Genomic DNA, 44,329 nt, shown 5'->3' with positions numbered 1-44,329 from the left:
GGGGCGGGCCGCCCGGCCCCGTGGGGGTTCGCACCCCCCCGCGCGGGGGGGCGGGGGGGGGCGCCAGGGGGGGGGGGGGGCCCCCACCCCGCCCCCCCCCCCCCCCCCCACAACTCGTGCCGGAGGTGGGCTTGTGTCGCTTGGCTAGGCGCCGCAGGGGGTGTCGTTGATCTTCAGCGAGTGCGTGACGTCGTTGAGCTGGTACGAGCGCAGGTCATGGATGGAGCCCCCGTCGCTGCCCACGCACACGTGCCGGCCGAAGTAGTTGTCCTTCTGGTAGACCCGCGCGGTCCGGCCGCTGTTGTTGATCACCGAGCTCCCCGCTCCCCGGATGTAGTCCGGCAGGTGCCGCACGCTCCCGTCGACGGCCCGCTTCACGTACGGCTGACCGACGAACTCGATGTCGGGGTAGATGCACACGAACCCGCGCGGACACGCGATCTTGTCCCGGACCTGCGCGACGGCCGTGCCGGCGCCCGAGGCGGCCTGGGCCGGCGAAACACCGGCGAACGCCGCGGCCGTGCCGGCGAGCGTCGTACGGACACGCATGCTGCCCATGAACGGATCCCTTCGACGAGTCTTGACCGGCAGACCCACAGTGCTGGGACCGGACCGGCGCTGCCCCGGTACCTCGCGATGCCGCACCCCTCGCCGGCACGCCGACCGTCCGCACACGCCCCTCGCGAAGGGGCGGTCCAACCGCACCAGTCCCCATGCGGCCAGCCGCCAGGAATCCCGCGACGAGCTACTCAGCAGCCCGGGCAACGAGATGACCACCCACCGCTTCACCGTGCCGTCCCGGGGGCGGCGCCAAGCGAGGAGCAGCTCGCGGCGTAGGTCGGCTGGAGGAAGTCGAGCGGCGGCCTCGCACGCCAGATGGGCCACCCCTTGCTGGGCGAGCTTGCCCGCAAAGGGCCGGGAGCCGCCGCCACAGCGAGCTCAAGCAGGTCGACGACGAACCGGCCAAGACGGGGGCGTAGCGCGCCAGGCGCCGCCCGACGTGTGACGGCGCCGGTCACCAGCAGGTGATCGGCGGCTTCGTGCCCGACGTCAGCAGTGCAGCGGCAGATCACGAGCGCCAGCGCCCCATGCCGCATATCTATACGAACCATGGCAAACTGGGCGTAAGTGATAGCGCTCTACAGAGGAAAATCACCCATGACTCATGGAGCCCACCCCCACGCTCCTACCATCCGCGCGAACATCGACCGGGCCCGCGACTGCGAAGAATGCCGCAGCTGGGGCACCGTGATCACACCCGAGGGCCGCCACGAGCTGTGCCCCAAATGTCAGCACCCCGACTAAGCACCCGACCTCCGCTCCCTGACCGGCGACCTCCAGGCCGCCTCCAACGAATTCGGCCAGCAGCCAACCCCCACCCCCGCACACCCAGGAACCCCTGTACAAGCGCCCTGAGCCGGAAGCAGATCACACCGGGCGCTTCCAGACGGGGTAGAGCTTCGCGTGGAGCACCCGCAGCTCCCACCACGAATCGTCCGAAGCGGACACCAGGGCGGCCACCTGTTCGCGCTTGGTCGGGATGGGCAGCACCAACGGACCCAGGTTCTTCTCGGCGCGGTCCCTCTCGCACCGCGGGCACTCCAGCCGGTCCGGGCCGGCCTTCCCGGTCAGCTCCAGCACCGAGCCTTTCTTGCCGCCGATCGAGCCCCGGCACGTCCAGCACGGGCGCAGCGTGGCGTTGGTCGCGCGGGCCGCCTCCAGCTGTTCTTCGGCCTCCCGTTCCAGCCGCTCGTTGCGTTCCTGGTGGCAGGGCCAGCAGCGGCCACCCGGGCGGCGGGTCCACTGGCGGCTGCCGGCTCCTCACCTTGCTGCGGAACAGCTCGCGGTAGGCGGTGAACTTCGCCGCGACCCGCTCCACCGCCATGGTCGAGCGGTCGACCACCACCATCAGCACCGGCACCCCGATCTCCGGGGCCTGCCACACCGCGTCCGGGCGCACCTTGTGCCGCCCGCCCGGCAGCGCGAACTCGACCTCGGTCGCCCAGTCGGTCACGGTGCCCACGCCGCCCGGGGCGTCCGATGCGGTGCCGCCGAGGAGAACGCGGCGATCGTCTCGTTGACCGCCATCGCGTGCTGGGCCCCGGTACGGCCGGCGCCCCGGGCCGTTGAGCCCATCTCGGCGCGGGGTACGCCGAGCACTTGCCCGGCCGCCTCCAGCCCGGCCGTGCCCTCCAGCCGCCACGTCTTGTTCCGAGCGGCGGTGTTGCCGTCGGAGGCGACCAGGCCGTGCAACGCGAGGTCGCCGAGGGTCTGCCGGATCGCCTTGTTCGACGCCGCGCCGGGGCGCAGCAGACGCTGCGTCTGGTGGCACGAACGGAGCCGCAGTCTGTATGCAGCACCGGCTCAGGGATGCCGTTGGGCTGTGCCGGAGGCACTGTGAAAGTAGGGCTATTTCGAATGCTGGGGGTGAGCAACGATGCCGTTGGAACCGTCCCCTTTCCTGGTCCTGGTCCTCCCGGCTGCGGCTACCCATCTTTCCGCGTCCAGCGGAGGCTCTTCAGACGCCAGCTCGACGCCCCTATGGGCTGCGATCTTGGCCAGTTCCGTTGTCAGCGCATGCATCGCCAGCGTGACCAGCATCCTCACCGCGCGCTGGAGCAAGAAGCAAGCAGCTGAAGGGATAGAAGCGGCTACGGGTCGGGCGGCCGAGTCCGCCCGCCTGGAGGAGGCCGAACGACAGGCCTCCCACGCGGTGTGGGTGGATGAGTTCCGGGCCTCGCTGTCGGGCAAGGACCGCGTCGAAGCCCGCAGCCGGCTCAAGCACATCGCCGACGAGCCGGTCGAGGCCGCCGTGGCGGCGTAGTCGCAGATCGGCTCGTATGTCGAGCTCTGGCCCGTTCTGGGTGCGGAAAGCGCGGTCACCATAGCGGTGGACCGGCGCTTCGAGGTTGGTACTCGGCCATACGACGTCAGCTCGCGAGCGCTGCCGAGTCCGGCCCCACCCAGAGTGAGACCATCGGGATGTCCTGGGCACGGCTCACCCCCGGGCCCAATCCTCCGACCACTGTGACGCCCGGGGTGTCCTGGACCGGTCCGTCGATAAAGCCGCACCTCATGCCGAAGTACAGGCGGTGGTCCATCCCCTCCCGCTCGAAGTAGAACAGCGGGGTTTCCTGGAGGAACTCGTAGCGGCTACGCATCTTCTGCTCGTCGGTGCCGGCGAAGAGGGCGACGTTGAGCCTGGCAGTGCCCTGGCCTGGGGCCGGAGCCAGAAAGTCAGCGTTTGTCATGGTCGCTTCGGCGCCCGCTCCAGCAACGGCAACCCCGCGAGGTCGAAGCAGACGATGGACGCGACGTGGCCGCCCGCCGGATCGTCCAGGGGCCTGCCGTGCACAGCAGGCAGGCGGTTTCCCCGGCGACGGGGGCCGACGTAGACGTGGGTCTGCCCGCTGTGGTGAATCGACATCTTCGCCTCGTCGAACACCGCGTTGATCTCGCGGTCCGCTTTGACCGTCAGGTCGGTGCCCGGGGAGACGGTTTGCGTGACCGCGCCCTTCGCCGTCTTTTACGGAACTCGCGCCAGAGCCGATTCCAACTGGCCGCTGACAGCCCGGTGATGGTCACGCCAGGAGACAGTTGAGACACTGCATGAAGCCGGAGGCACCACCGCGCTTGCCGTTGAACCTGGTGCGCAGTCCAGCTCCGCCAGGAACCGGCGCAGCACCGTGGGCTTGCCAGGGAAGCCCTTTCGGCCGGGCTGCCGGCTCGTCGGCGGTGGAGAGCTGGGGCGCAAGCCGCCGATCGAGCCCCGGTACGACCAGCACGGGCGCCGCTTGGCGTTGGCCGCTCGGGCCGCCTCCAGCCGTGCGTGGGCCTTGGCCTCGCGCTCCTCCTGCCGCTGGTGGTGCTTATCGTGGCAGATCCAGCATGTCGGCGGTCACGCGATTCCCCACAAGCTGCGGTTTCGTGTCGGCGTAATTCCCCACTCTCATGGTCACGAGTCCCCGTGGGGACGGTGACCGCCACCAGGTGCATGCGGTGCCGACGTCCGAGGCAGGTCAGGCGGGTGTGGTTGGCTCCGCGTTGGTGAGTTCCGCCCACCGGCTCACCTCGTCGGCGTGGCTGCCTGCGGCTGTTGCCTCCGCAACGGCCGCGACGGCCTCGGGCGTCGGCTCGCCATTGCGGAAGAGAAGAGCAGGGCAAGAGGCCAGGACGGAATGTTCGGCTGTCCGCCATCGAACGCGTTCCAGCACCAGGGAGCGTCGAACTTCCACGCGCGCCCGTCGCGGTCGACGACCTCGTCGCCGGCTTCCAGGAACGCGAAGGGGCGGAAGAGCAGTTCGAGCTGGAACGGCACGCCGCCGACCGGGTCGATCGAGTAGCCCTGCTCTTCGAGCCTGGCGTCATAGGACTCGCCCTGCCGCAGGACGTCGAGGTAGGTCGCAGGTCGTGGCAGCCAGCCTGTCTCCGGAAGCGGATCGAAACGGTGGACCGCCAGGACGTGCACCTCGGTTGGAGGGATCCCCACCAGGCACCTGTCGCCGGCCTTCAGCGTGTCCTCCGCCGGCCTTATCCGGAAGTACTCGCTCTTCCAGTCGTCGTCCGCCGGCGTCGGAAGAGCCACGTCGCCGTTCCACTCGATCCCGTCCGCCGCCGTGTCGATCTCCCACCATGGCCAGCGCACCGAGACGTGGTACCGGGAGACTTCAGTGACGGTGACCTCGGTAAACGGGCATCTCAGTCACGAACCGTCTGCCCGTACGGGTCGCCGTGACGAGTTCCTCAGTCGTGGTCCGCCGACGCCATCCGCCAGTTCGGCGAACACCGACTCGCCGACCTCGTCGCCCGCCACCCCCAGGTGTCCGCCCTGCCGCACGCCGGGCCGCTGCCTACGTGATGTGGCGCAGCAGGGCGGTGACGGGCGCAGACACCTGTCCGCGGGGATGCACCACCATGACTTTCCAGGTGGGTGCGTTTTGGGCGAACCGGCGTGTCGTCAGGTCGGGGAAGCGGGCGGCCAGGGATTGGGGCATGATGCACACGCCCAGGTCCTGGCGGACCAGGTCGGTGGCGGTGAGGATGTCGTTGACGTCGAAGGTGGCGGCGCGGTCGACGAGGGCGGTACGAAAGGCGCGGTCGACGGAGTGCCGGATCGCCCAGCCGACGGGGAATTCCACTAGTGGTAGGCCGGCTACCTCGGCGAGGGTGACCGGCCGTTCGGGTTGCCCGGTGCGTCCCGGCGCTGTGATCAGGACCATCTCCTCCTCCTTGAGCACGCGGGTGGCCAGTCCTCGCTGCTGGGGGCGGGCCAGTGCCACGACGGCCACGTCCAGGGTGGCGTCGCGCAAGGCCTGCAGGAGGTCGTCCGCCGGCGCCTGACGAAGCCTGATCGTCACCTGTGGATGCTGGTGGCGGAAGGCGGCCAGCGCCTGGGCGAGGCCGGTGTGGAGGCCCTGCATGACGCCGATCACGATCTCTCCCCGGAGCTCTGCTTTGGTCAAGTCAACGGCGGCTCGGGCCTGTTCGGCGGCCTGTAGCGCGGCGCGGGCGGCCGGGAGGAACGCCTGGCCCGCCGGGGTGAGGGACACCCGGTGGGTGGTCCGGTGGAACAGCGATGCGCCCAGCTCGCGTTCGAGAGCGCGCACCGTGGTGGAGACCGCTGACTGCACCACGTGCAGGCGTCGCGCCGCCGCGCTGAAGCCGCCCTCCTCGGCGACCGCGACGACGACCTCCATCTGCCGAAGATCCATCCCACCCTCCGTACGGCCGAAATCCCAGGCTATCTCCGATAGAGATTACCGTCATCGCGAACCATCTCCCCGGCATGGGAAGCGACCCCTGCGGCAGGGGGTTGAAGAGGTCATCGGCAGCAAGGGCGCTGCTGGTGAAACCAGGACATTCGGCCCGGTGCCGGACGCCCGCCCTTACCCCCCATGGAGACATCATGTCGAGCAACACCGGCCTCATCGACCCCGCAGACGCCGCGGTACTGCTGGTGGACCACCAGAGCGGTCTGCTGCAGATCGTCAACCACACCAACGTCCGCGACCTGCGCAACAACGTGGCCGTACTGGCCAAGGCCGCCACCCTGGCCGGCGCCCCGGTGATCGCCACCGCGTCGGTCCCCGAGGGCCCGAACGGCCCGCTGATCCCGGAGGTGTTCGAGAACGCGCCCCAGGCGACGTACGTCCAGCGTCACGGCGAGATCAACGCGTGGGACGTGGAGGGCTTCCGCCGCGCCGTCGAGCAGACCGGCCGCCGTACGCTCCTCGTCGCCGGCATCATGACCAGCATCTGCGTCGTGGAGCCCGCACTGGCGGCCCTCGCCGAGGGATACAACGTGTACGCCGTCATCGACGCCTCCGGCACCTACTCCGACGAGGCCCAGCGGATCTCGATCGAGCGCCTGAGCCGGGCCGGCGTCAAGGTCATCGACGTCCTCGGCGTGGCAGCCGAGCTGCAGAAGACCTGGGCACGCGAAGACTGGGCCAACTGGGGCGGCATCTACGCGAGCGTCAGCCCCGGCTACGCCGCCGTCATGGAATCGGTGGGCCGCGCCCAGGCGGAGGCCACCGGCAGCGAGGCCGCCGGGGCCGAGGTCAAGTGGGCCCAGGCCCACGGCCGGCTGGCCTGAATCCCGTCGTTGCCGCCCCGGGCCAGTGGGCCCGGGGCAGCGACCGGCCCCCACGGCCGGCGTCGATCCCGGACGCCGGCCCACGACCTTCACGGAATCGGAGCAGTCACATGTCGCTGTCCGCACCCCGAACCGCTCTCCGGGCACCCGCCGAGCGCGGCGACACGCACCACTCGGCCCGCAGGCACGGTGCCGGGTTCTGGATGATCGCCTCGGTGTTCGTCACGGCCATGGCGTTCTCCACCGTCCCCACCCCGCTGTACCCCCTGTACCAGGCACGCGACGGCTTCTCCACCTTCACCGTCACCATCGTCTTCGCCGTCTACGCCATCGGCGTACTGACCAGCCTGCTGCTGGCCGGGCACGTCTCGGACTGGGTCGGCCGGCGGAAGGTCCTGATCACGGCGCTGACGCTCGAACTGCTCGCCGCCGCGCTGTTCCTCACCGAACCGGCCCTGCCGGTCCTCCTCCTCGCCAGGCTGGTCACCGGCCTCGGTATCGGCATGCTCACCGCGACCGCCACCGCCCACCTGCACGAACTGCACAGCGCGCACCGCCCCCGCGCATCCTCGCAGCGCTTCGAGACCGTCTCCACCGCGGCCAACATCGGCGGCCTCGGCTTCGGCCCGCTCGTCGCCGGCCTCCTCGCCCAGTACCTCGACGCGCCGCTGCGCCTGCCCTACCTCGTCTTCGGCGCCCTGCTGCTGATCAGCGTCGCCGCGGTCGCCCTCACCCCCGAGACAGTCAAGAAGCAGCCCGTCAGGCCCACGTACCGACCGCAGCGCGTCAGCACCGACCACGGCGACCCCACCGGATACGTGGCCGCCGCAGCCGCGGGCTTCGCCTCCTTCGCGGTCTTCGGCCTGTTCACCTCGCTGGCCCCCGGGTTCGTCGGCCACACCCTGCACCACCCCTCCCGCGCACTGGCCGGGCTGATCGTGTTCGCCGTGTTCGGTGCCGCCGCCACGGCCCAGTCACTCACCGGCCACCTCGATCCCAAAACACGCAGGAACATCGGCCTGTACGCCCAGGCCGCAGGAGTGGCCGCACTCGCCATCGGCATGCGCACCGCCAGCCTCCCCCTGTTCCTGGCAGCCGGCATCGCAGCCGGCATCGGCGCCGGAATGCTGTTCAAGTCCGCGGTCGGCACCGTCGTCGCCATGGCCACCCCCGCCAAACGCGGCGACGCTCTCGCCGGACTCTTCCTCATCTCCTACCTGGGCCTGGCCCTGCCCCCGATCGGCCTCGGCATCGCCACCCTCTACACCACCGTGACCACCGCGATGACGTGGTTCACCGGCGTCCTGCTCATCCTGCTCACCACAGCGGGTGTCCTCGCCCGCCGCCCCGGCCGCACCGACTGAGCACACCATCCGCCACCGGGTCCAAGACCCGGTACCGCCCCGTGCCCGGCCGACGCGACCAACCCGCCCCCAGGTGCGGGGGTACACGATGACAACGACGCCGGTCTCCCCGCCGGCCCCCGGCCGAAGCCGGGAGCGACCGATCTCGACGGCCGCTCCCGCGCAGCAACGGGATCCCGTCCGAGCGCACCCGGGCCGCCCTGGAGGTGGCGAAGGAGGCCGGCGTCCGCATCGCCCTCGTCACCGGCCGGCCGCCGCGGTGCGTTCGGCCCTGATGGAGGGCATCGGACCGCCAGACCCGCACGCTCGACCTCAACGCGGCCCGGCTCTCCGCGCTGACCGCGGGCGTCGCGTTCGTCCCGCGCAGCGCCCACCTGGCGGCCGGGTACTTCGCGGATCCCCGCCGCGCCGTATCGCGCTGGCGATGCGCACGGGCGCGGCCCGGCCGGCCGAGTCGAGGAGCTCGCCCAGGTGCTGCGCGAGGCGATGGCCGCGCTCCCGGTCCGGGTGCTGCCCGCGGTGGCTGAGGTTCTCCACCCGCCGCGAGGGTGACGGGTGCCGGGGGCGCCGCAGAGGGGCTTCTCCGATGGGAAGCCCCTCTGCGGCCACGTAGGGTTGCCCCGTCTACTCCGTGCGGATCCCCTCCGGGCGCATCATGCGCCACAGCGGCGGGAGGCTGAGGGCGGTCACCAGGAGGACGACCGCGGCGCCGACGCCGGTCATCACCGTCACGGACGTCCAGTCGAAGTGCACCGGCCGGCTCACCATCTGGAGCAGCACGGCGCCCAGGGCCAGACCGACGCCGCAGGCCAGGACGAGGCCCAGGACGATCGGGACGGCGGTCTGCCACAGGACCGAGAGGCTCAGGGTGCGGCGGCGGGTGCCGAAGGCGACCAGGGCGGCGAGGAGCTTCCTACGTTCGCGCAGCTGCTCCATCTGGGAGACGAAGAGGCTGGCGCCGATCAGCAGCAGGACCGCGGCGGAGCCGATCAGGAGGCCCTTTTTCACGGTGGCGAACCGGCCGTTGACCTGCACCGCCTTGAGGGACATCGGCATCATCAGAGGATGGGCCCGCGCCACCGTGTTCCGCACGTGCTCCTCTGCGTCCGCCACCGAGGGGTCGAGGTTGACGAAGGTGCTGTAGCGGAGGATGTCCAGCGCCTCTTTCGGCAGCGCGCCCGGGGTGGCGATGAGGCCCGAATGGGTGAAGCCAGTGGGGTCCGGGCGGGATGCGGCAGTCTTGATGTCCGTCGGCATGGTCCAGGCGATTTCCGCGCCGCGGACTCCGGCGTCGGAGGACGGGTCGATGACAACCTCCTGGCCCGGCTTCGACATCTCTTGCGGGTGCTCGGGGTCGGGCAGCAGGAAGGCGTCGCCGTCGGCGCACTTGTCCAGCTTGGCGATCTCACGCAGCGAGGCGCAGTCGCCGATCGTGACGGATTGGTAGTTCTCCGGGTTGCGGGCCTTCTCGCCGAGTCCCGTACTACCGAGGGAGATGGCCTTCCTCACGCCCTCGGTGGAGGCGATTTGCGCGGTGATGGCGGGCATACGCGAGGGCTCCACCTGCGACGGCGTCAGCACTTGGAGCTGTGCCCGGTCCGTGTCGATGCCCGTGTCCGTGGCGTAGGAGCTCTCGATGCCGGTGAACAGGGCGTGCAGGGCGATCGCCCCGGCCACGGCGACGGCGATGCCGTTGACCGGGCGCACCGCGACACCGCTGGCGAGCTGGAGCCGCCGGACCGCGAGCTGCCAGGAGACCGAGCCAGCGCCGAGCCGGTTCACCGCGACCTCGACCAGCCAGGGGAGCAGTGCGGTGACCCCGATCAGCAGCAGTACGACACCGCCGCTGACCTGCCACTGGTTGAACTGCTCCCCCGTGCTCTGCCCCATCATCGGGTAGAGCAGGGCCAGTCCGGCCAGCGGCATCGCCAGCCGCCACCACAGCCGGCGCCGGGGCGGTTTCGACGTACGGACCACGCCGAGGGGTTCGATCACGACCCCGCGCATCGCGAGCAGGGTCACGGCCACTGAGGCGATCGGCACGGCGAAGGCCACGAGCAGGGCCAGCACCGGACTGGCGGCGATGTCGATCGGGTACATCCGGGTTTCGTTGATCGGGAAGTCGGCCACGAACTCCCGGCCCACGGCGAAGAGGGCGGCGCCGACGAGCACACCGAGCACGGCGCCGCTGAGTGCCTCGCCCGCCGCGATCCTGCGGGTCGTGGCCCCGTCGGCGCCGACCAGGCGCAGCGCGGCCAGCCGCCGGTCGCGGCGCTCGCCGCCGAAGCGGACGGCAGCGGCGATGAAGACGGCCACCGGGAGCAGCAGGACGACGCAGGTGATCAGTATCAGCAGCAGCAGGACCGGGTCCCAGGGTTCCTGCGGTTCGGGGTTTCCGAAGCCGTGGATCCGCATGACGAAGCCGTCGCCGGCCTTCATGACGTCGCTGCCCGCGTAGTACGCCAGCTCAGCTGGGCCGCGCAGGCCCGGCTCCGCGATGGTGCCGACCTGCTTGTAGGGAGCCGGGGCCCCAGCAGCCGCTTGCCCTCCGGGGTGTCGAGCAGCGCCGCCAGCGCTGGGGAGACCGTCATCTCGCCAGGGCCGGGCAGCCGGGAGAGACCGGGCGGCAGCACCGGCCTGGAGCCCTCGGCGCGAACCATCCGGCCGAAGACGTTCTTGTCCTTGTACGTGCTGTGGGTATCGGCGACGAGGAGGGTGTCCTCGTTGGCCTTGTCGGCGGAGAGGTAGGTGCTGCGGTTGCTCTCGCGGTCGCTCAGGGCCTCTTTCGCGGCCGGGACGGCGGCGGTGAACAGCAGCAGTGCCACTCCGAGTCCGAGACCGAGGGCGGTCAGCAGCGTCCGTATCCACCCCTCCCGGCCGCCTGTCACCGCGAACTTGGCGCCCATCGCGAGGTCCTGCGCCCAGGTGGTGCCTCTGTTGGTGCGGGCGGTCACAGGGCGGGCTCCATGTCACGCGACTTTCCGTCGCGTACGACGATCTCTCGGTCGGAGTAGGCGGCGACCCGTGTCTCGTGCGTGACGAGGACGACCGCGGCGTTGGTGGAGCGAGCCGCGTCGGTGAACAGCTGCATGACGAGCTCGCCGTTGAGGGAGTCCAGTGCCCCGGTGGGTTCGTCGGCGAAGAGGACCTTGGGGCCGGTGACCAGGGAGCGGGCGACGGCGACGCGCTGGCCCTGGCCGCCGGAGACCTCGCCGGGCCGCTTGTGGCCGAGGTTGCCGACCTCCAGCCGTTCCATCCAGGCCCGTGCGGTGCGTTCGGCGTCCTTGCGCTTGGTGCCGTTCAGCCGCAGCGGCAGGGCGACGTTCTCGACGCAGGTCAGCTCGGGCACGAGCTGACCGAACTGGAAGACGAAGCCGAAGTCGCTGCGGCGCAGCGCGGAGCGCTCGGCGTCGCTCATCGCGGTCAGGTCACGGCCGGCGTAGGTGATGGTCCCGGAGTCGGGGGTGACGATTCCGGCGAGGCAGTGCAGCAGGGTCGACTTCCCGGAGCCGGACGGGCCCATGATCGCGACGATCTCACCGGCGTGTATCGAGAACGTGGCGTCGTCGAGTGCGGGGGTCGGTCCGTAGGACTTGCGCAGGGCTTCGGCGGTGAGCAGGGCACCGGCGGGGCTCATCGAAGTATCTCCTTCGCGAGACCGTCGAGGCGCGCGGCGGTCAGTTCCAGCCAGCGCAGGTCGGCTTCGAGATGGAACAGGGCGTGGTCGCACACGAGTTTGTCGGCGAGGTCGCCGCGGAGCTTGCGGTCGGTGAGGATTCGCATCAGGCGCAGGTGCTCCGACCGCTGGATATCCAGCAGCTCGGCGGCGCTGCGCCCGGACAGCAGGGCGAGGACAACCTTGGTGTAGAGCGTCGACTGGAGGTACGACTCGGGCTTTTCCGGGGTCGTGAGCCACTGGGTGACGTCGGTGACCCCGGCGTCCGTGATCGCGTACCGCTTGCGTTCCGGACCGTCACCGGCCTCGACGCCGTCGACCTCGACGAGGCCGTTCTTCAGCAGCCGGGCCATGGTCGAGTAGACCTGCCCGTAGTGCAGTGGCCGGTCGTGGCCGAACTTCTCGTCGAAGGCCCGTTTGAGGTCGTAACCATGGCTGGGGCCGGACTCCAGGAGTCCTAGCAGTGTGTGACCGATGGACATATCCAGGGCTATACATGCCGCGTATACACATGGCGTATACGCGGGGTGCCTAGTGTCCGGGCCGTGCGCCATCTTTGATGGTCAGCGGGCTATGCCACCGGTCCTCGCAGGCCTCGCGCGCCGTGCGGCGGGCCAGTTCCGCCCATCACTCTCCGCCATCATCGGCGGGCCCCGGCGGGCGAACTCCGGCTCGCCGTGAGGCACGGGCGCGAGCACCTGCTCGACGTCGGCCGGATCCACTCTGCCTTCGTCGCCGACGCCCGCACCCGCGGCGAGGCCTGCGGCCCGCTCGACCTCCTCCCCGCCACGGAGCTGCCGGTCGAGGGCGGCGGTGTGTACCGGCCCGCCGCCGAGCTCGCGTACACCGCAGGGACCGGCGAGGAGCGGCACCGGCTGCGGGCGTTCGTCGAACGGCACCGCCCCGGTGCGGGCGCCGAGGAGACCGCGGCGCAGCTGGCGGCCTGCGCCGCCCTGTGGGAGCAGTCGGGTCCGGGCGGCCGGGGTCGGGCGTGGGAGCGGCGCTGGCGATCCTTCCCGCGGCTGCTGGTGGTCCTGGTCGGCACGGCGGCCTCCGGGGTGCGCTCGGCCGTGGCTGACCTGCGGCTGGCCGCCGAGGAGAACCCGGCCGTCACCGAGATGCTCACCGCGTCCCGGCCGGCGCCGCCCGAATCGAGGACCTCGTCCAGCGCGGCCCGTCCGCACCGGTCTGGCACCCGCTCAGCAGCAGCGGGCGGGCGTGCGGGTGGACGGAACTGTAGGCGGCGAGCGGGAGCCCGCTGGATGGCCTGCCGCCGGCCGTCCTCCTCCTCGCTCCTCCTCCCGGCCGGTGGCGCCGCGAAGCGGGCCGCCGGGCCACCGCGCAGCGGACCACCACCACGCCGTCGGCGCGCAGCATCAGGTTGCCGGGATCTTGTCTCCGCTCCTGCTCTGCGCGCCGACTCTCCTGCTCTTCTTCTCCGACGCTCCGGTGCCCGGACTTCACCCAGCACCCGCCAGGGTGCCCAGGGAGTAGTCGGCGCCCGCCGGCCTACGGACAACGGGCGCTGAGCTGCGCAAACCCGCTTCCGGTGGCACCGCCTGACGCAACCCCGAGTAGCAGCCCCGAGTAGCAAGCCCGAGTAGCAACCTCAAAGGCAACCCGCACCGGGCCAGCTCGTGTGTGACTGTGCACCGTAGATGGCCACTTTCCAGGGTTGATGGCCAAGGTTTTCACGCTACCTGGCCAGTCTGAGCAGGCTGGTTGGCCACGGGTCATCACGCGGCTGCTGGCCGCGTTCGTGGAGAACTGCGGGTTCAGCGGCCAGCCGCGTCGTCGGCCCGCGGCGGCCCGACTTGCCCGCGGCGGTGCGGACGGGCAGGAACAGCCCACCAAACTGACGGCCCGGCTGGTGGGGGCCCCGAGGCGGCTGTGCCTTGCGGCGCAGCCGCCTCGGCGTCCTCCGAGGCGAGTTGGTCTGCGGCCCACCCCGGTCAACGAGTTGCCCGCCCGCTGGCCAAGTAGCGTGCAAACCTGGCCATCTACCGTGCACAGTCACAGCAGGGTAGATGGCCACTTTCCAGGGTTGATGGCCACAGTCTTCGCGCTACCTGGCCATCACGGGACGTGTCGGGGCACCGGAACGGCCGCGGGCCCTCGCCCGACTACGACCAATAGGAACCGCGGCTATCAGTTGGCAGGAACATAATGCGCTCTGCCCGTCCAGTGTTCACACTTCTGCCCAGGGCCTCCGGTGGTCGGTGGTCGGGAGGGAATCAGCATGAACCTCGGAAAACGACTCGCGGCTGGCGCGGCGGCGCTCGGCCTCGCCGGTGCGGGCCTTGTGGCTGGGGCTGGGTCGGCGAGCGCGAACACGACCTGCGTCTACTACAGCACCGCCTACGGCGCGACCGTGGGCATGTGCGTGAACACCTTCACCGACCAGTCCGGCGGCTACCTGCACTGGACGGTCGACACGTCCCACGCGAGCACGGACGAGCGGCTGTACTTCACGCTCCGGAGCGGCGGGGGCTGCTCCAACAGCGGTAACTGGAACGACTACCAGGCGAAGAGCGGCGACGTGTGGTTGTTCTGCTCCACGCCCCTACAGGGCATCTCCTATTCCACGGAGAGCGGGCAGAACAGCAGCGGCGGCACCCACTACACGGGCTGGATCTACTGACGGTGCGCCAGTAGGCCCGCCGACCAGCATTCGGCTGGGGAGTCCGTGCGGCCGGGGTGCGGTTCCCCTGCCCGGCCGCACGGACCGCTGTACGGCTCACCTCAGAGACAACACCTCCGCGCCGGTGAGGCTCCATGTCACCGTCCGCTGACGGTGTGCCCACCCTTCCGTCAGATCCAGGGCACAGCCGTCGTCACGCTCCAGCTCGAGCAGAACGAACAGCTCGTCCCACCTCACACGACGCCGACCAGATCCTCTGTCTCGTACAGGCCACGGCAGGGCCTGCGGTTCCACCGACGCAACACCGCTCCGGACCAGGCGCCGCTTCCAGCTGACTGGCCAACTAGCCCGGAAACTTTGGCCAACTACGACGCACAGTCACAGTGCGCGCGGGAGGTCAGCGCCACTGGTAGGACGTGGTGGTCATCGCCGGGAGCAGCACCGGGCCGCCCGCGACGGGCCGGACGGCCTGGTCGAGGACGGCGCCGACGTCCGGGTACAGGTGGAGGCCGGCCGCGTCGGCCACCGGCAGCCAGACCACCGGGGCCTGGCCGGCGTCGTCCTGCTCGACCGCCGCGACGGCCTGCACCAGGTGGTCGGGCAGGTGGGCGACGTAGACCAGGTGCCGGCGCCGGAACGGCGTGGTCTCGCCCGGCCGCTTGGTCTCCTGGTCCTGGACGAAGTGCAGGACCAGCGGCGCGGGCAGCACCGTCAGGTCGAGGCCGAGCTCCTCGAGGAGCTCCCGGCGCAGCGCGTCGGCCGGTTCCTCGCCGTCCTCGTCCTCGACCACGCCGCCGGGCAGCGAGTGCTGGAGGCCGGCCTCCCGCTGGCGGCGGATCAGACACACCCAGCCGTCGTGGACGAGCACCGCGCACACCCGCACCGGGACCGGCCCGGCCACCGTGTCGGCGGTCACCGCCGGGCCCAGGCCGGGCAGGCCGGCTCGTGCCAGGTGGTGCGCACGACCACCCCGCCCGGGGTCAGGTGCTCGCTGGACCAGGTCCGGCAGCACTCGGTTCTGCCCGGCCGGGTCGGGGCCGGCGGCCATCCGGCGCGGACCGGAGCGGCGGGCGCGGACGCGGTGGGCGCGGCCGGGCGGCGGCGACGGCTGCGGCGCCTGGTGATGGGTGTCGTCATGTCGCAGGCTCTGCCCACCACGCCACCGAGCCGAACCCCGCCGCCACCCGGACGGCGTACCGCAGGCCGTTCTAACCGGCCGCTGACCTGCGACGACACCCGAAACTCACCGGGGCCGAGGCGAGACTCACCAGCGGCCCGGGGCGAAACTCACCGGCCCCGGGGCGAAACTCCCCAGTGCAGGTCAGCGGGGGTGCCGAAAACTCCCCAGTGCAGGTCAGCGGCTTGTGCTCGGGGTGAGGCCGGGTCAGGACCGGCGCCACCACGAGCCGGTGCGCTTCGCCTCGGCGGCCGCGGCTTCGGCGGCGGCCCGCTCGCGCTCGGCGGCCTCCTGCGCCTTCCGGTCCGCGTCGGCCTGGCGGCAGCCGGCGCACAGGCCGTCGTCGTTCCAGCCCCGTTCCTTCTCCTCCCACCGCTCGTCCGAGAACGGCGCCGAGCAGCGGCGACAGGCCGGACGGCGCCGCTCCCGCTCCGTCGCCTCCCGCGCCCGGCGGGCCCGATCCGCCTCCGCCCGCTCGACGGCCAGCAGCTCGTCGCCGTCCGGATTGTCGAGCGCGTCGGTGAGGGTGTGCCAGCCGCGGCGACCGAACCGGTGCCACACCGGGGCGTCGGCCCCGTGGCGGCGCAGCAGCGGCAGGGTGGTGGCGACGACCGGCAGGGCGCGGTGGTGGTTGTGGGCGTGGACGGCGTCGCCGCCGTACGGGGGCGCGTGCCAGATGTCCTCGGAGGCGGCCTCGGCCGCGGTCATGCGGTTGAGCAGGCGCTCGTGGTCCTGCTTGGCCTTCTCCGCCTTCTGCTGCGGGGTGAGCCGCTTGGTGCCGAGGCGGTCGCGCTTGCGGCCGGCCTCCAGGACCAGGGCGACCGGCGGCAGGCCCTCGCGGCCGGTCGGCGGGTAGACGGTGGGCCAGTGCGTACGGTCACCTCGGCGGCGCAGCGAGGCCTCGAACGCGGCCTTCGCCGTGCCCTTCGCCGGGAGCTCGCACCAGGTGCGGTAGGAGGTGAGCTTCTCCACGAGCGTGCCGACGCCCTCGTTCTCTCTGTCGACCTCGACCAGGAGCACCGGCACGTGCGAGCCGGGGTCGCGCAGCACGAGGTCGGTGAACAGGGAACGGCGGTGCGGGATCGAGTGCTCGACCTCGGTGGAGAACGCCTCCAGGTACCCGAGCCCGGCGCGGGCGAGGAGGCCGGCGGTGGCGACGACGTCCAGGGCGTGCTCGGAGAACGCCGTTGCCCGGCCGTCGCGCTCGGTGCGCAGCTTGGACAGCTTCGTCCCGGCCGGGAGCAGCCGACCGGCTTCGCGGCGGCCGGCTGCGGTCAGGGTCCATAGCTTGCGGTTGTCCGGCAGGCGCAGTTCCTCCCGCACCCTCCCGGCGGCCTCCAGGTCGACCAGGGCGTCGCGGGTGGCCTTGTCGTTGCGCTGTCCCGGTAGGACCAGGTGCCAGAGCTCCCTCGCGGTGGCGCGCTGGAACAGGCCGAGCGACACCAAGACCCCACGCCGCACCGGTTCCGTCGAGTCCGCCTTCCACCGCACCTCAGCAGCAGGGGGAAGAGGGTTGTCGCCACCGCTTCGGCCCCTTGTCCGGGGCTGCTGGCCTGCGGAAACGGCCCCCTCGGCCGCCGGGGGCACGGAGGTGCCGGCGGAGGTGCCCATGGAGGCCGGGTCGGGCCCCTTGTCCCGGCCGGGCGAGGCCTTCGCCTGGCGGGCCTGGTGGTGGTCGGCGGCCTGGTCGCCGTCGTCCGGACCGGGCGTGGCGAGCGAGGTGGTGGTCATCGAGTGGCCTTCCGTCAGCAGGAAGCCGGGGCCTGCGGGGTGGCCGGCCCGGCACCCGGACGGGCGTCCGGGTGCGGCCGACACTGCACACCACCCCCTTGTCCGCGGCCTGACCACACCCCTTGTCCGACCCCTTGACCAGCGTGTTGTCCCGCCCGATTCGCCCCGGTCAAGGGCCTCCTGGTATGTCCGTGACCGACACCACAGACCGTCAGGCCGCGCGCCCAGGCGCCGACGCGCGCGGTGCGGGGCGCGCGTCGCGGTGCGGTGCGGGGCGCGCGGCGCGGGGCAGGGTCCGCGCGGTGCGGCGGTGCGGTGCGGGACGGGGGCGCGCCGCACCGGCCGATGCGGTGCGGCGCGGTCGCCGGGCTCCGCGTGCGGCACTTTGTCCAGGGGAAACCTGCCGTTGTCCAGGGGAAACGCGGGACCGCACCAGTGCGGCGGACCAGCGCGCGCCGCACTCTGCAGGGCCTGTCCAGAGGCGCGCCGCGCGCTGCTGGAGCTGTCCATCGCGCGCGGCCGCGTCGGCTCGGTCTACCAGCGGGTGAGGTGCTCCTCGAGCGCCCGGCGCAGCAGGGCGAGGGCGCCTTCGGCGTCGGGGCAGCGAAGGGGTTCGCCGCTGGCGGCGTTGGCGACGAGGCTGCTGTCGATCAGGGCGGTCCAGGTGCCGTGCTGGACGTCGTACTCCTCGATCCAGCCGACCGGGCGGCCGCCTTGCTGGAGTTCCTGGACGCCCGGGTGGTCGGGCCAGGTGAGGTGGACCAGGCCGTCGTCGAGCGTGGCGCGGTCGGGCTCGCCGAGGCCGCGGTCGGAGGGCGTGCTCCAGCCGGTCGGGCGCTTGAGGGCCAGGTGCTGCACGTCGGGCATCGCCCGCTTGGCACGCTGCCGGTCGATGTGCGCGCGGTGCAGGACGTCCAGGGCCTGGCCGACCGTGCGGTGGGTGCGGTCCCCGCTGGCGGGGTCGGTCAGGATGTCCGCGGCCTGGGCGTTCCGGTGCGCGGCGGCGATGTGGCCGGCCTGCCCCCATGGGCCGTCCGACAGCGGGGCGGTCCAGCCGATCGGCTGGCCCCGGTAGAGCAGCTGGTGGACGTCCCCGGCCTGCGGGTCGTCCCAGGAGGCCAGCAGCCAGCCCTCACCGACCGTCAGGTCCAGGTCGTCGAGGCGGTCCGGCTCGCCGAACCGCACCGTCGGGATCGTGCAGGCGACGCGGCGCAGCGCCTCGAAGGCCTCCGCCCGCTGCTCGGCCGTGGCGGCCGGAGCGGGCACGGCGGCGCCGGGGCGGATTTCGGCCCGGGCCGTTGTCCCGGGTGTGCCGGGGCCTGGCGCGGGGGCGGCGTTTGCGGCTCGGGCGTTTCTCCGGGCTTCGGCGCGGCCACGGTGGCGGGCGCATTTACGGCCCGGGCCGCAGAGGCCAGGACGTGCGGGGCGACGCGGGCCAGGACGTCCGGGCGCATCAGGTCTTCCTCGGCCCGGCGCAGCTCCAGCGCGTCCCCGGTCAGACCGGGCCAGCGGACCTCGTCGCGCGCGTCGGCCGCCGCCGCCCGTACCCGGGCGTCCAGCCGCAGGTACTCCTGATAGAACGCCTCGTACGCGGCCACCGGGTCGGTGTCCACGGCGGTGAAGAAGGCCCGGGTTGTGCTCTCCATGGCGGCGAGGTGGCCCAGCATCGCGGCCTGGACGCCCTCCGGCGCCGGCGGCTCCGGGACCGTGCGGCCCGCCGCCTCGGCGGCGGCCTTTGCCTTGGCCTTGGCGCGGGCCATCTTCGACTTGCACGAGCGGGAGCAGTGGAGGGTGGGCCGGCCCCGGCCGGACTCGGCGACCGGCACCGGCTTCCCGCAGCCCGGCCGCACGCACACCGGCGCGGCCGGCGTCTCCGGCAGCACATCGAACAGCACGTCAGCGCAGGTAGCCGAATTACGGCCCGGGTCGTTACTCACGGTCGGGATCGTAACCTTGACGCCCTCCCGCGCCGATCCCTTTACGGCCCGAGCCGCAAAGAGCGGGCGCCTGTCGGCCCGACTGGAGCCGGGATTTCGGCGCGGGCCGCCATTGCCGCACGCTGTGGCCGGCTACGGGTGCGCGTTGGCCAGGCGCTGTCCGGCGAGGACGTGGTCACGCCAGGGGCCGGGGCCGGTGCGCTCGCCGGCCTCGAGGAGGGCCCCGTCGCTGACGGCGTGCCAGCCACCCGCCGGGCTCTGCTCGACCCAGCCGGTGACGTGACCGTGGTCGAGGACCCAGTAGGCACTGGTGCCCGCGCCGCGGCCGGAGAGCTGCCAGCCCGGCGCCAGGTCGATGACGGGCTCGCAGCCGCCGAGGGTCAGCGCGAGCGGCGGGGTGAGTGTGGTCGGCAGCGCTCGCTGGGCTGGGATGCCGACCTCGCGGCGGGTGGCGAGGACGGCCTGGTGCAGCAGATCCTGGTGCAGGACGGACAGGGCTTCGGTGAACTGCTCGGCCGTGGCCGCCGGGTCGAGGCCCGCGTCGAGGTCGTCGACGAACTGCACCGCGGTGCCGTGGACGGCGGCGGCCAGCCGCAGCACCTCCCCGAGCGGCCCATCCCGGTCGGCGGCAGGCCGCACTGTCGCGCGTGCCGCGGCGAGCTGCTGCTCGACGGCGGCGGCGCGACGAATTCGGTACGCCTTCGACGAACAGGAGCGTGAGCAGTAGGACGGCCGCTGCCCCGCTCCCGGCTTCCGTAGCTTCGTCCCGCACACCGAACACCGGCCCGCCGAATCAGGCGGACCGCCAGAATCCGGGCGCGGGTGGCGTCCGGCAGCCGCTGCGGCGACCTCAGCCTGGTGCACCTCAGCGCTGCGCTGGCGGGCTGTACGCGACTTGCAGGCCTGACTGCAGTACTCCCGCGGTCCTCCCCGCCTCGTCGCCGTGATCGCCGCCCCACACCCGCCACAAGCGGCGGACTCCACCCGCCCTTCCCCATCTGTAGTCACCACAAAGCAGAGAGTATCGGCGCCAGCGCCCGACGGTTGCCCGCTTCGGCTTGTCAGCGAGGCCAAGGGACAGCCCGACGATGCTGCTGGGTGGCAAGGGCGCCACCCGTGCTGCACAGCCGCCCTTCCACTGCCGTGGTGCAGCAGCAGCCGAGCATCCTGCTGCTGCACGTTGTCCCGCTGCCCGGTGCAGCAGCGCTGCATGTTGTCCCGTCACCGGCCGTAGTAGCCCGCCCCCTTGCCCTGCTACCCGCCGGCCCCTTGTCCGGGGTTGTCCCGCGCAACGGCCCGGTTGTCCCGCTGCGCATGCGCAACCCGCTGCGCAACGAGCTCTTGCGCATGCGCAACGGCCCCCTCGCCACCATGCGCATGCGCATCCGGCCGGGGCCCGGCACTGTGCGCAGCCGACCCGGCCGACCACCCGGCCAAGGCCTGCGGCGCCTGCCACTGCGATGCCCATCGCAGTGCCCCCCACCTGCGGCATCGCACTCCGCGCACCCGGCCCGCACCCGCCCTTGCGCATCGCGGTCCGGGCGGTTGCGACCCGGATCGCACCGTCGCACCCGGCTCCTGCCGCTGCGCAGCCGGCGGTTGCGCGGGCCGTCGCAGTCGCAGCACCCGGCGGTGCAGCACGCCCGCCGGAAGCAGCAGCGTGTAGCAAGGGCCGCCTTGCTACACGGGGAGCAGCAGCACGCCCGGGTGCAGCAAGGGTGACCTTGCTACACCCGTGACCGTCCGGTCCGGCGGGCGGTTGCACCGGCATGACGACTTCCCCGCTGCGAAAGAATGAGCCGGGTGACCAGCACCCAGCCCCTGCCCCGCGGCATCAACGCCCTGATCCCGAACACCCGCGCCCAGGCGACGCCCGGCGAGCTCGCGGCCGCCCAGCTCCTGCACCTGCGCTCCGCGACCGTCCCGGTGCCGGTCCTCGCCGCGGCCGCCGCGCTGATCGCCCCGTAGCTCGAAGACCCGGACCCGGCCACCCGCGAGGCCGCCGGCGCCGTCCACGCCCGCCTGCTCGCCGCCATCGAGGAGGCCCCGCCCGGCCGGTGTCCCATGCCAAATGATCTTGACCGTTTGCCAGATGGTCTTGATGGACGGCGGGTGTCTGCCACTTGATCTTGACTTGTGGAGGCTGAAGCAATCGATGGATGTCGTCGCGGCCAGCGAGCGCTGTCCCGCCTCCGCAATCAGCCCATCGGCCTGGTTGGATCTCCGCATGACGGATTGGTCGCAACTCAGCCATGCCTACGGTGCCGCCGAGGACATACCGGCCTTGCTGGACCGGATCGCAGCAGAGCCGAACGCCGAGCTCTGGAACGACCTGTGGTCGGCTCTGTGTCATCAAGGCAGCGTCTACTCGGCCAGCTTCGCGGCACTGCCCTGGCTGGCCGACACGGCCGAGAGCGGGAACCGGGAACAGGCTGTCAATGCCCTGGTCCTGGCGGGCGCGATCGTGGCCCGCGCCAGTCAGCGGCCCAGGGCGGACGACGCCCGCTCAGAGCATGCGGCGGAGATCGCGACACTGCTGAGGACTGTGGATCACTACCGTCGGACCGCTTCGAACCGCGCGGAGTACATCCACCTCATGGAAGCCATGCTGGGCTTCGAAGGTGTCGTGGGCTGGAGTGAAGACCTGGCCTGGGGGCTCGGGAGCGAGGAGTACGAGGTCTCATGCCCAGGCTGCGAGGCGAGCTTGTTCATCGCCTTCGGCGAACGCGGCTTCTTCTCGACCGGCGACGACTATGCGATCGCGGACGGCGACATCGAGACGAGAGCCCTGCGCCCCGCAGCTCCCACAGACCTGGACGGCATCGGCCGACGACTCCATGACCTCGCACTCGCCGAGGGGCAGCGCGAGGTCGCATACGCGCTGACTCACGTCTTCGGCCATGCGACCTGCCCCGACTGCGAGACCGACTTCTCGATCGCCGACCAAGTCAGCGCCGATTGGTGAGCAAGCCCGCGCCGGCAGTCGAGATCACTTGGCAATCGGTCAAGATCACCTGTCACAGGACAGCCGGTGCCCTCTGACAGGCAATCTTGACCGATTGCCAAGTGACTATGAAGCACACACCCTCTCCGGGTACACCCTCAAGGACATCCCGCCCGCCGACGCCGAAGCCGCCGCCACCGCCTGCGCCCAGGACGCACTGGCCACGCTCGCCGCCTCGTGACGCCACAACGCCACCAACACACGGTGCGGCTCGCGGCTCACCTCGGCCCAGCACGGCGACGCCGAACCTCAGGGCGCCGGCAGTGGCGTGGCCCGCATGGTGACCGCGCCGCCTCGATGAGAGACGGAAGGACGTGCCAGGCGGTGCGGGCGTAGTCGGCCGGGCGGCGTCCGGACCGTTGCGAGCTTCCTCGACGACAGTGATCCCGGCTCGGTGCCGTGGACCGAACTCACATCATTCGAATCCGACGGCCAGGACCCGGCAGAGGTCGTGCCGCCACCGTTCCCGGTCTGGACGCGTCGAATCGGGTGCGATACGTGACCAGCCCCCTCGGTCTCGAAGCCGGGGAAAGCCAGTAGCCGCACCAGCCGAGGCCATGCGAACATCCCCAACATGGAGCCCCAGGATGACCAAGCGGCAGGCGAGGTGCTGCACGGGCGCGGCTGGCGCAAGGCATTCACCGTCACCGAGATGGTTGACCAGTGGGCTTCGCTCGTCGGGACCGTTGAGAACGGCTACGAGGACTTCATCGACGAGTACACAAACGACCTCTACAGTCGGAACTGGCTCCACGAGGCGTGGGTTCTCCTGCCCGGGCACGTGCTCGTGACCTGGAACCAGCGGATCCAGGGACTCGACGACCGCTTCCGGACTGCAACCGTCTTCGACGACGGCCAGGCAGTGTCCCAGTTTCATCGGATCAGTCGGTTCGATCCCGACGATATGTGGTGGTGGCGCCGCCACCCGCGGATTCTCGTTGGAGACCTCGGCCGCACGCTCCGCTCAGCCGGCGCCGTTGACCTGTCGCCAAGCCCCCATGACCTGCCCGAAATCCGTTAGCAGCTTGGACCGGGTCAGGCTTCAAGGCCATCTCGGACGACGAACTCGAGAACCACCCCACCGGACGACAGCAGAAAGTAGTGACACGTCGTCACGGACATGTAGTCTATGAATCGTCGCAGTTCAGAGCGGGTTTCCGAGCTCCTGCGGTCGGTAAAATCGACGAGATCCACCGCCTCAAGCCCCGCACCAGCACCGGCGCCGAAGCCGCCGACCTCCTCAAGGACCTCACCGAACGCATCGGCGCGACCTTCGTCTACGCCGGCATCGACGTCACCACCACGGCCCTGTTCAGTGGGGTCCGCGGCGCTCAACTCGCCGCCCGCGCCAGCCTCCTCGAAACCGGCGCCCTACCCGCCCGCCTCGGCAACCGCCGCCCGTTCACCGGCCTCGTCACCGACCTCGAAGCAGCCCTCGACCTCCGGCGCCACCGGCCAGGCACCCTTCCCCGCCACGCCCCCTACCTCCACCAGCGCACCGCCGGACGCATCGGCAGCCTCGCCCGCCTCATCCGCGAAGCCGCCCTCACCGCGATCCTCGACGGCACCGAACGCATCACCAAGAACACCCTCGATGGCGTGCGCCTGGACCACCAAGCGGAAACCCACCCCACACCCGGCCCCCACTCCCGCGGACGGACCCGGTGAAGGGGCACCGGCCATAGAGACCGGCTGAGAAACCCTCAGAATCATTGAGAACACCGCCCCGGACGGCCGGGGCCAGCCCGCCCGCACCCGACATGAGCCGAGAACACCCCGAGATCAATGAGAACAGCCCACCAGCGAGCGCCCGAACAGACCCCACGACACCCCACCTGACCAGGTGAAACAGCCCTGACCAGCTAAAACATGAAAGCAGCCATTACGACACCCCACACCCCTCAACACCGGCCGCCACACTCACAAAACCCGCGATACCCCCAGCTCACAACCACCGCCCACACCACCAACCCCCACTCACCCGTTCTCATCCCACTCACAAAACCCCAGCCCACACACCACCCCGCATCCGAACTACACCCCCCTCAAACCTCAGCCGCAACCTGCCCACCACCTCGGTCCAGCAACTGAAGACCGGGCCGGACGGCCGCCTCTACGCCGCCACCTTCGGGCGCGGTATCTGGTCCATCGACCCGCGCGGCCTGAACGAGGACAACGACAACCAGGGCGACGACAACCGGAACTGACCCCGTCGGCAGCCCTCGGGTGCCCGGGGCGCGCCGCCGGCGCGGGCCGGGCACCCGTGTTCCCGGGGCGCGGGCCCCGCCGGCCGGTCAACGACCGCGGCTCGGTCAACCGAGTCGCGGGGTGGCGGAGCCGCTTCTCGACGTGGCACGCCAGGCGAGCGTCAGGGCGACCGCGCCGAAGCCCACGCACAGCCAGAAGGCCGACCCGCCGTCCGTCCGGTCCGCCAGCCATCCACCGCTGAACGCTCCGATCGTCGTGCCCGCCCCCATGCCGGACGAGGCCCAGCTCATCCCCTCCGCGGCACCGGCCGTCCGGCGGCCGAGGAGGGAGAAGCCCGAGCCGATGGAAGGGGCCGCACCGATGCCGGCGAGGAAGCAGGCGCCCACCAGGGGCAGTCGGGGACCGACCAGGGGCAGGAGCAGGCCGCTGCCGGTCATCCAGGCCATGGCGGAAATGAAGATCCGTTCGGGGGCCAGGCGGCCGAGGTACGGCCCGGCGAACAGGGCGGCCGACGCACTGCCGCAGGCCCAGGCCGCCAGCGCGTAGCCCGCCCAGCGCGGCTCGCCGTCGGCATCGGCGAGGGAGACCAGGAGGATCTCGATCGAGCCGAGGTACGCGCCGATGCCCACGAAGGCCGCGACGAGGTCGCGCGAACCGGCGAGCGGAACGGCACGCGGCCCGGACGGCCCGGTGCCGCTCTTCGCCAGGGACGGGGGCGCCGTGCTGGTCTGGCCGGCCAGCAGCAGCCAGCCCACGGCCGGACCGAGCAGGACGACCGCGGGCGCGGCCCAGCTGCGCGTGGCGGTGACCGCGGTGATGGCCATGGGCGCGAGGATGAACATCAGCTCGTCGATCACGGATTCGAGCAGGAAGGCGGTCTGCTGCGAGACGCGGTCCGGCGCGGAATGCGCCCATCGGGCCCGTACCGCGGAACCGATGTCGACCTGGGAGGCGCCGGCCGCCGCGGCGGCCGCCAGGATCCCCGGGGTCTGCCACCATCCGGGCGCGCGGCAGAACAGCATGAGGCAGGCGAACGCCGCCGCCTGGACACCGCCGGCGACGAGTAGCACCCGGCGCTGGCCCATGCGGTCCATCCGGCGGGCGTGCAGGGGAGCCATGACCGATGCGGCGATCACGTACAGCGCCGAAGCGGTGCCGGCCATGCCGTAGGAATGCGTGGCGCCGCCGGCCGCGAGGACGATCGCCACGCCCGCCCCCGCGAGAGGCAGTCGGGAGACCGCGCCGGTGACCACCATGCGGCGTCGGGCGCGGGGGATCAGGAGCGTGCGGTAACTGACGCGCGCGGGGGCGGGGAGTGGTGTGTTCATCGCCTGTGTTGCCGTAACCCTTGCTCGGTGCGCGAGTGTTCAGTACGCGACGGTCGGTTTGCGGACGCCGCCGAGGAGGCGGGACCGGGCCACGTAGTGGGCGGTCTCCTCGTGATTGGTCGATCCCGCCAACTCGGCGAAGCCCTCCTTCCAGCACAGTTCCACCGTCACGGGACTGCGGCGGGGCGCTTCGCTCGGCCGGTCCTCCGCTGCACTGTGGCACATCCCCAGGACGTCGTAGGCGTAGCCCCGTTCGGCGACGAGTACCTCCTCGCCGTCCCGGACCTCGGCCAGGGCGCCGTACGGGCCGCGGGCCGCGGCGTCCGGCAGCGGGCGGGAGTCGAGGTCGAAGCGGATGAGTTCGGCCAAGGGCTCGACCCACGGGGCGGCCACGAGGGAGGGGCCGTTCGCCTTCCACCAGCCCGTCACGAGCTCGTCGAACTCCGCGGAGGTGAAGCAGAACTCCAGTGCTGGTGACAGGGAGTCCGGATCGGCCGTGGAGTTGGCCGCCGCTCCGCGCAGGAGCTGGGCGCCCGCGGTCCGTTGGGCCTCGATGTGGTCCGCGACGGAGAGGATCACCCGGGACTGGCGGACGCCGCCCGCGGCGCGCAGTGCCGGGAACACCCGGCGCAGGACCAGGTTCTCGGCCAGCAGCCGGGCCCAGAACAGGAACCGCTGCATGTCGAGGTTCTGCTGGAGGGTCATGTCCTTGTTCGCCAGCACGTACTCGAAGTCGTCCCGGTCGCCGCGGACGGTCACGAAGCCGTAGAGGTCCTTGCGCTCCACGTAGTCGGTGTTGGGGAGGAGGATCAGCGGGTAGGCGGCGATCCGGGAGACGTGCTGGGCGAGTTCGTCGTACCCTTCGAGGAAGGACTCCGGCGTCTCGCCCGGGGCACCCCAGATCAGCTCCGCGTAGATGTCCATCCCGTCCGCCGACAGGCGTTCCGTCAGGTCCTTCCAGGCGTTGATCTTCATGTTCTTGCGGTTCATCGTCGCCAGGGCGTCGTCACTGAGCGTCTGCAGGGCGAGGGTGAAGGAACTGCGTATGCCCTCACGGCGCATGATGTCGACGATCTCGTAGAAGGTCTTCGACTTGTTCTTGGCCCAGGAGGTCTCAAGGGCCCTGGGGTAGCCGTAGCAGCGCCGCACTTCGACCAGGTCCTCGACGAACTCCAGGTCCGAGCGCAGGATCCCGAAGTTCGCGTCGCACAGCACCACCGTCTCGGCCTTGGCCCGGGCGAGGGCGTCCAGTTCGGCGCGCAGGCGCTCGCGGGAGAAGGACCGTACGCGCTGGCCGACGGCTCCGCCCCAGTAGCAGAAGGAGCAGTGGTACGGGCAGCCGCGGTTGGTCTCCAGCAGGGCGACGTCGTAGCGGAACGCCCCGTTGTCGTCATGGAGGGGAAGCACCCCGGACAGGACCGGCGACGGGATGATGTCGAGGTCGTCGATGCGGGCCCGCTCCGCGGTCGTGCGGACGGAGCCCAGGGCGTCCCGGTACGAGATCCCCTCGACCTCGGCGAGGTCGCCGCCGTCGGCGATGCGGGAGACCAGGTCGACGATGGTCAGTTCGCCTTCGCCGTTGACGATCACGTCGACCTCGGGCCACTGGCGCAGGGTGCGTTCCGCCTGGTTCGAGACATGGTTCCCGCCGAAGACCACGATCCCCTTCGGGTTCACCTGCTTGAACGTTTCCGCCAAAGCGCCGAACTGGCGGACGTTCCAGCCCAGCACGGAGAAGCACAGGACGTCCGGAACATCGCCGCCGAGAAGCTCGGTCGCCATCTCCCAGGGGCTGGTCGCGCCCGAGTAGTTCAGGATTTCCACCTGACATCGGGTCGAGAGTTCCGGATCGTTCTGGAGCATCGCCGCGAGGTAGCCGGCCGCCAGGGGCATCGACTCCTTGGACATGTGCCACACGCCCTGCTGAATGATCTTCACTTTCAGCATGGTTCCCCCTCTGGGTCAGGGACATGACAGTCCCGAAACGGTGGGTCACGCGTTCGCAACATTACGCATCCTAGTTCGAGTTGAGGCGTTCATGGCAGGATGTCACCAGTTCCGGGGCACCCGCTCCAGGACGCCCGCGCCGAACAACTCGTACAGCGGCAGGGTCTCCAGGTGGACGTAGCCGATGTGGCAGTCACAGACCGGCAGCGGGCAGGCCCGAGGAGCCAGGCGGGCGCGGTAGCTGCCGCCGTAGAGGTTGCCGAGGACATCCCGGCGTTTCGATCGCCCACCACCACGAACCGCGACAACGACTGACAGCGAGATCACGACTGGCCCTCAACTGAACCGTTGGAACCGGCCCGTTTGCAGCCGTCGCCGACAAGCTGCACCTGTCCCCGCGAACCGTCGAAGACTCGTCGAGCGTGCGGTAGCACTTGGCGGGCCTGCGGCTTGCAGACGGTGACGGCGGCCACCGTTCCACAGGCCTTGACCGTGACGCGTTTGGGCTGCCGCCAAGCGGACGGATGCGAGATCCGCGCAATTCCGGCCCAAGGTGCAGGAACAGTGACGAAACGTGGATCCAGAGCCTCGGGCCACGCCCCTGCCGTAGGTTCGTGATTCGCCTCGCGGCGGGCTGCGGCCCGGCCTGCGCGGACCTGTGCCACAACGTTCGCGGACCGTCTTCGGGCTCTGCACGGCGAAGGGAAGTCCATGTGCGCGAGGGTGTGAACGAGCGGCGGCTGCGGGAGCTGGTGGCATCCGCCGCCGCGGGCCGCCGCGGGCTCGTGCTGGTCGAGGGGGAGGCCGGCATGGGCAGGACGACGTTCGTCCGCCGCCTGCTGAGCCTGCCGGAGGCCGCACGTACCGCTGCCGTGGTGCTGCGGGTCTCCGCCGGCGGCGCCGCGGTCGCATGGGAGCCGGGCACGGCCACGCCGACACCCGATTCCGGCCGATCGGCGCCGGCCGCGGTCGAGGAGTGGGGCGGGTTCCTCGCTGCCCGGCCCAGCGGACTGCTGGTCGTCGAGGACGTCCACCACGCGGATCCGCCCCAGCGCCGGGCACTGCGCCGGCTGCTGGAGCACCCGCCGGCGGGCCTGTGCACCGTGCTGACCTACCGGCCGGAGGAACTCCCCGAACCCGGGCTGGCGTTGGGCGCCACGGTGGACTACCCGACCGACCTGACCGTGGTCCGGGTCCGGCTCGAACCCTTGGACGTAAGCGAGATACGCCGCCTGGCCGAACAGGCCCTCGGTGGTCCCTGCCCGCCGCACGTCGCCGCCCGACTCCATCACTGCTCCGGCGGAACTCCCCAGGTCGTGGCCGACGTGCTGGCAGACCTCGCGCAGACGCCGGACCGTACCGCCACCCCGGCACCCCCGGTGCGGCTGGCCGAGCTGGTCCTGGGCCGCACCGCAGCCCTGCCGACGGCCCAGCGCCGCATCGTGTGGGCCGCGGCGGTCCTCGAAGACCCCGCCTGCGCCGCCGAACTGTCCGAGGTCGCCGCGCTGCCCGGCGCCCGCGGACGGACCGCGCTGCTCGCCGCGGTGCGCACTGCCGCCCTGCACCAGCTCGGCCCCGACCGTTACGGGTTCCGCGTCCCGCTGGCCGCGACGGCCGTCCGCTGCGCCGTCCCCGGACCGGCACGGGAGGACCTGCACGTCCGCGCCGCCCAGCTCCTGGCCCGTCGGCAGCCGGTTCCGTGGGCCCGGCTGGCCGGCCACCACCACGCCGCGGGACAGGCGGCCGACTGGCTGGACAGCGTGGCCAGGGCCGCGGAGGAGGCGGCCGGGACCGGCGCCCACCAATGCGCCATCACCCTCGTCGAGGAGGCCCTCGCCGCGCCGAGTACGCCCGGCGACGTCCGGGCCCGGCTCGGCGCGATCCTGGCCCGCAGCGCGGTGGCCGGACTCAGCTCGGAGCAGACAGCCGCGATGCTGCGCCAGGTGGTCGCCGACTGCGCGCTGCCCCGACCGATCCGTGGGGAGATCCGGCTCAGCCTCGGGCTGCTGCTGCTCAACCACCTCGACCGCAGCGCCGAGGCCCGCAGTGAGCTCGCCCTGGCTGCCGATGAGTTGTCCGACCGTCCCGAGCAGGCGGCGCGCGCCCTCGCCGCCCTCGCCTCGCCCCACCTGCCGGGCAGTTCGGCCGAGGAGAACCGTGCCTGGCTGGACCAGGCCGAAGCCGCCGTCGTCCGGACCGGCGACCCGGCCGCCCGGACGGCCGTCCTGGCCAGCCGGATCCCGCTCCTGATGTCCATGGGCGACCCGGACGTATGGCGGCTCCTGGCGGACCTGCCACGGACCAGCGACGACCCGCGGCACCTCTACCAATGCGCCCGCGCCCTGTGCAACGCGGCCGACGGCGCGTTCTGGCAGGGCCGCTACGACCGCTCGGCCGCCCTGCTGGCCGAGGCACTGGACCTGGCCGCGCAGAGCGGCGCACCGCACGTCGACAAGGTCGTACGCTTGGGCTCGGTGGCACTGGACTGGGCCACCGGCCGCTGGTCCGGCCTACCCGACCGGGCCCAGGCGCTGATGACGGACGCCGACGAGATGCCGTGCATCGTCAACGAGGCCCAACTGGTCCTGGGCGTCGTCGCACTCGCCAAGGGCGACTGGGAGCAATTCAGCACATCGTTCACCGAGCCGGAGCCACCGGACCGCGACATCCCGCAGCGCGCGGTGTCCGCCGGGGCCAGGATCCGGCTCGCGCTGGCCCGCGCCGAGACGGCCGAAGCCGCCGAACTGGCGGCGGAGATCTGGGCCATGCTGCGCGCCAAAGGCGTGTGGGCCTGGGCGGCCCAAGCGGCGCCATGGGCCGTGGAGGCGACGATCCGCGCCGACCGGCCGCACCTGGCCCGCGACATGGTGGCCGAACTTGCGGCCGGACTCGACGACCGCGACATCCCGTTCGCGCACGCGGCCCTCGAATGGTGCCGAGGCCTGCTCGCCGAATCGGACGGCGACCCGAGTACCACCGTGACCCACTACCGTCAGGCCAGAGCCGCCTATCGCGCCCTGCCCCGCCCGCACGAGGCCGCACTGCTCGCCGAGTACGCCGGCCGCGCCGCCCTCGCAGCCGATCCCCTCTGCCCCGCCGGGGCCGACGAACTTCTCTCGGCGGCAGCGGAGTTGGACGAACTCGGCGCATCCTGGGACGCCGCCCGGGTGCGCGCGCTGCTACGCCGCACGACGGCCGAGCGCCGCCCGCCGGGCCGCCCGTCCTACGGCGAGCAGCTCTCGCCCAGGGAGAAGGAGGTCGCGGCACTGGCCGCGACCGGCATGACGAACCGCGAGATCGCCACGCAGCTGCACCTGTCCCCGCGAACCGTCGAACACCACGTCGCCCGGGCCATGCGCAAACTGCGGATCGTCTCCCGGCTGGACCTCGCCGGCACCGGGCAGGACTGACACGTCGCCCCCGACCGGCGGCCCCAGGGCCGCTCGGGCCGCCGCCCCGACGCACGGACGCGGCCCCTTCCCGGTCGGTGAACGCCGGGAAGGGGCCGCGGTGTCGGTCAGCCCTGGACGAGCTTGCCCATGGCGTGGACCTCGTCGACGTCGCCGGTGTCGAAGAAGCTCCACGGCACGGTGACAAAGCCACCGGCGCCCCAGCCAGTTCCCCAGCTGTTCTCGATCTTCACGCCCTTGGCGTTGTAGCCGACGACGGTGACCTCGTGGCCGCCGACCACCGGATCACTGGAAGAATCGCCCGGAAGGTAGCTGTAGTTGGAGGCGTCACGCGAGTTCAGGTCCATGAAGCTCTGGCGCACGCTCATTCCGATCGGCACGGGCATGCCCTGGGATATCGCGCTCTTGATGGCGGCCTTGGCCGCGCTGCCCTGGGCGGGCAGGGACTTGTAGCCGGACAGCTTGAATTTCGCCGCGTTCGCGCGTTCCTTGGCGTCCGGCTGGGTGCGGTAGTCGAAATCGCCCTGCCAGTAGTCGCGCCTGGTGTCGATGCCCTGCTTCTTTTCCATCGACAGGACGTCGTCCGTGCCGGTGCCCTCGTCACGGCCCCCGGTGACCTGCGAGTAGATGTACATCGGTGCCATCGGTGCGCCGCCGATCCCCTGCTCGTGCATCAGGATGCCGTAACCGGTGTAGCCGGTGGCCCAGGTCACGCACGAGTTGACCTCGCCCTGGTCGCCCGGCACCGGCGCGTACCGGGTCAGGTCCGCGCTGGCCGGTACCGCAGCCAGCTGCGCGAGCGGCGCCTGGGCGGTGCTTCCGGCCTCCTGGTCGACGGCCGCCGGGTGCATCGCGGACGCGGGGACGAAGCCCAGGCCGTGCCGCTGGTGGTGCTGAGGTGCCTGCCCGGGGGCGGCACTGGCGGCACTGGCCGTGACTGCGGGAATCAGGCAGGACAATGCCAGTGCCGAGGCGATCCCGGCCGTCTTCTTGATGCGCACTATTTATCTCCTCGATCTGTGGAACCGTCAGGACGGCGAATTCTTCCGGCCACACCCGGATATCCGTCGGCCTGCCATGGCGTCAGCAGGCAACGAAGACTGAGTGGGAATCACCCGGATTCCCGGCTCGTTGAACCGGGCTGTCCGTCCCGAGCAGAAGCAAAGCAAGTGCCCGGATTCCAGGTCAACGAGGGGACCTACCTATTAATCGGGCGAATCCACGTGCCGCTGGGCCGGAAACCTTTGCCGCGCCAACCGGCCCACGCCGTTCTGCCAGCGCCTTTCCCCGAGCCGGCTACGACCCGGACGGAGCCGCATCGCTTCGCCCACGCGTCCCGCCGCCCGGCATCCGCCGGATTCCTGGGTATGGGTAGTGCTCTGACCGCATAGGTTCGCCGGGTTGGCGTTGGCGGGCCTCGAGCCGGTTGGATGTGGACCGACATCCAATATGCCGCCGTCTGCTCGCCGTGGTCCCGGAGCACGCGCATCACGGTGGTGGGCGAGGGGTGCTGGCTCTTCTTGGCGCCCTTGGTGATGACGAGGCGGGCGGCGATGTCGCGCAGGCTCCTTTGCTGGGTGCGAAGGTGGAGGGCCATGGCGAGCATGGCGTCGTCGGTGACGTTCGCGCCGCCGACGTCCTGCTCGATCCAGGCCGGCATCCGGCCGTCGCGCTCGATGGTGGCGAGATGGGGACAGGCGGTCCAGCCTGGGCCGATCAGGCCGTCGCCGTGGTCCCCTGCTGCGCCGTCTCGCCAGCGACGACCGATGGCGTCCGGGGTACCGGTGAACCCTGCCGACGTCCCGCCGGCCGGGTTGCTCTACAGGTTGCCGTACAAGGTGCCCTACGAATTGCCCCACGACTTGCCGTACGAGTGGCCCTACGAATTGCCTCGCCCGCTGATGCTTCGCAGGGAAACACCGCAGGTCAGTGCTGGTGGTCAAGGGGGTGTGAGTCCGCCGACTACTTCCCTGTGGACCCTTCGGGGGTTCAGGGACTCCCACCCGTCACCCCTTTGACTGCCAGACTGGTGATCACGACGAACTCCGAGCGGCGCCCGCTGTGGCGTCCCTTCTCCGAGTCCCCCGCCGACCCGGCCGCCGTCCAGGCCTCCCCCGCGGCCCGGCTCACCGCGGTGGAGCGGGCCCCCTTCCTCGAACCCGTAGAGGCTCCGGCCCCGCGGACTGTCCCGGCACCCGCCGCCCGCTGGGCCCCGGCGCCCTGGCCACCCCGGCCGCCGACAGCTGACCACCCACCACGAAGGCGCCGGCCGGGACAGTTCGCTGTCCCGGCCGACGCCTTCGTCACGTTCCCGCTCAGGGGGTCACCAGTCCATCCGGGGCCGGTGTAGTCGTCCCGAGGTGGTTCCGCAGGTCGGCGGGGGTTGACCAGCCGCCAGAACGGTGTAGTGTCCGCCGGCTTCGCGGTAGCCCTGACGTTGGTCGCCCGCGTTGTTGCCGGGTTTCTGGGGGGCTTGACCGGCGTGCTCACTCCCCTACCGTGCGGTGCCACGGGACCCGCCCCGGCCCTGCCTGGGGCGCCGCACCACTGCACATCATCGGGTGCGGCTGCGTCCGTCCAGCCACCCGCAACTCGGAGGGGAACCATCATGACCACGCGCACTTCACGGCGGCGCCCGGCACCGCGCACCAGCGGAACCACCCGGCGGTCCCAGGCTCCGGCGCAGCCGGAGCGGCCGGCCTGGCGCGATCCGGGCCGGATGCTCGGCTCAGTGCTGTCGAACACCGGGGCCGGGGCGATCCTCACCTCGCTGGCCTTCCTGGTGCAGCACGTCGAGGTGACCTGGCGCTGGCGCCGGGTCCGGGGCCGGTCCGCTGCCCGCTCGGGGGCTCGGACGCGGACCGGCCCCACCAGTTTGTGTGGGCGGGCGGCGCGGTGCCGCTCGGGTTGCTCCGGGGCGGTGTCAGGGGCTGTCCCCTTGCCAGTCCCAGCGGCGCGGGTCCGCGGGCCGCGGCTCGTAGTGGGCGCGGCCGCCGGCCCCGTACTTGCCGATCTCGGTGGCCAGCGCCGCGCCGTCGGCGCGCTGCTCGGCATCCCAGCCGGTGACATCCAGGAGAAGACCGTCGAGCGGGCCACCGACCAGCTCACGGTACTCGCGCCCCGCCCGCGGCCCGGGAGCGGGGTCGTCGTGGTCGGCTCCGTACACCCGGCCCCGCAACAGCACCTCGTCATCGTCCATGCCGCCCAGCCTCCCAGCCGCCACCGACACCACGCGGGCCAGTCTCGGTGCCGGGTCACCACCAAGCCAGTTCGACGCCGGCGTCCTGGCCGTCGTCCAGCTGGCCGGTGGCCCGGCCGCCGGACGCCAGCGACTGGGTCTCGCCCGGGAGCAGCTCAGTGATCCAGTCGGCGACGAGCATGACTGCGCGGGCCGCGCCCGCTCCTCGGTATCTGCCGCTCATGTCCGCCGTGTAGCCCGCATCGGCCACGACAAACCGATTGAACGCCAACTCGACTCCCCCGGAAGTGACTTGACGGCCGCCTGGCCACATGGCCCACGGCCCGCCGACCGGGGCGGCGGCCGTACTCCCAGGAGGCCTCCCCGGGGGCCGTTGCCGCAGTCGGTGCAGGCCAGGGTCCGCGTCGGCTCGCGGCGGGCTTGGCAGGCCTTCTTCGCCCGGGCCTTCTGCCGCCGGTCGTAGGCGGCACGGTTGTCCGGGTTGTCCAGCACCTCGATGAGGCAGTGCCGTCCCCCGCCAGGTCGATGACCGCACCCTGCTCCGCGGTCGGCAGCGGCACCGGCTGGCGTCCGGCCCCGGTCCCGGTACGTGCCCTCCAGTGTGCAGGTGACAAGGGAGCCGCCATCCTTCAGCTGGAACGTCGGTAGCGCGTTTGTCAGCGAACGGAACGAGAGACTGCGTTCGAGCACCTTCTGGTCCCATCCGTTGAAGTAGTCCACCAGGCCGTTGGTGAAGTCGCCTCGTTCGAAGTCGGCGCTCTCCGGATTCCCGCCCGGTACGGTGAAGCTCAGGTACTGCGCGTAGCGCCCGCACACGCCGGTGTCCGCCTGCGCTGTCGTCGACAACTCCACGCCTCCGGATGTTCCGCGGGCCAGATCCGGCATTACCTTCGGCCGCACGAAGCGTTGGCCCGGCGCTGGTGTCGGGGTCCAACTAGGGCGTCAGCCAGGGACACTGCCACGGATCAACGACGCCGTCGGCGCCCGGTCCCGGGACGAGATGGACGACGGACAGGCCTGCAACGCGCTGCGACAGGTCCAGCGGTGGCTGCGCAGGACAGCCCGCGCTCCTACTACGCGGGAGGGAGTCCCGGCGGACCGGCCGACGGCGACGGGCGGACGGCCCGCTCCGAAAGCGTCCGCCGCCGACGTCTTGCCAGCGGACCGGACCCCTCCCTACCGTCGAATGGCGCAAGCTGACAGACCGTCTCACAACCCATCGTGCCACCCTCACGAAGGAGCGACGATGTCCAGGACAGGCCCCCGGCGCCGACTCGGCGTCCGATCCCTCTGCACTCTCGCTGCCGCGCTCGGCCTGCTCGCCCCGGCCGCCGCCACCAGCAGCGCCGCCCCCGGAGCCACCCCGGCGCTACGGGAGGTGATGTTCGTCGGCAACAACTGGGACGGCACCGCCGACGTGATCGAACCCTCCGGCGCCCTCAGCAAGGTCGGACGGATCGACGTCATCCCCGACAAGGACCAGCGGCTCGCCGAGATCTACCTCAACCCCGTCAAGCTCGGCTACTTCCTCGGCATCAGGCTCGGCCCCGGTGAGGGCCACGACCAGTTCGTCGACGACATGTACACCACGCCGGACGGCACCGCCGTGGTCGTCTCCCGGCCCAGCTTCGCCGACGTGGTCTCCCTCGACCTCGCCACCGGGCAGGTCAACTGGCGCTTTCCTGTGGCGGGTTACCGCGCCGACCACATGGCGCTCTCGCCCGATGGCACCCGGGTGGCGGTCTCCGCCTCCACCGCCAACACCGTGCACGTCCTGGACGTCCGCACCGGCGCCGAACTCGGCTCGTTCCACACCGGGGACAAGCCGCACGAGAACATCTTCACCGACGGCGGCCGGCAGCTGTGGAACATGTCCATCGGCAACGTCGAAACCGCCCTGGACGCGCCCTGGCTGGACTGGACGAAGGGCGACCGGCACATCACCGTCGTCGACGCGGCCACCCTCACCCCGATCCGCGAGATCGACATGCGCAAGCGCCTCGACGACGCCGGCCTCGGCGGCCTCTCCAACGCCGTCCGGCCCGCCGTCTTCTCCCCGGACGGCACCCGGCTCTACTTCCAGGTGTCCTTCTTCAACGGATTCCTGGAGTACGACGTGGCCGCCGACCGGATCACCCGGGTGAAGACCCTCCCGGTCGACCCGGTCGCCAGTACCGACCGCACCAGCTGGCCCAACGACTCCCGCCACCACGGCCTGTCGATGAGCCCGTCGGGCGACCGGATCTGCGTCGCGGGCACCGTGGACGACTACGCGACGGTGGTCGACCGCGCCACCCTCCAGGAGGGGCCGCTGGTGCCCGCGTCCAAACCGTACTGGGCGACGGTGAGCGGAGACGGTAAGTCCTGCCTGATCTCGGAGAGCGGCGCGGACCAGGTCACCGCCATCGACTTCGCGACCGGCCGCAAGACCGCCTCGGTCGCCGTCGGCCGCCACCCCCAGCGTGTCCGCCTCGGCCACGTCCCCACCGGCTGGACCGGGCCCACGAGGCCGTAGCGCGCCGAGCCCGTGGCGGAGCGTCTGTCCTCTTCGGCGTGGCGGCGCGTTCGTCCCGGGCCCCGGTGAACTCGGGCGGAGGCAGGACGTGGAGCGCGTCGGTGATCGCCTCGAAGTCGGGCGGCTCGGCCACGCATGGGACCCTACGTCGGGCCCCCGACCGGAGTCCCGGGCCTGCCGGGGCGGTCCGCCCGGGACTCCGGTCGGGGGACACGGAGTTCCCGTCGGGGCGGGCGGGTCGTTGGCCCGTCGTGGCTGACGAGACGGACAGGACCGGGGCGCTGCCCCGGTGGTGTGGGCATTGCGTGCAGGGGCCGGCGCAGGGGCCGCCGCTCGCCGAGCTGATCGTGGAGGTCGGCCCGGCCCTCCACGGCGCGCTGGTCGAGGGCGCCGTCGGCAGCGGCTTCACGCTCGCCGCGGGCGAACCGCCGGACACCACCGCGACCATCGCGGTCGGCGCCGGACGCGTGCAGCGGCTGGAGCTGGTCGGCGGCCGCGACCTGTGGGAACCCGACTCACGCATCGACGTGTCGCCCGACTGGCGCGCCTCAGCAGTCTCTCGCGCCGCCGCTGGCAGGTCGGACAGGAATTTCAAGGCCCGGCTCTCCCTCGTGTGCGACATCGGGCTGCAGCGTGCGCGGCGGAAGATCTTCCAGCGCTTGACTGTGGCCACACCACGTTCGACCGGGTAGCGGAGCCGGGCGTGGGCCCGGTTCAGATATCTCTGCCCGACAGTGAGCTCCTTTCGGGGCGGGCGCCTGGTCGGCATCGCGAACGTTCCGCCGGCGCCGGTGTACGCCAGATCGGCCAGCGCGGGGATGCGGAGCCGAACGCAGGTCTTCACGATGCGGTGGGTGCGCGCGGCGGTCAGGTCATGTGCTCGGCCGGGCAGAGCGCGGGAGATCCACACGAGCCTGCCGGCTGGACCGGTGATGACCTGGAGGTTCACGCCGTGGCGGCGGTGCTTGCCGGAGTAGTCGGCGCGTCCGTCGCCGACACGGTCGCACTCGGCGAGGGTTCCGTCGACCAGGACGTACTCGGGGGTCGGCCTCGCGCAGGGCCCGGGTCAGGCCAGGCGCCTTCCGGGCGAGGAGGTCGGTGACCTGGTGGACGTAGGCGTGGGCGGTGCCGACGCTGATCCGGAAGCCGGCGGCGATCTGGGCGAGCGTGTCGTGCTTGCGCAGGTAGACCAGTGCGACCAGGGCTCGCTGGGAGGGGCGGAGCTTGCACCGTCCGTCACCCTCTCGGGTGACGATCAGCATGGTGACCCACTCGACGAGCGCGTGCGGCAGGTCCAGGGCGGCAGGATCGGTGACCAACGAGGCTCCCTGGATGGTTGGTTGAGACGTGAGACATCTCGCTCAACCGCCCGGGAGCCTTGTTCGTTCTGCCCTCGCGCCGGCTGCCCGGCCGTCACTCGATCGGTGCCCACTCTGAAAACGCTCAGTCACCGGGGAAAATCTCCGCAGGGTGCCGGCCGTGCTGATCCGCCAGCCCGACGCCCTCGCGGAGATCATGGCCGAGACGAGGAACGAGCAGCAGCGCCAGGTGCTCCTCGACCAGGCGGGGATGATCGAGCGCCTCAGCCGGGAGTCCGTGGCCGAGCCCGCCGACCGGGAGGACGTCCGGCGGCGCTACCTCGCGGTGCTGGCGGCGCACGAGCAGGGGCGGCGGACAGACCGCTCGGCCTGACGCTCACCCGGTCCGCCCCGCGCTCACCACGCGCGCTCCTCACGACCCGGGCCGCTGCTCCAGAGCGTGCAGGACCTTGTCCAGCGTGATCGGGAGGTTCCGCACGCGCACCCCGCAGGCGTGCCACACCGCGTTCGACACCGCGGCGGCCGTGCCGACGATGCCGATCTCCCCGATGCCCTTGGACCCCATGGCGTTGACGTGGGGGTCGTGCTCGGGCAGCCAGTGCGCCTCGATCCCGTCGACGTCCGCGTTGGCCGCGATGTGGTAGTCGGCGAAGTCGTGGTTGACGACGTGGCCGGTGCGGGGGTCGAGCACGCTCTGCTCGTGCAGGGCCATCGACAGCCCCATCGTCATCCCGCCGACGAACTGGGACCGCGCCGTGCGCGGGTTGATGATCCGGCCCGCGGCGAACACGCCCAGCAGGCGCGCCACCCGCACCTCGCCCGTGTCGATGTGGACGCGCGCCTCGGCGAACTGCGCCCCGAAGGCGTGCATCGCGTAGCGGTCGTCGGCCGGCCCGACGGCGCCGGAGGCCTCGGCCCCGTCCGGCGGCTCGGCCCCGTGCTCCGCGCGGAAGGCGCGTGCGGCCTCGACGACGGCCGAGCCCCAGGTCGTCATGCCCGAGGAGCCCCCGGCCACCGACGCCACCGGGTGGTCGGTGTCGCCGATCCGCACCTCCACGCGGTCCATCGGCACGCCGAGCGCGTCCGCCGCGATCTGCGCCAGGGTGGTCCACGTGCCGGTGCCGAGGTCGGCCGCCCCGATCTCGGCGACGTAACGTCCACCCTCCCGCCGGATCGTCGCCGTCGACTTCGTCATGCGGCTGACCGGGTAGGTGGAGGCCGCGACCCCCGTGCCGACCAGCCAGTCGCCGCGGCGGCGCACCCCGGGCCGCGGATCGCGCCGCGACCAATCGAAGCGCGCCGCGCCCTCCCGCAGGCAGCCGACGAGGTCGCGGCTGGAGAAGGGCTTTCCGGAGCCGGGTTCGACGGCGGGCTCGTTGCGGATCCGCAGCTCGACCGGGTCCAGTCCCAGTCGCTCGGCCAGCTCGTCCATCGCCACCTCCGGGCCGAACATGCCGGGGCACTCGCCCGGTGCGCGCATCCAGGAGGGCACCGGGACGTCGAGCGCGGCGAGCCGGTGCGTGGTCCGCCGGTTCGCCGAGGCGTACATCATCCGCGCGGGCACCCCGGTCTGCTCGGCGAACTCCTTGATGCGCGAGGTCTGTTCGACGACGTCGACCGCGAGCGCGGTGAGCCTGCCATCCCGGCCGGCACCGAGGCGGCACCGCTGGACGGTCGGCGTGCGGTAGCCGGCGAGGGCGAACATCTGCTGCCGGGTCAGCGCGATCCGCACCGGCCGACCGGGCACCGCGCGCGCCGCCATCGCGGCGAGCACCACGTTGACGTGCGGCTGCCCCTTGGACCCGAACCCGCCACCCACGTACGGGCAGACGACCCGCACCCGCGCCTCGTCCAGACCGAACAGTGGCGCCAGGACGGCACGCGTCGGGTGGACGCCCTGGGTGGAGTCCCACAGGGTGAGGAATCCGTCACCCGCCGGGTCCCACAGGGCCGCCGTGGCGTGCGGCTCCATCGGGTTGTTGTGGTACATCGCGGTGGTGTACGTCTCGTCGAGGGTCACCGCCGCGGCCGCCAGCGCGGCGTCGACGTCGCCCTCGGAGGTGTCGGCGGGGAAGTCCGGGTTCACCTTCTCGGGCGCGTACAGGTCGTCGCGGTCGGCCCGCAGCTCGACGTCGTGCGCCTGCCGTGCGTAGCCGACCCGGACGAGAGCGGCCGCGTGCCGCGCCGCCTCGGAGCAGTCGGCGACGACCAGGGCGACGACCTGGCCCCGGAAGGCGACCTCCTCGTCCTGCAGGACCGCCAGCTCGCGGTCCTCGGTGGAGGCCAGGCGTTCGGCGGTCGCGGGGGTGAGCACCGCGACCACACCGTCGAGTGCCTCGGCGGCGGTCGTGTCGAGCGCGGTGACGCGACCTCGCGCGATCGTGGCCTGGACGGCGTGCAGGTACGCGGCGTCCGCCAACGGGGCGTCACCGGCGTAGCCGGCGGTGCCCAGCACCTTGACCGCCCCGTCCCGGCGGGGCAGGTCGCGGCCGACGGCGTCCGGCTCGCTCGGGAACGTCATCGGGACTCCTCTCCTGCCAGGCCGCGCAGGGTGGCGGCGAGGGTTCGGCGCAACAACGGGATCTTGAACGCGTTGCCGCCGTCCAGCCCCTCGGCCGGCCGGGCACCGGCCAGTTCCGCGTCCGCGGCGTCCCGGTAGCTCCGCTCCGAGGCCGGCGCACCGCGCAGCGCCTCCTCGGCCCGGTCCGCGCGCCACGGTGCGTGCGCGACGCCGCCGAACGCGACCCGCGCGTCCACGATCACGCCGTCCTCGACGTCGAGCGCCGCGGCGACGCTGACCAGCGCGAAGGCGTAGGACGCGCGGTCGCGCACCTTGCGGTAGGCCGAGCGGCGGGCGATCGGCGCGGCCGGCAGGTCGATCGCGGTGATCAGCTCACCGTGCTCCAGGACGGTGTCGCGCTCGGGTGCGTCGCCGGGCAGCCGGTGCAGCCCCACGAAGGGGACGGTGCGCTCCCCGGCCGGACCGAGCACCCGCACCCGCGCGTCGAGCGCCGCCATGGCCACCGCCATGTCGGACGGGTGGACCGCGATGCAGTGCTCGGAGGCGCCGAGGACCGCGTGGTGCCGGGTCCAGCCGCCGATCGCGGAACAGCCGGAGCCGGGCTCCCGCTTGTTGCAGCGGGTGGTGACGTCCTGGAAGTAGGCGCAGCGCGTCCGCTGCAGCGGGTTGCCGCCGACGGTGGCCATGTTGCGCAGCTGCCCCGACGCCCCCGACAGCAGTGCCTGCGACAGCACCGGGAAGCGCTCGCGCACCCGCCGGTCCGCGGCGAGCTCGCTGTTGCTGACCCCCGCGCCGATCCGCAGACCGCCGCCGTCGAGTTCCTCGACCTCGGCGGGCAGGACACCGGCGAGGCCGACCACCAGCTCGGGCGCGACGACGCCCAGCTTGAGGTGGTCCACCAGATTCGTCCCGCCGCCGAGGAACACCGCGCCCGGGTTCCCGGCCACGCTGCGCACGGCGGCCGCGGCGTCGACGGGGCTGAGGTAGTCGAACGGCTTCACCCCGCCACCTCCGTGCCGGTCGCCCGGGGGTCACCCGGCCGGGAGGCGCCCGCCCGCGCGGACGGGGAGGCCCCGGCCGCCTGCCGGACGGCGGCCACGATGTTGACGTAGGCCCCGCAGCGGCACAGGTTGCCGCTCATCCGCTCGGCCACCTCGGTCCGGTCCAGCCGTGGCGCCCCCGGGCCGTCGGTCACCGCGCTCGGCCAGCCCCTCGCGAACTCGTCGAGCGCCCCGACCGCCGAGACGACCTGCCCCGGGGTGCAGAAGCCGCACTGGAGTGCGTCGCAGTCAACGAAGGCCCGCTGCACCGGGTGCAGGCCGCCGTCGGCGCCCGGTGGTCCGTCGCCGGTGGCCGCCCCGGCGGCGAGCCCTGCGGCGGTGACGACCTCGGCGCCGTCCTGGGCGACCGCGAGCGTCAGGCAGCTGAGCACGCGCCGGGCGCCGGACAGCACCGTGCACGCGCCGCATTGCCCGTGGTCGCACCCCTTCTTGGGGCTGGTCACCCCGAGCCGCTCGCGTAGGGCGTCCAGCAGCGTCGTGCGCGTGTCGACGGTCAGCCGACGCGCGACCCCGTCGACCCGTACGGTGATGTCCCTCTGCATCGCACGAGCGTCCCCGGCCCGGACGACGCCCACACGCCGCACGGCCCGCCGTCACACCCGCGGCGGCGGGCCGCGCCCCGGACGCGCGCGTCCGGTACGGGCCCGGTGTCAGGGGGATGCCCTACGGTGGCGCCGTGGACGAGTACGGGAAACGCGTCGAGTATGCGGTACCGGTCCTGCCGAGCCGGGACCTGGACGAGACCTCGGAGTTCTACTCCCGCCTGGGCTTCGAGCCGCGCGGGCGTTGGGACGGGGAGGACGGCTACCTGATCGTCGTCCGGGGCACGGTCGAGCTGCACTTCCGGTACGACCCCGCGGTGGACCCGTTGACCACGGCCGACAGCTGCTACCTGCAGGTCCGGGACGCGGACGCGCTGCACCGGGACTGGGCGCGGCTCGGCGTGCCCACCGACCGGGCCACCGGCAGCCGGCTGATGCCACCCACCGACACCGGCCACCGGATGCGGGAGTTCGCGCTGGTCGACCGCAGCGGCAACCTGCTGCGGATCGGCAGCCCGTCCGGGCAGCGCTGAGCGCCGACGCCCTCCGGAGGCGGGGCCGCCCAGCCGTCCGCCCGTCCGTCCGGGCCGCGCGACCGGACGGCGTGTGAACCTGCTGCTCCCCCTCCCCAGGTGCGGTGCCGCGCTCACGGGGCGTGGGCCGCCGGCGCTCGCCACCAGGGAAGGGGCCGGTGTTCCCGGACCCCGGCGGCTTGCTGCCCGTGTCCGCCTTCGCCCCGCTCCGCCGTTCACCACCAAGTGGCAGCGCTCGCCCGGCGGGAGTGCCCACCCGCGAGGCGCCGGCCGCCGGGGGCGGGCCCGGCCGCGCAGCCGGGCCGTCACGCGCCCACCGCCGTCAGCCGCCAGGAGCAGGAGCAGGAGCAGGAGACGACCACCGCAGCCCGACGGCGAGCACCGCCGCGGCCGCGGCCACCGCCCCCTCCCCCGCCCCACCCGGCGCCGCACCTACGCCGAGCCCCGCTCCCGGCGGGCGTGCGGCTGGACGGAGGTGCAGGTCTGACCAGCATCCATCTCTTGGGGCTCGCCTACTCGCCTAGTAGTACTTCGTTAGGTCGGGGTGGGCTGTCGTGTTCGGCTTGTGGACTTCCGCGTGGGAAGCGGGCGTTGACAGGTGCGGCAGACACCGGTCCAGCAGCTCAGCAGGTCCTGGAGTTGGTCGAGGACCTGGTAGAGGGTCAGGCCGGCGCTTGGGCTTTGGGGTCGAGGCGGCGGAGGGTGAGGAAGGCGTGGGCGGCGGTGACGAGCGTGACGTGGTGGTGCCAGCCGCGCCAGGTCCGGCCTTCGAAGTGGTCCAGCCCGAGGCCGTGCTTCATCTCGCGGTAGTCGTGCTCGATGCGCCAGCGCATCTTGGCCAGCCGGACGAGGTGTCGGGTCGGGGTATCGGTGGGGAGGCTGGTCAGCCAGTACTCGGTGGGTGCCTTCTCGCCGGTGGGCCATTCGCTGAGCAAGGTGGTCTCGGGCAGGACGCCGTCCCAGGCGGCCGCTCCGCCGGCGCGGGCCATGGTGTGGGTGCGGGTTGCGACGCCCGCCGGCCGGACTGTGAGCACCCGGAAGCGGGAGCGCATCGGGCCCTTGGAGCCTCGGCGCCAGGTGGCCTGGCGGAAGGTCTTGCGCCCGCCGTCGGTGGCCAGGGCCTGCAATGAGCCGGCCTTGGTCCGGTAGCGGGGCGCGGGTTTGCGGCCGTTCCCGCTCCGGTTCGGGGCGGTGGGGAGTGCGTCGTGGGGGTGCGCGGACTCGTCGGAGCGGACCGCGACGACGTAGTCCAGCCCGCGTTCGGCCAGGCCGTGGCGGAACGCGGTGATCTGGCCGTAGCCGGCGTCGGCGACGATCACCTTCGGCTCCAGACCCCAGGCGATCGCCTCGTCGATCAGGTCCAGGGCCAGGCGCCACTTCTCCCGGTGCCCGACCTCCTCCGGCATGTCGGTCCGCGCCCGGCGTTCAGCGTCGTCCTGCCACTCGGCGGGAACGAACAGGCGCCAGGAGACCGGCACGGACGCGGTGTCGGAGGCGGCATGCAGACTCACCCCCACCTGGCAGTTTGAGCTGCACTGATCTTCGTGGAGTCTTTGAAGCCTGGGTTACGATCCAGGCGTAAGGAGAACCACGAGCAGTGCCAGCACCACGTAAGTACCCC

General features: G+C 72.0%; 37 protein-coding genes and 5 pseudogenes. 15 read left to right on the top strand and 27 right to left on the bottom strand.

The features are described 5' to 3' along the window. Positions 1 to 144: 144 nt before the first annotated feature. The 3 genes from ACIBEC_RS43090 to ACIBEC_RS43080 form a co-directional block, all read right to left on the bottom strand. The gene (locus tag ACIBEC_RS43090; RefSeq protein WP_396290404.1) at positions 145 to 558 is read right to left on the bottom strand and encodes a peptidase inhibitor family I36 protein; all 414 of its coding nucleotides are present in this window, start codon (positions 556 to 558) and stop codon (positions 145 to 147) included. A gap of 870 nt (positions 559 to 1,428) precedes the next feature. Further along, complete coding sequence (locus ACIBEC_RS43085) at positions 1,429 to 1,641, bottom strand: hypothetical protein (RefSeq protein WP_360507581.1); 213 nt, start codon at positions 1,639 to 1,641, stop codon at positions 1,429 to 1,431. Between the two features lie 369 nt (positions 1,642 to 2,010). Next, complete coding sequence (locus ACIBEC_RS43080) at positions 2,011 to 2,253, bottom strand: hypothetical protein (RefSeq protein WP_360507584.1); 243 nt, start codon at positions 2,251 to 2,253, stop codon at positions 2,011 to 2,013. 337 nt (positions 2,254 to 2,590) lie between these two features. On the opposite strand from ACIBEC_RS43080, the gene ACIBEC_RS43075 reads away from it, so the two are divergent. Then, positions 2,591 to 2,824, top strand: coding sequence for a hypothetical protein (locus ACIBEC_RS43075; protein WP_360507587.1), 234 nt, complete (start codon positions 2,591 to 2,593; stop codon positions 2,822 to 2,824). Positions 2,825 to 2,930: 106 nt separating this feature from the next. Here ACIBEC_RS43075 and ACIBEC_RS43070 read toward each other — a convergent pair whose 3' ends face one another. The 4 genes from ACIBEC_RS43070 to ACIBEC_RS43055 all read right to left on the bottom strand — a co-directional run bounded on the left by ACIBEC_RS43070 (position 2,931) and on the right by ACIBEC_RS43055 (position 5,711). Then, positions 2,931 to 3,251, bottom strand: a complete 321-nt coding sequence (locus tag ACIBEC_RS43070; protein ID WP_360507589.1) for a hypothetical protein — start codon at positions 3,249 to 3,251, stop codon at positions 2,931 to 2,933. Next, positions 3,248 to 3,445, bottom strand: coding sequence for a hypothetical protein (locus ACIBEC_RS43065; RefSeq protein ID WP_360507592.1), 198 nt, complete (start codon positions 3,443 to 3,445; stop codon positions 3,248 to 3,250). The genes ACIBEC_RS43070 and ACIBEC_RS43065 overlap by 4 nt, the downstream gene beginning before the upstream one ends. Before the next feature lie 621 nt (positions 3,446 to 4,066). Then, positions 4,067 to 4,645 carry a hypothetical protein gene (locus tag ACIBEC_RS43060; protein ID WP_360507595.1) on the bottom strand — a complete coding sequence of 193 codons (579 nt, stop codon included), beginning with the start codon at positions 4,643 to 4,645 and terminating at the stop codon, positions 4,067 to 4,069. Positions 4,646 to 4,850: 205 nt separating this feature from the next. Beyond that, entirely contained in the window at positions 4,851 to 5,711 is an 861-nt protein-coding gene (locus ACIBEC_RS43055; RefSeq protein WP_360507597.1) for a LysR family transcriptional regulator, read from the bottom strand. Positions 5,712 to 5,905: 194 nt separating this feature from the next. Here ACIBEC_RS43055 and ACIBEC_RS43050 point away from each other — a divergent pair, with 194 nt between their 5' ends. Together ACIBEC_RS43050 and ACIBEC_RS43045 are read left to right on the top strand one after the other, a co-directional pair. After that, positions 5,906 to 6,595, top strand: coding sequence for an isochorismatase family protein (locus ACIBEC_RS43050; protein ID WP_360507600.1), 690 nt, complete (start codon positions 5,906 to 5,908; stop codon positions 6,593 to 6,595). Positions 6,596 to 6,705: 110 nt separating this feature from the next. Beyond that, the gene (locus ACIBEC_RS43045) at positions 6,706 to 7,959 is read left to right on the top strand and encodes an MFS transporter (protein ID WP_360507603.1); all 1,254 of its coding nucleotides are present in this window, start codon (positions 6,706 to 6,708) and stop codon (positions 7,957 to 7,959) included. Between the two features lie 624 nt (positions 7,960 to 8,583). Here the strand turns inward: ACIBEC_RS43045 and ACIBEC_RS43040 are convergent. From ACIBEC_RS43040 to ACIBEC_RS43030, 3 genes and pseudogenes are all read right to left on the bottom strand, one after another. Further along, a pseudogene (locus ACIBEC_RS43040) lies at positions 8,584 to 10,865 on the bottom strand (FtsX-like permease family protein). 44 nt (positions 10,866 to 10,909) lie between these two features. Beyond that, a complete protein-coding gene (locus ACIBEC_RS43035) occupies positions 10,910 to 11,596 on the bottom strand; it encodes an ABC transporter ATP-binding protein (RefSeq protein WP_360507606.1) in 687 nt (228 codons plus the stop codon). After that, positions 11,593 to 12,117 (bottom strand): PadR family transcriptional regulator, encoded by a 525-nt coding sequence (locus tag ACIBEC_RS43030; protein WP_360507609.1) that lies wholly within the window; start codon positions 12,115 to 12,117, stop codon positions 11,593 to 11,595. The genes ACIBEC_RS43035 and ACIBEC_RS43030 overlap by 4 nt, the downstream gene beginning before the upstream one ends. Positions 12,118 to 12,312: 195 nt before the next feature. Here ACIBEC_RS43030 and ACIBEC_RS43025 point away from each other — a divergent pair, with 195 nt between their 5' ends. Together ACIBEC_RS43025 and ACIBEC_RS43020 are read left to right on the top strand one after the other, a co-directional pair. After that, positions 12,313 to 13,164, top strand: a complete 852-nt coding sequence (locus ACIBEC_RS43025) for a hypothetical protein (RefSeq protein ID WP_360507611.1) — start codon at positions 12,313 to 12,315, stop codon at positions 13,162 to 13,164. 710 nt (positions 13,165 to 13,874) lie between these two features. Further along, on the top strand, positions 13,875 to 14,276 hold the full coding sequence (locus ACIBEC_RS43020; RefSeq protein ID WP_360507614.1) for a hypothetical protein: 402 nt from the start codon (positions 13,875 to 13,877) through the stop codon (positions 14,274 to 14,276). Positions 14,277 to 14,673: 397 nt separating this feature from the next. Here the strand turns inward: ACIBEC_RS43020 and ACIBEC_RS43015 are convergent, their stop codons facing one another. The 6 genes from ACIBEC_RS43015 to ACIBEC_RS42990 form a co-directional block, all read right to left on the bottom strand. After that, on the bottom strand, positions 14,674 to 15,192 hold the full coding sequence (locus tag ACIBEC_RS43015) for an NUDIX domain-containing protein (RefSeq protein ID WP_360507617.1): 519 nt from the start codon (positions 15,190 to 15,192) through the stop codon (positions 14,674 to 14,676). After that, positions 15,189 to 15,413, bottom strand: a complete 225-nt coding sequence (locus ACIBEC_RS43010) for a hypothetical protein (RefSeq protein WP_360507620.1) — start codon at positions 15,411 to 15,413, stop codon at positions 15,189 to 15,191. The genes ACIBEC_RS43015 and ACIBEC_RS43010 overlap by 4 nt, the downstream gene beginning before the upstream one ends. 247 nt (positions 15,414 to 15,660) lie before the next feature. Then, entirely contained in the window at positions 15,661 to 17,184 is a 1,524-nt protein-coding gene (locus tag ACIBEC_RS43005; RefSeq protein WP_360507623.1) for a replication-relaxation family protein, read from the bottom strand. A gap of 534 nt (positions 17,185 to 17,718) precedes the next feature. Continuing rightward, a complete protein-coding gene (locus tag ACIBEC_RS43000) occupies positions 17,719 to 18,369 on the bottom strand; it encodes a hypothetical protein (protein ID WP_360507626.1) in 651 nt (216 codons plus the stop codon). Next, complete coding sequence (locus tag ACIBEC_RS42995) at positions 18,327 to 19,079, bottom strand: hypothetical protein (protein WP_360507629.1); 753 nt, start codon at positions 19,077 to 19,079, stop codon at positions 18,327 to 18,329. The genes ACIBEC_RS43000 and ACIBEC_RS42995 overlap by 43 nt, the downstream gene beginning before the upstream one ends. Before the next feature lie 174 nt (positions 19,080 to 19,253). Further along, positions 19,254 to 19,760: a hypothetical protein gene (locus ACIBEC_RS42990; protein WP_396290396.1), complete on the bottom strand. Its 507-nt coding sequence runs from the start codon at positions 19,758 to 19,760 to the stop codon at positions 19,254 to 19,256. Positions 19,761 to 20,924: 1,164 nt separating this feature from the next. On the opposite strand from ACIBEC_RS42990, the gene ACIBEC_RS42985 reads away from it, so the two are divergent. The 5 genes and pseudogenes from ACIBEC_RS42985 to ACIBEC_RS42965 all read left to right on the top strand — a co-directional run. Then, complete coding sequence (locus ACIBEC_RS42985; protein WP_360507634.1) at positions 20,925 to 21,089, top strand: hypothetical protein; 165 nt, start codon at positions 20,925 to 20,927, stop codon at positions 21,087 to 21,089. Positions 21,090 to 21,213: 124 nt separating this feature from the next. After that, on the top strand, positions 21,214 to 22,086 hold the full coding sequence (locus ACIBEC_RS42980) for a hypothetical protein (RefSeq protein WP_360507636.1): 873 nt from the start codon (positions 21,214 to 21,216) through the stop codon (positions 22,084 to 22,086). Positions 22,087 to 22,180: 94 nt separating this feature from the next. Continuing rightward, a complete protein-coding gene (locus tag ACIBEC_RS42975; RefSeq protein WP_360507639.1) occupies positions 22,181 to 22,306 on the top strand; it encodes a hypothetical protein in 126 nt (41 codons plus the stop codon). Positions 22,307 to 22,699: 393 nt separating this feature from the next. After that, on the top strand, positions 22,700 to 23,146 hold the full coding sequence (locus tag ACIBEC_RS42970) for a hypothetical protein (RefSeq protein WP_360507642.1): 447 nt from the start codon (positions 22,700 to 22,702) through the stop codon (positions 23,144 to 23,146). 158 nt (positions 23,147 to 23,304) lie between these two features. Further along, positions 23,305 to 23,793 (top strand): annotated as a pseudogene (locus ACIBEC_RS42965) (ATP/GTP-binding protein); the annotation flags it as partial. Between the two features lie 644 nt (positions 23,794 to 24,437). Here ACIBEC_RS42965 and ACIBEC_RS42960 read toward each other — a convergent pair. The 3 genes and pseudogenes from ACIBEC_RS42960 to ACIBEC_RS42950 all read right to left on the bottom strand — a co-directional run. Further along, on the bottom strand, positions 24,438 to 25,661 hold the full coding sequence (locus ACIBEC_RS42960; RefSeq protein WP_360507645.1) for a hypothetical protein: 1,224 nt from the start codon (positions 25,659 to 25,661) through the stop codon (positions 24,438 to 24,440). A gap of 39 nt (positions 25,662 to 25,700) precedes the next feature. Next, a complete protein-coding gene (locus tag ACIBEC_RS42955; RefSeq protein ID WP_360507648.1) occupies positions 25,701 to 27,599 on the bottom strand; it encodes a KedN5 family methylcobalamin-dependent radical SAM C-methyltransferase in 1,899 nt (632 codons plus the stop codon). A 111-nt stretch (positions 27,600 to 27,710) separates the two neighbouring features. Beyond that, a pseudogene (locus tag ACIBEC_RS42950) lies at positions 27,711 to 27,917 on the bottom strand (radical SAM protein); the annotation flags it as partial. Between the two features lie 404 nt (positions 27,918 to 28,321). Here ACIBEC_RS42950 and ACIBEC_RS42945 point away from each other — a divergent pair. Next, entirely contained in the window at positions 28,322 to 31,018 is a 2,697-nt protein-coding gene (locus ACIBEC_RS42945; RefSeq protein ID WP_360507651.1) for a LuxR C-terminal-related transcriptional regulator, read from the top strand. Between the two features lie 107 nt (positions 31,019 to 31,125). Here ACIBEC_RS42945 and ACIBEC_RS42940 read toward each other — a convergent pair whose 3' ends face one another. The 3 genes from ACIBEC_RS42940 to ACIBEC_RS42930 form a co-directional block, all read right to left on the bottom strand. After that, entirely contained in the window at positions 31,126 to 32,019 is an 894-nt protein-coding gene (locus ACIBEC_RS42940) for a C1 family peptidase (protein ID WP_360507654.1), read from the bottom strand. 1,922 nt (positions 32,020 to 33,941) lie between these two features. Then, positions 33,942 to 34,217 carry a hypothetical protein gene (locus ACIBEC_RS42935; RefSeq protein WP_360507657.1) on the bottom strand — a complete coding sequence of 92 codons (276 nt, stop codon included), beginning with the start codon at positions 34,215 to 34,217 and terminating at the stop codon, positions 33,942 to 33,944. 55 nt (positions 34,218 to 34,272) lie between these two features. Then, positions 34,273 to 34,440: a hypothetical protein gene (locus tag ACIBEC_RS42930; RefSeq protein ID WP_360507660.1), complete on the bottom strand. Its 168-nt coding sequence runs from the start codon at positions 34,438 to 34,440 to the stop codon at positions 34,273 to 34,275. 1,023 nt (positions 34,441 to 35,463) lie between these two features. Here ACIBEC_RS42930 and ACIBEC_RS42925 point away from each other — a divergent pair. Both ACIBEC_RS42925 and ACIBEC_RS42920 read left to right on the top strand, forming a co-directional pair. After that, on the top strand, positions 35,464 to 36,732 hold the full coding sequence (locus ACIBEC_RS42925) for a YncE family protein (RefSeq protein ID WP_360507663.1): 1,269 nt from the start codon (positions 35,464 to 35,466) through the stop codon (positions 36,730 to 36,732). Between the two features lie 251 nt (positions 36,733 to 36,983). Continuing rightward, positions 36,984 to 37,424, top strand: coding sequence for a hypothetical protein (locus ACIBEC_RS42920; protein ID WP_360507681.1), 441 nt, complete (start codon positions 36,984 to 36,986; stop codon positions 37,422 to 37,424). Here ACIBEC_RS42920 and ACIBEC_RS42915 read toward each other — a convergent pair. After that, positions 37,325 to 38,051, bottom strand: a pseudogene (locus ACIBEC_RS42915) (transposase family protein); the annotation flags it as partial. The gene ACIBEC_RS42920 and the pseudogene ACIBEC_RS42915 overlap by 100 nt on opposite strands. A gap of 160 nt (positions 38,052 to 38,211) precedes the next feature. Between ACIBEC_RS42915 and ACIBEC_RS42910 the strand changes: the two are divergent. Then, positions 38,212 to 38,424, top strand: a complete 213-nt coding sequence (locus ACIBEC_RS42910) for a hypothetical protein (RefSeq protein ID WP_360507666.1) — start codon at positions 38,212 to 38,214, stop codon at positions 38,422 to 38,424. Positions 38,425 to 38,463: 39 nt separating this feature from the next. Here ACIBEC_RS42910 and ACIBEC_RS42905 read toward each other — a convergent pair whose 3' ends face one another. The 3 genes from ACIBEC_RS42905 to ACIBEC_RS42895 are packed head-to-tail and all read right to left on the bottom strand — an operon-like array spanning position 38,464 to position 42,175. Beyond that, positions 38,464 to 40,572 carry a xanthine dehydrogenase family protein molybdopterin-binding subunit gene (locus tag ACIBEC_RS42905; RefSeq protein WP_360507669.1) on the bottom strand — a complete coding sequence of 703 codons (2,109 nt, stop codon included), beginning with the start codon at positions 40,570 to 40,572 and terminating at the stop codon, positions 38,464 to 38,466. Continuing rightward, entirely contained in the window at positions 40,569 to 41,573 is a 1,005-nt protein-coding gene (locus ACIBEC_RS42900; RefSeq protein WP_360507672.1) for a xanthine dehydrogenase family protein subunit M, read from the bottom strand. Before ACIBEC_RS42900 ends, ACIBEC_RS42905 begins: the two co-directional genes overlap by 4 nt. Next, on the bottom strand, positions 41,570 to 42,175 hold the full coding sequence (locus ACIBEC_RS42895) for a 2Fe-2S iron-sulfur cluster-binding protein (RefSeq protein WP_360507675.1): 606 nt from the start codon (positions 42,173 to 42,175) through the stop codon (positions 41,570 to 41,572). The genes ACIBEC_RS42900 and ACIBEC_RS42895 overlap by 4 nt, the downstream gene beginning before the upstream one ends. A gap of 134 nt (positions 42,176 to 42,309) precedes the next feature. Here ACIBEC_RS42895 and ACIBEC_RS42890 point away from each other — a divergent pair, with 134 nt between their 5' ends. After that, on the top strand, positions 42,310 to 42,708 hold the full coding sequence (locus ACIBEC_RS42890) for a VOC family protein (protein ID WP_360507678.1): 399 nt from the start codon (positions 42,310 to 42,312) through the stop codon (positions 42,706 to 42,708). Positions 42,709 to 43,370: 662 nt separating this feature from the next. Here the strand turns inward: ACIBEC_RS42890 and ACIBEC_RS42885 are convergent. Beyond that, positions 43,371 to 44,237 (bottom strand): annotated as a pseudogene (locus ACIBEC_RS42885) (IS701 family transposase); the annotation flags it as partial. Positions 44,238 to 44,329: the final 92 nt, after the last annotated feature.

Origin of the sequence: Kitasatospora sp. NPDC051164, from assembly GCF_044455625.1 — a bacterium.
GTDB lineage: Bacteria > Actinomycetota > Actinomycetes > Streptomycetales > Streptomycetaceae > Kitasatospora.
Note: the sequence above shows the minus strand (reverse complement) of the source record. Positions and strands in the feature narration are given on the sequence as shown.

Bases quoted from the DNA above. Each gene is read 5' to 3' on its own strand.
- ACIBEC_RS43045 (WP_360507603.1), top strand. From the start codon at position 6,706: ATGTCGCTGTCCGCACCCCGAACCGCTCTCCGGGCACCCGCCGAGCGC.
- ACIBEC_RS42895 (WP_360507675.1), bottom strand. From the start codon at position 42,175: ATGCAGAGGGACATCACCGTACGGGTCGACGGGGTCGCGCGTCGGCTG.
- ACIBEC_RS43030 (WP_360507609.1), bottom strand. From the start codon at position 12,117: ATGTCCATCGGTCACACACTGCTAGGACTCCTGGAGTCCGGCCCCAGC.
- ACIBEC_RS43050 (WP_360507600.1), top strand. From the start codon at position 5,906: ATGTCGAGCAACACCGGCCTCATCGACCCCGCAGACGCCGCGGTACTG.
- ACIBEC_RS43070 (WP_360507589.1), bottom strand. From the start codon at position 3,251: ATGACAAACGCTGACTTTCTGGCTCCGGCCCCAGGCCAGGGCACTGCC.
- ACIBEC_RS43055 (WP_360507597.1), bottom strand. From the start codon at position 5,711: ATGGATCTTCGGCAGATGGAGGTCGTCGTCGCGGTCGCCGAGGAGGGC.
- ACIBEC_RS42980 (WP_360507636.1), top strand. From the start codon at position 21,214: ATGGTCTTGATGGACGGCGGGTGTCTGCCACTTGATCTTGACTTGTGG.
- ACIBEC_RS42935 (WP_360507657.1), bottom strand. From the start codon at position 34,217: ATGGACGATGACGAGGTGCTGTTGCGGGGCCGGGTGTACGGAGCCGAC.
- ACIBEC_RS42930 (WP_360507660.1), bottom strand. From the start codon at position 34,440: ATGAGCGGCAGATACCGAGGAGCGGGCGCGGCCCGCGCAGTCATGCTC.
- ACIBEC_RS42905 (WP_360507669.1), bottom strand. From the start codon at position 40,572: ATGACGTTCCCGAGCGAGCCGGACGCCGTCGGCCGCGACCTGCCCCGC.
- ACIBEC_RS43090 (WP_396290404.1), bottom strand. From the start codon at position 558: ATGGGCAGCATGCGTGTCCGTACGACGCTCGCCGGCACGGCCGCGGCG.
- ACIBEC_RS43035 (WP_360507606.1), bottom strand. From the start codon at position 11,596: ATGAGCCCCGCCGGTGCCCTGCTCACCGCCGAAGCCCTGCGCAAGTCC.
- ACIBEC_RS42970 (WP_360507642.1), top strand. From the start codon at position 22,700: ATGGAGCCCCAGGATGACCAAGCGGCAGGCGAGGTGCTGCACGGGCGC.
- ACIBEC_RS42960 (WP_360507645.1), bottom strand. From the start codon at position 25,661: ATGAACACACCACTCCCCGCCCCCGCGCGCGTCAGTTACCGCACGCTC.
- ACIBEC_RS43020 (WP_360507614.1), top strand. From the start codon at position 13,875: ATGAACCTCGGAAAACGACTCGCGGCTGGCGCGGCGGCGCTCGGCCTC.
- ACIBEC_RS43010 (WP_360507620.1), bottom strand. From the start codon at position 15,413: ATGACGACACCCATCACCAGGCGCCGCAGCCGTCGCCGCCGCCCGGCC.
- ACIBEC_RS43005 (WP_360507623.1), bottom strand. From the start codon at position 17,184: ATGACCACCACCTCGCTCGCCACGCCCGGTCCGGACGACGGCGACCAG.
- ACIBEC_RS42925 (WP_360507663.1), top strand. From the start codon at position 35,464: ATGTCCAGGACAGGCCCCCGGCGCCGACTCGGCGTCCGATCCCTCTGC.